The organism is Ensifer adhaerens (assembly GCF_001270265.1).
Lineage (GTDB): Bacteria > Pseudomonadota > Alphaproteobacteria > Rhizobiales > Rhizobiaceae > Ensifer > Ensifer adhaerens_B.
On record NZ_LGAP01000039.1, the window covers coordinates 1 to 53,159 of the forward strand.

Annotated in this window: 53 protein-coding genes; 31 read left to right on the forward strand and 22 right to left on the reverse strand. The window is 60.9% G+C overall.

Annotation, left to right across the window (positions count from 1 at the left end; all coding sequences use genetic code 11):
- On the reverse strand, positions 1-418 hold a 418-nt coding region (locus tag AC244_RS31440; protein WP_414735977.1), incomplete at its 3' end, for an ABC transporter permease.
- A gap of 573 nt (positions 419-991) precedes the next feature.
- Between AC244_RS31440 and AC244_RS31445 the strand changes: the two genes are divergently transcribed.
- Complete coding sequence (locus AC244_RS31445) at positions 992-1,600, forward strand: RBBP9/YdeN family alpha/beta hydrolase (RefSeq protein ID WP_053252760.1); 609 nt, start codon at positions 992-994, stop codon at positions 1,598-1,600.
- 344 nt (positions 1,601-1,944) lie between these two features.
- Entirely contained in the window at positions 1,945-3,351 is a 1,407-nt protein-coding gene (locus AC244_RS31450) for an FAD/NAD(P)-binding protein (protein ID WP_053252761.1), read from the forward strand.
- A gap of 19 nt (positions 3,352-3,370) precedes the next feature.
- Here AC244_RS31450 and AC244_RS31455 read toward each other — a convergent pair whose 3' ends face one another.
- From AC244_RS31455 to AC244_RS31470, 4 genes are all read right to left on the reverse strand, one after another.
- A complete protein-coding gene (locus tag AC244_RS31455) occupies positions 3,371-4,207 on the reverse strand; it encodes an ABC transporter permease subunit (RefSeq protein WP_053252762.1) in 837 nt (278 codons plus the stop codon).
- Positions 4,204-5,001 (reverse strand): taurine ABC transporter ATP-binding protein, encoded by a 798-nt coding sequence (locus AC244_RS31460; RefSeq protein ID WP_053252763.1) that lies wholly within the window; start codon positions 4,999-5,001, stop codon positions 4,204-4,206. Before AC244_RS31460 ends, AC244_RS31455 begins: the two co-directional genes overlap by 4 nt.
- A gap of 97 nt (positions 5,002-5,098) precedes the next feature.
- Positions 5,099-6,106 (reverse strand): taurine ABC transporter substrate-binding protein, encoded by a 1,008-nt coding sequence (tauA, locus tag AC244_RS31465; RefSeq protein ID WP_053252764.1) that lies wholly within the window; start codon positions 6,104-6,106, stop codon positions 5,099-5,101.
- Positions 6,107-6,284: 178 nt separating this feature from the next.
- Positions 6,285-6,833: a flavin reductase family protein gene (locus AC244_RS31470; RefSeq protein WP_053252803.1), complete on the reverse strand. Its 549-nt coding sequence runs from the start codon at positions 6,831-6,833 to the stop codon at positions 6,285-6,287.
- Positions 6,834-7,017: 184 nt separating this feature from the next.
- Here AC244_RS31470 and ssuD point away from each other — a divergent pair, with 184 nt between their 5' ends.
- Together ssuD and AC244_RS31480 are read left to right on the forward strand one after the other, a co-directional pair.
- Positions 7,018-8,187 carry an FMNH2-dependent alkanesulfonate monooxygenase gene (ssuD, locus tag AC244_RS31475; protein WP_053252765.1) on the forward strand — a complete coding sequence of 390 codons (1,170 nt, stop codon included), beginning with the start codon at positions 7,018-7,020 and terminating at the stop codon, positions 8,185-8,187.
- Positions 8,181-9,617, forward strand: coding sequence for an FAD/NAD(P)-binding protein (locus AC244_RS31480; protein ID WP_053252804.1), 1,437 nt, complete (start codon positions 8,181-8,183; stop codon positions 9,615-9,617). The genes ssuD and AC244_RS31480 overlap by 7 nt, the downstream gene beginning before the upstream one ends.
- A gap of 50 nt (positions 9,618-9,667) precedes the next feature.
- Here AC244_RS31480 and AC244_RS31485 read toward each other — a convergent pair whose 3' ends face one another.
- The 5 genes from AC244_RS31485 to AC244_RS31505 all read right to left on the reverse strand — a co-directional run bounded on the left by AC244_RS31485 (position 9,668) and on the right by AC244_RS31505 (position 13,070).
- Positions 9,668-10,378 (reverse strand): MOSC domain-containing protein, encoded by a 711-nt coding sequence (locus AC244_RS31485; RefSeq protein ID WP_053252766.1) that lies wholly within the window; start codon positions 10,376-10,378, stop codon positions 9,668-9,670.
- Positions 10,368-11,078, reverse strand: coding sequence for a glutamine amidotransferase (locus AC244_RS31490; protein ID WP_053252767.1), 711 nt, complete (start codon positions 11,076-11,078; stop codon positions 10,368-10,370). The genes AC244_RS31485 and AC244_RS31490 overlap by 11 nt, the downstream gene beginning before the upstream one ends.
- Entirely contained in the window at positions 11,075-11,650 is a 576-nt protein-coding gene (locus tag AC244_RS31495) for a redoxin domain-containing protein (RefSeq protein WP_053252768.1), read from the reverse strand. Before AC244_RS31495 ends, AC244_RS31490 begins: the two co-directional genes overlap by 4 nt.
- Before the next feature lie 52 nt (positions 11,651-11,702).
- Complete coding sequence (locus AC244_RS31500) at positions 11,703-12,251, reverse strand: carboxymuconolactone decarboxylase family protein (RefSeq protein WP_053252769.1); 549 nt, start codon at positions 12,249-12,251, stop codon at positions 11,703-11,705.
- 237 nt (positions 12,252-12,488) lie between these two features.
- A complete protein-coding gene (locus tag AC244_RS31505) occupies positions 12,489-13,070 on the reverse strand; it encodes a MarR family winged helix-turn-helix transcriptional regulator (RefSeq protein ID WP_234717086.1) in 582 nt (193 codons plus the stop codon).
- 228 nt (positions 13,071-13,298) lie between these two features.
- Between AC244_RS31505 and AC244_RS31510 the strand changes: the two genes are divergently transcribed.
- From AC244_RS31510 to AC244_RS31530, 5 genes are all read left to right on the forward strand, one after another.
- Positions 13,299-13,745 carry a pseudoazurin gene (locus tag AC244_RS31510; RefSeq protein WP_082367292.1) on the forward strand — a complete coding sequence of 149 codons (447 nt, stop codon included), beginning with the start codon at positions 13,299-13,301 and terminating at the stop codon, positions 13,743-13,745.
- A 115-nt stretch (positions 13,746-13,860) separates the two neighbouring features.
- Positions 13,861-14,412, forward strand: a complete 552-nt coding sequence (locus tag AC244_RS31515; RefSeq protein ID WP_053252806.1) for an MgtC/SapB family protein — start codon at positions 13,861-13,863, stop codon at positions 14,410-14,412.
- A 309-nt stretch (positions 14,413-14,721) separates the two neighbouring features.
- Positions 14,722-15,273 carry a MaoC family dehydratase gene (locus AC244_RS31520; protein WP_053252807.1) on the forward strand — a complete coding sequence of 184 codons (552 nt, stop codon included), beginning with the start codon at positions 14,722-14,724 and terminating at the stop codon, positions 15,271-15,273.
- Between the two features lie 8 nt (positions 15,274-15,281).
- Positions 15,282-16,442: a CaiB/BaiF CoA transferase family protein gene (locus AC244_RS31525; RefSeq protein WP_053252771.1), complete on the forward strand. Its 1,161-nt coding sequence runs from the start codon at positions 15,282-15,284 to the stop codon at positions 16,440-16,442.
- Positions 16,439-17,575, forward strand: coding sequence for an ABC transporter substrate-binding protein (locus AC244_RS31530; RefSeq protein ID WP_053252772.1), 1,137 nt, complete (start codon positions 16,439-16,441; stop codon positions 17,573-17,575). Before AC244_RS31525 ends, AC244_RS31530 begins: the two co-directional genes overlap by 4 nt.
- Positions 17,576-17,690: 115 nt before the next feature.
- On the opposite strand, the gene AC244_RS31535 is transcribed toward AC244_RS31530, so the two are convergent.
- Together AC244_RS31535 and AC244_RS31540 are read right to left on the reverse strand one after the other, a co-directional pair.
- Positions 17,691-18,527, reverse strand: a complete 837-nt coding sequence (locus AC244_RS31535; RefSeq protein ID WP_053252773.1) for an amidohydrolase family protein — start codon at positions 18,525-18,527, stop codon at positions 17,691-17,693.
- A 117-nt stretch (positions 18,528-18,644) separates the two neighbouring features.
- Complete coding sequence (locus AC244_RS31540) at positions 18,645-19,433, reverse strand: IclR family transcriptional regulator (protein ID WP_053252774.1); 789 nt, start codon at positions 19,431-19,433, stop codon at positions 18,645-18,647.
- 167 nt (positions 19,434-19,600) lie between these two features.
- Here AC244_RS31540 and AC244_RS31545 point away from each other — a divergent pair, with 167 nt between their 5' ends.
- From AC244_RS31545 to AC244_RS31610, 14 genes are all read left to right on the forward strand, one after another.
- A complete protein-coding gene (locus AC244_RS31545; protein ID WP_053252775.1) occupies positions 19,601-20,920 on the forward strand; it encodes an ABC transporter substrate-binding protein in 1,320 nt (439 codons plus the stop codon).
- A gap of 181 nt (positions 20,921-21,101) precedes the next feature.
- Positions 21,102-21,998: a carbohydrate ABC transporter permease gene (locus tag AC244_RS31550; RefSeq protein WP_053252776.1), complete on the forward strand. Its 897-nt coding sequence runs from the start codon at positions 21,102-21,104 to the stop codon at positions 21,996-21,998.
- On the forward strand, positions 21,998-22,864 hold the full coding sequence (locus AC244_RS31555) for a carbohydrate ABC transporter permease (RefSeq protein ID WP_053252777.1): 867 nt from the start codon (positions 21,998-22,000) through the stop codon (positions 22,862-22,864). Before AC244_RS31550 ends, AC244_RS31555 begins: the two co-directional genes overlap by 1 nt.
- A gap of 5 nt (positions 22,865-22,869) precedes the next feature.
- Positions 22,870-23,967 (forward strand): ABC transporter ATP-binding protein, encoded by a 1,098-nt coding sequence (locus AC244_RS31560; RefSeq protein WP_053252778.1) that lies wholly within the window; start codon positions 22,870-22,872, stop codon positions 23,965-23,967.
- A gap of 1 nt (position 23,968) precedes the next feature.
- On the forward strand, positions 23,969-25,081 hold the full coding sequence (locus AC244_RS31565) for a mandelate racemase/muconate lactonizing enzyme family protein (RefSeq protein WP_053252779.1): 1,113 nt from the start codon (positions 23,969-23,971) through the stop codon (positions 25,079-25,081).
- A gap of 10 nt (positions 25,082-25,091) precedes the next feature.
- Entirely contained in the window at positions 25,092-25,442 is a 351-nt protein-coding gene (locus AC244_RS31570) for an L-rhamnose mutarotase (RefSeq protein ID WP_053252780.1), read from the forward strand.
- The gene (locus tag AC244_RS31575; RefSeq protein WP_053252781.1) at positions 25,435-26,514 is read left to right on the forward strand and encodes a Gfo/Idh/MocA family protein; all 1,080 of its coding nucleotides are present in this window, start codon (positions 25,435-25,437) and stop codon (positions 26,512-26,514) included. The genes AC244_RS31570 and AC244_RS31575 overlap by 8 nt, the downstream gene beginning before the upstream one ends.
- 2 nt (positions 26,515-26,516) lie before the next feature.
- On the forward strand, positions 26,517-26,963 hold the full coding sequence (locus AC244_RS31580; protein WP_053252782.1) for a MaoC/PaaZ C-terminal domain-containing protein: 447 nt from the start codon (positions 26,517-26,519) through the stop codon (positions 26,961-26,963).
- 10 nt (positions 26,964-26,973) lie between these two features.
- A complete protein-coding gene (locus AC244_RS31585) occupies positions 26,974-27,708 on the forward strand; it encodes an SDR family oxidoreductase (protein ID WP_053252783.1) in 735 nt (244 codons plus the stop codon).
- A 25-nt stretch (positions 27,709-27,733) separates the two neighbouring features.
- The gene (locus AC244_RS31590) at positions 27,734-28,579 is read left to right on the forward strand and encodes a fumarylacetoacetate hydrolase family protein (protein WP_053252784.1); all 846 of its coding nucleotides are present in this window, start codon (positions 27,734-27,736) and stop codon (positions 28,577-28,579) included.
- 21 nt (positions 28,580-28,600) lie between these two features.
- Positions 28,601-29,878 (forward strand): L-fuconate dehydratase, encoded by a 1,278-nt coding sequence (locus AC244_RS31595; RefSeq protein WP_053252785.1) that lies wholly within the window; start codon positions 28,601-28,603, stop codon positions 29,876-29,878.
- Positions 29,879-30,121: 243 nt separating this feature from the next.
- Positions 30,122-31,099: a C4-dicarboxylate TRAP transporter substrate-binding protein gene (locus AC244_RS31600; protein WP_053252786.1), complete on the forward strand. Its 978-nt coding sequence runs from the start codon at positions 30,122-30,124 to the stop codon at positions 31,097-31,099.
- Positions 31,100-31,259: 160 nt separating this feature from the next.
- The gene (locus AC244_RS31605; RefSeq protein ID WP_053252808.1) at positions 31,260-31,772 is read left to right on the forward strand and encodes a TRAP transporter small permease; all 513 of its coding nucleotides are present in this window, start codon (positions 31,260-31,262) and stop codon (positions 31,770-31,772) included.
- The gene (locus AC244_RS31610; protein ID WP_053252787.1) at positions 31,769-33,082 is read left to right on the forward strand and encodes a TRAP transporter large permease; all 1,314 of its coding nucleotides are present in this window, start codon (positions 31,769-31,771) and stop codon (positions 33,080-33,082) included. Before AC244_RS31605 ends, AC244_RS31610 begins: the two co-directional genes overlap by 4 nt.
- A gap of 47 nt (positions 33,083-33,129) precedes the next feature.
- Here the strand turns inward: AC244_RS31610 and AC244_RS31615 are convergent, their stop codons facing one another.
- Positions 33,130-34,425 carry an MFS transporter gene (locus AC244_RS31615; RefSeq protein WP_053252788.1) on the reverse strand — a complete coding sequence of 432 codons (1,296 nt, stop codon included), beginning with the start codon at positions 34,423-34,425 and terminating at the stop codon, positions 33,130-33,132.
- Positions 34,426-34,463: 38 nt separating this feature from the next.
- A complete protein-coding gene (locus AC244_RS31620; RefSeq protein ID WP_053252789.1) occupies positions 34,464-34,859 on the reverse strand; it encodes a MarR family winged helix-turn-helix transcriptional regulator in 396 nt (131 codons plus the stop codon).
- 221 nt (positions 34,860-35,080) lie between these two features.
- On the opposite strand from AC244_RS31620, the gene AC244_RS31625 reads away from it, so the two are divergent.
- The gene (locus tag AC244_RS31625; protein WP_053252790.1) at positions 35,081-35,317 is read left to right on the forward strand and encodes a DUF6500 family protein; all 237 of its coding nucleotides are present in this window, start codon (positions 35,081-35,083) and stop codon (positions 35,315-35,317) included.
- A 126-nt stretch (positions 35,318-35,443) separates the two neighbouring features.
- On the opposite strand, the gene AC244_RS31630 is transcribed toward AC244_RS31625, so the two are convergent.
- From AC244_RS31630 to AC244_RS31640, 3 genes are all read right to left on the reverse strand, one after another.
- Complete coding sequence (locus AC244_RS31630; protein ID WP_053252791.1) at positions 35,444-36,430, reverse strand: TerC family protein; 987 nt, start codon at positions 36,428-36,430, stop codon at positions 35,444-35,446.
- A gap of 517 nt (positions 36,431-36,947) precedes the next feature.
- The gene (locus AC244_RS31635; RefSeq protein WP_053252792.1) at positions 36,948-37,949 is read right to left on the reverse strand and encodes an IS30 family transposase; all 1,002 of its coding nucleotides are present in this window, start codon (positions 37,947-37,949) and stop codon (positions 36,948-36,950) included.
- Between the two features lie 726 nt (positions 37,950-38,675).
- The gene (locus AC244_RS31640; protein WP_234717088.1) at positions 38,676-39,812 is read right to left on the reverse strand and encodes a YdcF family protein; all 1,137 of its coding nucleotides are present in this window, start codon (positions 39,810-39,812) and stop codon (positions 38,676-38,678) included.
- 800 nt (positions 39,813-40,612) lie between these two features.
- Here AC244_RS31640 and AC244_RS31645 point away from each other — a divergent pair.
- Positions 40,613-40,960 (forward strand): hypothetical protein, encoded by a 348-nt coding sequence (locus AC244_RS31645; protein ID WP_152976194.1) that lies wholly within the window; start codon positions 40,613-40,615, stop codon positions 40,958-40,960.
- Between the two features lie 155 nt (positions 40,961-41,115).
- Positions 41,116-41,439: a FliM/FliN family flagellar motor switch protein gene (locus AC244_RS31650; protein WP_053252794.1), complete on the forward strand. Its 324-nt coding sequence runs from the start codon at positions 41,116-41,118 to the stop codon at positions 41,437-41,439.
- 284 nt (positions 41,440-41,723) lie between these two features.
- Here the strand turns inward: AC244_RS31650 and AC244_RS31655 are convergent, their stop codons facing one another.
- Positions 41,724-42,710 carry a cyclase family protein gene (locus AC244_RS31655; protein WP_082367291.1) on the reverse strand — a complete coding sequence of 329 codons (987 nt, stop codon included), beginning with the start codon at positions 42,708-42,710 and terminating at the stop codon, positions 41,724-41,726.
- Positions 42,711-42,825: 115 nt separating this feature from the next.
- Between AC244_RS31655 and AC244_RS31660 the strand changes: the two genes are divergently transcribed.
- Positions 42,826-43,722, forward strand: a complete 897-nt coding sequence (locus AC244_RS31660) for a LysR family transcriptional regulator (RefSeq protein WP_053252795.1) — start codon at positions 42,826-42,828, stop codon at positions 43,720-43,722.
- A gap of 115 nt (positions 43,723-43,837) precedes the next feature.
- Entirely contained in the window at positions 43,838-45,136 is a 1,299-nt protein-coding gene (locus AC244_RS31665; protein WP_053252796.1) for a S41 family peptidase, read from the forward strand.
- Positions 45,137-45,173: 37 nt separating this feature from the next.
- On the opposite strand, the gene AC244_RS31670 is transcribed toward AC244_RS31665, so the two are convergent.
- Together AC244_RS31670 and AC244_RS31675 are read right to left on the reverse strand one after the other, a co-directional pair.
- Positions 45,174-46,661 (reverse strand): pyridoxal phosphate-dependent decarboxylase family protein, encoded by a 1,488-nt coding sequence (locus tag AC244_RS31670; protein WP_053252797.1) that lies wholly within the window; start codon positions 46,659-46,661, stop codon positions 45,174-45,176.
- 50 nt (positions 46,662-46,711) lie between these two features.
- Positions 46,712-47,560, reverse strand: coding sequence for a class I SAM-dependent methyltransferase (locus tag AC244_RS31675; protein ID WP_053252798.1), 849 nt, complete (start codon positions 47,558-47,560; stop codon positions 46,712-46,714).
- A 279-nt stretch (positions 47,561-47,839) separates the two neighbouring features.
- Here AC244_RS31675 and AC244_RS31680 point away from each other — a divergent pair, with 279 nt between their 5' ends.
- A complete protein-coding gene (locus AC244_RS31680) occupies positions 47,840-49,648 on the forward strand; it encodes an ABC transporter ATP-binding protein/permease (RefSeq protein WP_053252811.1) in 1,809 nt (602 codons plus the stop codon).
- Between the two features lie 111 nt (positions 49,649-49,759).
- Here the strand turns inward: AC244_RS31680 and AC244_RS31685 are convergent, their stop codons facing one another.
- Both AC244_RS31685 and AC244_RS31690 read right to left on the reverse strand, forming a co-directional pair.
- Complete coding sequence (locus AC244_RS31685; protein ID WP_053252799.1) at positions 49,760-50,587, reverse strand: bifunctional allantoicase/(S)-ureidoglycine aminohydrolase; 828 nt, start codon at positions 50,585-50,587, stop codon at positions 49,760-49,762.
- Between the two features lie 75 nt (positions 50,588-50,662).
- The gene (locus AC244_RS31690) at positions 50,663-51,349 is read right to left on the reverse strand and encodes a GntR family transcriptional regulator (protein ID WP_053252800.1); all 687 of its coding nucleotides are present in this window, start codon (positions 51,347-51,349) and stop codon (positions 50,663-50,665) included.
- Between the two features lie 192 nt (positions 51,350-51,541).
- Between AC244_RS31690 and AC244_RS31695 the strand changes: the two genes are divergently transcribed.
- On the forward strand, positions 51,542-52,177 hold the full coding sequence (locus tag AC244_RS31695) for a flavin reductase family protein (protein WP_053252801.1): 636 nt from the start codon (positions 51,542-51,544) through the stop codon (positions 52,175-52,177).
- A gap of 3 nt (positions 52,178-52,180) precedes the next feature.
- A complete protein-coding gene (locus AC244_RS31700; RefSeq protein ID WP_053252802.1) occupies positions 52,181-52,915 on the forward strand; it encodes an aspartate/glutamate racemase family protein in 735 nt (244 codons plus the stop codon).
- The last annotated feature ends 244 nt before the right edge of the window (positions 52,916-53,159 follow it).

A 53,159-nucleotide genomic window follows, 5' to 3' on the forward strand; every position in this document is an offset into this window, starting at 1 on the left:
GCGGCTCCAGCAATTGGCCGATCCAGCCGTTGGGGGCATAAAGCGTCGCCAGCGCAATGCCGGCGACCGCCGTCGGCAGCGCAAACGGCAGGTCGACCATGGCGTCGATCACCCGCTTGCCGGGGAACCGATAACGCACCAGCACCCAGGCGAGGATGACACCGAACACCAGATTGACGATCGCCGCGACAAAGGCCGTGCCAAAACTGATCCTGAGCGCATTCAAGGTGCGGGTGTCGAGCGCCAGCGTCATGAACTGCGACCAGCCAAGGCTGCTCGAACGCCAGATCAAGCCCGACAGCGGGATCAGGATGATCAGCACCAGCCAGGCCAGCGTGACGCCGAGCGCCAGACCGAACCCCGGAAGCACACTCGGCTGGCGAAACCGCCAGCGCCTGTTGTGGCCATGCTCACTCAAATCCAGCTCACCTCTTCCATGCGCCCGGTAAAACCGAAGCGGTCCCCATATGAGATCGACCGGCCTATCTTCAGCCAGATCATCGATCTCCCGATCGAGCTCGAACCAGACCCGACAATGTGCCGTCGAAGCACCGCTTGATCGGATCGAACCTATCCCATCCGACACGTCGGCAAATTCGTCACTTTTCGTCCGGCTTGTCGAGTTGGCCGAACACAGCACTTTCCCTCAAAACCTCGATTGCACTTGCCGCCGAAGCCCTCAGGTCAAACTATCAATTTCGCCGGCACCAACAACGCAATTTTTTGACTACAAGGGGCCTCAAAACGAAACTGATTTCGCTGAGAAACGCGTCAAAAGAAACACTCTGCCTCAAGCATTGTTCCGTGGTCGATACGGCGATCTCGGTGATGTGATTTGGAGTCGAAGAAAGTTATGCTATAGAATTTATAGATATTGAACATTCCTTGCTTACCTCGCACCATTCGCCTTCGCATAATCGCCTCATGATTTGTTTGATCGACGGATGGTGGGCGTGCCGTCACTTGGACCGTGTCGCAAGAGGCTGATACCATGGCAAAAACCTTGATCATTCCCGGTCTTTTCGGCTCAGGCGCGGGGCACTGGCAGCGTCATTGGCTGGACGACCAGCCGAGGGCGGCCCTGGTCGAGCAGGACGACTGGGACCACCCGGTGCTCGAGCGATGGCGCGAGGCGCTGGAACAGGCCATTCTCCGTCACGGTGTTGTGGACGTTGTGGCGCACAGCCTGGGCTGCATACTCGTTGCCAGCCTGGCGCGAAGACCGCTGGCGCGCCAGATCAGAAGCGCCCTTCTGGTGGCGCCGTGCGATCTTGATGTTACGGAGCGGCGTCATCCCGGTTCGATCGAGTTCGGCGCCATGCCGGAGCAGCCGCTGCCCTTTCCGAGCCTGATCGTCGGCAGCCTCAACGACCCCTATATGTCTTTCGATCGCCTGCGCCACATCTCGACCCGCTGGGGCAGTCGGCTCGTCGACCTTGGTCACGCCGGGCACATCAACGTTGCCAGCGGTTTCGGTCGCTGGTCGCGAGGCTACGATCTGCTGACGGTCCTCAACGGTATCGCACGGCGCGAACACCCCTCGGCGAATGCTGCCCAAGTCGGTGAAAAGCGGGAAAGCAGTGCCGTCGCGGGGCGATAGATATTAGTCTGCCACATCCTGTGCTGGCCGGCCCGAAACGAAGGCGCGGCACAAAGAGCTTGATGTCCGCGCCAATTCGCGTTCTAATAGCGCATAAACTTTATAGAGTATGCCGTATAGGGATGACCATGTGCCGAGGCGCCAGGCCAGCCAGAACAACGGATACCTACTCGCCGGCCGACGTGGCTGGCGGCACCATTCCCCGACACTGCAGATATCAGCCACGACAGCGGCCGATCTCCGTGCTGGGCGATACCCCAAGGTCCGGTCCGTGTTCGGGATCGGAACAGCCATGCGTTTCAAACTTTGCCGGCTGACCGCAGCCAGGCCACAAGGGAGTTCCCATGACTGTCCACGGATTGTTTGCCAAGATTTCGCCTGACAGTGACGGTCCTCGCGCAAAACCGCGTATCGCTGTCATCGGTCGCGGCTTCTCGGGAATCATGATGGCGATCGCGCTGATGAAGTCGGTGCGCACCGCATTTCATGTTCATCTCTTTGATCCGCAACCGACCATCAGCGGCGGGCAGGTCATGGCCGCCGCCCAGAGCGGAGAGATCCTCAACAGCCGCGTGCGCGATCTGTCGGTGGCCGCAGGCCAGCCGGAGGATTTCAACGAATGGCTTTGTGCCAACGAGGATTTTCGCTCCGCCGTCTCTGCAGCCATTCCGGGATTCCAGCAGATCTTCGTGCCGAAGAGCATCTTCAGCGACTATGTCTACCAACGCTTTTCAGAGGCGCTGACGCGGCGACCGGATATCTCGATGCAGCTCTCCTGCCAGGCTGTGCTGGGGCTGCGGAAACTGCCGTCCGGGCGCTTCCTGGTCCTGCAGGAGGAAGGCACGATCGAATGCGATGTTGCCGTGCTCGCGACAGGATTCGGCATCCGCGCGCTTGAAATGGAGGTTGCGGACGAGGAGCGCCCCCTGGTGAGAGCGCGGCGTCTGGTCGTGCCGCGCCATGCGGTGCTGCTCGGCAGCGGGGTGCGTGTCGTCGATCGTCTGCTGCAAATGCGCGACAGCGGCTATGCCGGCGAGATTACTATTGTCTCGCGGCATGGGTTTCTGCCGCAGTCGCACACGCGGCTGGCGGCGGCACCGACTTTCCCGGTCGATCCGATGCCGACGAGGCTTCGCGACATCGTCCCCTTCGTCCGGCAGGCCTGTGCCGATGCGGAAGCCAACGGTCAGAGCTGGCAGGCGGCGATGAACGGACTGCGGCGTCGTGCGCGTTCACTGTGGCAGGCGCTGCCGGAACAGGAGAAACGTCAGTTCAACCGTCATCTGCGCTCGATTTATGACAGCCATCGCAATCGCCTGCCGGCATCATTGCACTTGCGGCTGCAGCAGGAGCTGGCCGATGGCCGCACCGTCGTACGCAAGGGGTGGGCTGGCCGGCGTCGGCCGGATGGGCTCATGGTCCGTTGGGCCGGGGCCGAGCAGGAAGATCTGCTTGAAGCCGATCAGGTTATCGACTGTCGCTGTTCTGCGCCCGACCTCAAGGCACCGGTCATCCAGAACCTCTTTGCCGGCGGTCTGGCGCAGCCGGATGAGCTCGGGCTCGGTCTCGCCGTCAGCCCAGCGGGGGAGGTGCTTTCGGACGGTCACCCAACTGCCAATCTGTATGCCATCGGGCCATTGGGTCTCGGCAGTCTGCCCGATATCGATCTGGTGCCCGAAATCGTCACGCAAACCTATGCCGCGGCACGGTTGATCGCGACGCGCCGCCGGGTGACGCAGAAGTCCGCCTAGGAAAGGCAGCGCTTATCCGTCAACGATGGTGCGCCCACGGTACCAGCCGCCGCTCGATGCGACGTGCGACGACTTCGAACAGGAAGGCGACGACGGCGATCACGACGATGCCGGCAATGACGATGTCGGTGACCAGGAACTGGGCCGCCGACTGGATCATGAAACCGAGGCCGCGTGTCGCTGCCACAAGCTCGGCGGCAACCAGTGTTGACCAGCCGGCGCCGAGCGCAATGCGTGTCCCGGTGAGAACGGACGGCAACGCGCTTGGCAAGATCACCTGGAGCAGCAGCTGCCGTCGCGATGCGCCAAAGGCGCGTGCGGCATTGATATGGTCAGCCGATGCAGATTTGACGCCTGCGGCGGTCGACAGAATGATCGGAGGCAGCATTGCCAGCGCAATCACGGCGATCTTCGACGCTTCGCCGATACCAAGCCAGATGATGACGAGCGGCAGATAGGCAAGCGGCGGCAGCGGGCGGAGAAATTCGACGATCGGGTCGAGGATGCCCTTGCCCCAGCGACTTGTCCCGATGGCCAGCCCTGCAGGCACGCCGAGGACAAGGGCGACGCCGAGAGCACCGAAGATGCGCGAAAGGCTGGCGGCCACATGCTGGGCCAGCGTTGCGTCGACAAAGCCCGTCACGACCAGGCCGCTCAGTGCCCGAAGCACGGCGAGCGGCGATGGCAGGAACAACGGCGGCACCAGCCCATAGAAGGACACAAGGCTCCAAAGGCCGACCAGCGCGGTGACCGTTGCGGCCGAAATCCAGAGGATGGGCAGTGCGCGCTGCGGTTTGGTATCGATTTCGCCGCCTGGCTCCAGGTCGGTGGACGCCGTTTCCAGGGAAAGGGTCATGCTGCAATACCTTCGTCTTCGGAATGAATGAGGCCGGTCAAGCCATCGTGCAGCCGTCTGAATTCGGCAGAGGCGCGCAGCTCGGATTGAGGTATTCCAGAGAGATAGTCTCGGCCAAAGTTGACCGGAATGATTTTTGCGATCCGACCCGGGTTCGCGGTCAGCACGATGATCCGCGTCGCCAGCATCAGCGCTTCATCGATGCTGTGCGTGATGAGCAGGGCGCCGGCCCGGCTCGACTTCCACATGTCCAAGAGAAAGCCTTGCATGCGCACGCGCGTCAAAGCATCCAGTGCGCCGAGCGGCTCGTCCATCAGCAGGAACCGTGGCCGCGCGGCCAAGGCCCTTGCAATGCCGACACGTTGGCGCATACCACCGGAAAGTTCCCAGATCTTGCGGTCGGCCGCGTCCGGAAGACCGACGCGCTCCAACAGAGCGTAAGCTTCTTTCAGCCGCTGGTCTTTGCCGACACTACGGAGACGCAGCGGGAAGGCGACATTTTCGACCGCCGTTAGCCACGGGTAGAGCGCGTCGTCCTGAAAGACGACGGCGCGGTCGGAACCCGGGCCGGACAACAAGCGGTCATCAAGGGCGATCCGACCACTGCTTGGCGCCAGAAAGCCGGCTGCCAGATTGAGCAGGCTCGTCTTTCCTGAACCGGATCTGCCGATAACCACGACGAAATCGTCTTCGGTAACATTCAGATTGATCCGGTCCAGAACCAGCAGCGCTTGCGATCGGCCATCGCCAGGCGCGTAGCGCAACGAGACATTCTCAAGCGTAAGCATTGACATTGTGCGGCCCCATAATCTGCGACGTGGATCGATGGATAGGCTAGCGGCTCGCGCATTAGGCGCACCGCCGACCCATCCTTAGCCAATGCGACTTTGCTCAGAACGAGAGCTTGGCGGCTTCCTGCGCCCAGCGCGCCGAGACATAAGGGCCGTAATCCGAGAGAACTGCCGGGATTTTTCCCTGTTCGAGTAGGAAGGCCGACGTTTCTGCAACGGCCTTGGCCGTTGCGCCGCCGAGAAGATCGGATGTTGCCTGCTCCTCCAGTGACGGGAAATAATATCCCTTGAGCAGCGCCGGCACATCCTCGGGCTTGGCGCCTGTCAAGCGGGCGATCTTTTCGGCCTGCTTCGATGTAGCGCTCCAGGCATCCGGGTTGGATCGGTAATCGGCGTAGGCGTCACCGGTAACCTTGACGAAACCCGTGACGACATCCGGGTGCTCCTCGGCGAATTTCTTGCTGACGATCCAGGCATCGAAGGTCGGGCCACCCCACTTGGCAACGTCGGCAGAGGTGGCCAATACGGTCGAGGTTTTCTTGATTTCGGAGAGAACCGGATCCCAGACATAGGCGCCGTCAATGTCGCCGCGCTGCCAGGCGGCCGCGATTTCCGGCGGGCGCAGGTTGAGGATCTCGACCGACTTCGGATCGATGTTCCAGTGCTTCAGCGCCGTTAGCAGGCTGTAATGGGCAGTCGACACGAAGGGTGTCGCGATCTTCTTGCCAGCGAGTTCTTCCGGCTTGCTTATACCCTTGACGGCCAGAGCTTCCGCGTCGCTGATCAGGCCGACCACGAAAATGGTTTCGAACGGCAGTTCCCGGCTGGCCGCAGCCGCCAGCGGCGACGAGCCGACATAGCCGATATCAATCGAGCCGGATGCAAGCGCCGCGATGACATCGGCGCCGCCATCGAACTTCTGCCAGTTGATCTTTGCGCCGGTCACCTTCTCATAGGTGCCATCGGCCTGTGGCACGCGCGACGGCTCGACGATCGGCTGATAACCGATGGTCAGCGTGGTGTCGGCGGCCTCGGCGGCGAACAGCCCCTGCGTCGCCAACAACAGCGCTGCGGTTGATACCAAAAGAGTGCGTCTTGCGATTGTCATTGCCATGCTCCTCAACGGTTTGCCGATGGCCCCGTCGTGGAGCCTGCACTGATAATCTCAAAACCCATGGATTTTATAGAGATAAAAAATACCCCGTTTGTGCGACGGGGTATGAAGCCATTCCAAACTTCGGTCGATTGGGCATCTTCTTTGCCCGCACGAACGTGATCGCCTGCGCCTACGGCTGGAAACTGCCGTAGCGGCCACCATGGTAGAGAACCGGCTCGCCTGCACCGGCAGCAATCGCCAGGACCCGTCCCAGGATGATGGCGTGGCTATGGCGCTCGATGATCTCCTCGACTTCGCAATCGATCGCGGCGAGCGCGCCGTTAAGTGCGGAAGCGCCACTGACGAGGGTCCGCCAGTCAGCACCGCCGTAGCGCGCGGCACCTTTGAGGCCACCGAAGCCAGCGAACCGTTCTGCCACGTCCTGCTGCTCGCTTGCGAGGATGTTGACGCAGAAATGCCGGTAGCGCTCGATCACCGGCCAGGTGGACGACGTCCGGTTGATGTTGACGATCATCGTCGGTGGGTCGACGGAAAGGGCCGTTGCTGACGTCACTGTCGCACCGGTGCGGTCGTCGCCGATACCGGCAGTGATGACCGAGACGCCGCCCGACAGGTTGCGCATTGCAGATTTCAGCTCGGATGGCGTGACAGGGACGGGGCGATTGACGGCCTGACTGGGCGTCGTGAATGCACTGGAAGCGGCAAGAGCGATGTTCATGGCAATATCCTCGAAAAATTTGACCTGCTTCCCGGTCGTGAAGCCGCAATCCGGGAAAAATTTTTCCTCCACCCAAAAATGATCGTCGGATTTTTCATTGTCAATAAATTTTATAGAGTTTATATTTTTTGAACTGTCGGCCCCGTTTGCCGCAAGCCATCGATCGTGTCCGAGGAGAATTCGCATGGGCCACACGCCTGACAAAATCAATGTTCTCTGGTTCCTGCCCACCCACGGCGACAGTCGCTATCTCGGGACGGCGCGGGGAGGCCGCAATGTCGATCTGAACTATCTGAAACAGGTCGCCCAGGCGGCCGATTCGCTGGGCTATTACGGCGTGCTGATCCCCACCGGCCGCAGTTGCGAGGACAGCTGGGTCGTGGCGTCGGCGCTCGCGCCGCTGACCGAAAAACTACGCTTCCTGATCGCCGTGCGGCCGGGCCTGCTTTCACCGACGCTTGCAGCCCGGATGACGGCCACGCTCGATCGGCTGTCCGAGGGGCGGCTGCTGATCAATGTCGTCACTGGCGGCGACCCGATCGAAAACAAGGGCGACGGCATCCATCTTTCGCATACTGAGCGCTATGAGGTCACCGAGGAGTTTCTCAACGTTTACAAGGCCGTCCTTCGCGGAGAGGACGTCACCTTCAAGGGAAAGCACTTCGATATTGAAGGCGGCAAGCTGCTGTTCCAGTCTGTGCAGACGCCGCATCCGCCGCTCTATTTCGGCGGGTCATCCGGCAAGGGCCAGGAGGCGGCGGCCAGAAAGATCGACAAGTATCTGACCTGGGGGGAGCCGCCGGGAGATGTCGCCAAGAAGGGTGCCGAAGTGCGCGCGCTGGCCGAGGCCGAGGGCCGAGACGTCACCTTTGGTATTCGACTGCATGTGATCGTGCGCGAGACGGCAAAGGAAGCATGGCAGGCGGCCGACGACCTGATACAATATGTCGATGACGAGACGATCGCCGCGGCACAAAAGGTGTTCGAGCGCATGGATTCGGTAGGTCAAAGCCGCATGAGCCGGTTGCATGGCGGCCGGCGCGACAAGCTCGAGGTGGCGCCCAATCTTTGGGCCGGCGTCGGTCTCGTGCGCGGCGGCGCAGGCACCGCACTGGTCGGGGATCCGGATCAGGTCAAGGCGCGGATGGAAGAGTACCGCGAGATCGGCATCGACACCTTCATCATGTCCGGCTACCCGCATCTGGAGGAAGCCTATCGGTTCGGCGAGCTGGTGCTGCCAAACCTACCGCTGGGCCACTCGGTTCCCGCGCGCGAAACATCGATCAATACCGGCCCGTTCGGCGAGACCATCGCCGGAGACCACAGGCCGAAGCTCAAGGTCTCTCAATCGTGAAGCACCGATCCCATCGACCGGTTGTGGCAATCATAGGCGGGGGATTTACTGGCGCGGCGCTTGCGGCCAACCTCGCCAGGAACACGGCCGGACGAGCCGTCGATATCGTCGTCTTCGAGCCCAGGGCGCGGCTAGGGGCCGGCCTTGCCTACGATACCTTCGATCCGGCACACCGCATCAACGTGCCGGCGGCGCGCATGAGTCTCGTACCTGACGATCCGGACGATTTCCTGCATTGGCTGGCAGCTGAAGGCGAGCCGCGCGATGATCCGGACGCGCTTGCCGAAGACGGCAATCTCTACCCGCGACGCGCAGTTTTCGGCCGCTATGTCAGCGATTTCATCGCTCCGCATCTGAAAGCCGGTCAGGTCCATCACCGTCGCGAACGGGTGGGCCAGATCGTCCGTGTCGGCGACCAGTGGCGGGGGCACGCGGATGGGGGGACTGACATACTGGCCGACATCCCCATCGTCGCCACGACTCACCCGGCACCCTGCGCTCCTCAAAACATTGCCAAAGTGCTGGCCGGTCACCCGCGATATGTCGCCGATTCGACATTGCAAGGCGCCCAGTCCGTGATCCGCGGGGATGATCGTGTCCTCGTTATCGGCAATGGCCTGACTGCTGCCGATGTCATCGCCTCGCTCAGGCGCAGCGGCCACCGGGGGCCGATCACAGCCATTTCCCGCAGAGGGCTGCGGTCGAGGGGACACGCGACGACTGCGCAGGAGCCGTTCGGAGACTTCGTGACCGAGCCGCCACAAACGGCCCGGTCACTGCTGCGGCAGGTGCGCATCGCGCTGCAGCAGGCGCCGGCGGAGGGTCGCAGTTGGCACGCCGTCTTTGATGCTTTGCGCGCCCAGGGTGGCGACATTTGGCGCGCACTGCCTATCGCGGAGCGGAAACGACTTGTTCGTCACCTGCGCCCCTACTGGGATGTGCACCGCTTCCGCGTCGCGCCGCAGATCGACGCTGTCATTGCGCAAGGGCTTGAGCACGGCGACGTGCGGGTTCTTGGAGGATCAATAGGCAAGATAGACCACGACGGCGAGACCATTGCCGCCGAGGTTCGTCACCGCCACACCGGCAAACGCGAGCAACTGGTGTTCGATGCATGCGTGATCACAACCGGCCCGGCGCACACAGGCATTCTCAGGAGCCAGCGCTGGCTGGCCGATCTGGCAGACGCCGGCTATTTGCAACTGGATACGGTCGGCCTCGGCCTTGCCTGCGACGAACAAAGCCGCGCCACCAACCGCGACGGAAATGGCGACGACACGCTTTTCATCGCCGGGCCGCTGGCCCGCGGCACATTCGGCGAGTTGATGGGACTGCCGCAGGTCAACGATCATGCCATCTTCGTTGCCGACCAGATCGCACAACGACTGGCACGTCAATCCCGCTTCAGGGCTGCGGCGAAAACCGCCTAACACTGTGCAGGTTTTTACCCCTACCGAGCAGGGAATCCCGGTTTGCCACACTAGCCTTGGTGCTGGCCCTCAAGGCGCCGCGTCCAATCCTCTACCTCCCGGGTTACCAACCGCTTTGTCGCATAGTCGCGCCAGCTCTTCGGCAGCAAATCGAGATTGGCAATCTCCTGAAGAGCGACCTGGTTCATCGTGTCGACATAGAGATAATGCCAGAGCCGCCGGATGGACCAGGTCGGGCATCGGCGCTCGACCATGACGAGGGCATCGTCAACGCAAACGCGCCCTTCCTCGATCACGCGGTAGTACCATCCGGTGCGTCCGGATTGCTGGACACGGCGGGCCACATCGGAGAGCCCGAAGCGTCTGTTCAACTTCCAGCAAGGCTGGCGTCCCTGGCTGACTTCGAGCAAAGCACCCCCCAGGCGGAACCGATCTCCAACGGCAACGTCGTCTTCCGTCAGCCCGGATGTCGACAGATTTTCGCCGAACGCTCCCGGGTGATCCAAGATCGCTGCTGGACCGATCTCCAACCGCCAGAGCCGGTAATGATCGCCGGGATAGTGATGCACAGCCTTGTCGATGCCGCCATGCCGCTTGAGGTCGCCCTGATGATCGCCGACGAACCCGGTCGCCGACAGGTGCAATACCTCGGCGACGCGCTTCTTGTCGATGCCGCTCGGCGTCCCGCGATCATCGATGGCGGCGATCTCGCCCACCAGTAATGCATCGAGAGCGGTCGGCTTTGCTTGGTCAGGCCGCATGCAACTGCTCCAACCATGCCGTCATCATCGCGCCGGCGGCGGTCGCCAGCGACGCCCCGAACTGCGCGGCATCGTCGCGAAGTTTTCCAATGTCGACGTTGGCCGCCGCCAGCTCGCAGGCGTGACCCACCAGCCACCGTTCGAACGCCGCTCCGGCATCCGCCTCGGGGTGAAACTGAAGTCCGAGGATGTTGTTGCCGATCGAAAACGCCTGCTGCACGGTCTTTGAGGTCGACGCCAGCAAAGTTGCGCCGGCGGGAAGATCGTAGGTATCGCCGTGCCAGTGCAACATCGGCACTTCACGCAGATGGCGAAGCGGAGAAGCGCGGCCAGCGTCGCTAAGGCTGATCGGCTCGAAACCGATCTCCTTGATCCCGGAGGGAAAGGCCTGCGCACCGCTTGCGCGCGCAATCAGTTGCGCGCCAAGGCAGATGCCGAGGGTCGGCCGGCCCGTCTCCAACCGCGCTGCCAGCACATCGATCTCCCGCCGCAGGAACGGGTAGGCTTGGTCGTCATAGGCGCCGATCGGGCCGCCGAGCACCACGACGAGGTCGGGGGCATCCGGCGCGAAATCCAGAAAATCGGCGGTTCCGACATCGTGGTACTCTATCTCGTAGCCAGCGCGGCGAAGGGGAGCGGCAAAAGTGCCGAGATCCTCGAAATGAACATGCCTGATCACCTGGGCCGATTTCGATGTCATCGTTTTCCTGGCTCTATTCGACGTGGAATCTCATCGGGAATCGCGCAGCCGTCAGTCGTGCAGCCGGCAAGGTCCACCGGCGCCGTCGTTGCCGGCAGCGGTTCTGCAAGCGCTGTTGCCAGCCATGCCCCAACCAGCAGATCGTCTTCGATGCCGAAGCGATGGTGGCGAACGGCTCCGTCACGGCCGATGATGATGGTCGTGGGCGTGCCGCGCATGCTGTAGCGCTGCATGGTGCTGGGTATCGGCGTCTCGGGCGATGCAGCGTCGACACCGATCGGAAAGGTCAGGCGGTATTCGTGGATGAATGCCTTGAGCGCCTCCGGCCCCATCGCCGCGTGGTGTTCGAAGACCGTGTGCAGACCGATTACCTGAAGGTCGGTGTCGCGAAACAGGCGCTGCACGCGTTGGGTCTGCGGCAGGCCGTGTGACACGCAGGCGGGGCAAAGCATCTGAAAGGCATGGATGAAGGCGACGCGTCCGCGCAGCATGCCGAGGTTAAGGGGCACAGTGGTGTTGAACCAGCTGCTCACGTCCAGTTCCGGCGCCTGATTGGGGATATCAGCTATCATGAGGCGATTCCTTTGGGAGGGGCCGGGCAGGCAGGACCTGCCCGGCGGGTTGTCAGGCAGCTTCGCGCACAAGCTTGACGCCGGGGAAATCGACCGGCACGGCCAGGGCCACGTTGACGTAGTTGGTGAAGAGGTTGAGCGCCACATCGGCGATGATCTCGACGATATCCTGATCGTCGAAGCCGGTATTGCGTAATGTCTTGATGTCGGCATCCGACACCTGGCCGCGCTGCTCTACCAGTGTGCGAACAAACGAGAGCACCGCCGCCGTCTTCGGATCACTGGAGTGGCCACGCTGGGCGTCGGCCATTTCCTGCGCGGTCGCGCCGGCCTTGCGGCCGAGCGCCGTATGCGCCGCCAGGCAATAGTGGCAATCATTGCGGTCGGCGACGGCAACGGCGATCTGCTCGCAGAGCTTGGCACCGAGCCGCCCATTGCCGAGGGCACCGAACGAGCCCCACATGCTTGCAAGTGCTGCCGGGGAGTTGGCCACCGCCTTGAACATATTCGGCGTCGCGCCGAAGGCGGCGTGGATGTTGCCCAGCAGTTCGGCGCTGGTACCGGTTGCCGTCTTGGGGTCAACTAGATTAATTCTGCTCATGGTTTTCTCTTTCTATTTGCGTGGAGGGAGAAAATGCCGGTCCGCCGATGGCAGTCGACGGACCGGCGCCGACATCAACGAGGCCGAAAAAAGCACGCTTGAGTGCGGTGGATTCTTTTGGTCCCGAAGAAGTTTGTCCTGGTGTAGACGTCTGCTGGCGTGGCCGTGGCAGCGTCCCGTGCATTGGTCGAAGCAAATGATGAGCGGTTGCTGTCCTTCATCGCATCTGCCTTCGCCTCACGCCGCACCGCGATTGAAGATCTTCCAGGCGGCCGCCTGGTTCGACGCGTCTGCTGTTTCGTATTCGCCGCAATCGATACGCAAATCCGCCTGGCCAAACGGTGCGTTGACGAAGGCGCAATGGTGCGGCTCTTTCGAATCTGGATAGGCGTTCGGCTGGAAGTATCGACAGTTCACGCACATGCGCTGCTCTGGGATCGCGCCGGCGGCCTGCAGCGCGCGTATGACCTTGACGAGATGGACCAACAGGTCTTCCTGTTCGAGCGTCGACAGTGAGGCAAAGGCATCGTCGGTTGCCGAGGCGATCATGCCAGCGCGGCGCACGGCGGCCTCGCCTTCGGCGGTCGCGGCCACAGCCACGGCGCGCGCGTCCGAGGGATCAGCAAGCTTCGCGACAAAACTCTTGCGCGTCAGGGCGTTGATCGAATCCGTCGCCGTCGGCTGGCTGACGCCGAGATAGGCGGCGATCTGCTTGACCCGCATGCCCGCTTTGCCACGACCGACCAGAAAGATCAGGATCTGCAGCTGCGTCGGGTTCAGTCCGATCACATCGGCCGCAGTCCATGCTTCTGCGCGCATAGCGGTTGCGATCCGCGCGAATCCGTCGCCGATACGGTCGATAATTGTAGGAGGGATCTGCGTGTTCGCTGCCATGCTTCAGATATATAGGACTCCTATTTAATGTCAATTCACCGCCACCAGGAATCCGCGTCCAATTTGACGCGCATCAAATTCGGCATGCGGTCTTCGGACTATCACTGCGGCGAACAACCCAAGCACGGGCTGCTCGGTCAAACGGAGAAGACGATGTTGAAAGCAATCAAGAGCGGATTGGGCCTCGCAATGGCGGCCATGCTTATCGCTGCGCCCGCAACCGCCGCGGATTTCGAAGTGCATATGCTCAACAAGGGCAAGGAAGGCGCGATGGTCTTCGAGCCCGCGTCCCTGAAGGTTGCGGCCGGTGATACGGTGACGTTCATCCCGACCGACAAGGGTCATAATGTCGAAACGATCAAGGGCATGATCCCGGACGGTGCAGAAGCCTTCAAGAGCAAGATCAACGAAAACTACAAGGTCACCTTCACCGCGCCCGGCGTCTACGGCGTAAAGTGCACCCCGCACTACGGCATGGGCATGGTCGGCGTCGTCCAGGTCGGCGAAGGCCCCGCCAATCTCGCAGCGGCCAAGGGCGCCAAGAACCCGAAGAAGGCGCAGGAACGGCTGGATGCCGCATTCGCAGCGCTCGGCAACTAAGGCCGAGCCTCACTGAAACGAGCGGGCAGGGACAGGCCGCTCGAAGGTGCCGCTCACCGGGCGGAAGGCGGCGCCGACCGGTGGAACCAATGCGAAGCACTCGCGTTGGTTCCGCATGGAGCAAATCTTAGCAGACATGTTTCCGCCGTCGCAGGTCCCCTATCAGGTGATCTTCGCGCGCATTTTAGGTTCCCTCCTGATGGGGGCGATCATCGGCTTCGAGCGTGAGGCGAAAGCCCGGCCGGCCGGTCTCAAGACGCACATGCTCGTGTGCCTCGCTGCCTGCACCTTTGCAATCATCTCGCTTGAAAGCGTCTACATGAAGGGCTTCTTCGACGAACGGGTTCGCATCGATCCCTTGCGTGTCGTCGAAGCCGTCACAGCCGGTGTCGCCTTTTTGGCCGCCGGCACCATCATTTTCGCACGCGGACAGGTTCAGGGCCTGACGACCGGCAGCAGTCTGTGGTTGGCCGGTGCTATTGGCCTCGCACTCGGCTTTGGCCACTGGATCATTGCGGCTTTCGCAGTCGGATCTGCCCTTCTTGTCCTCGCCGTCGTCGGCTGGCTCGAGGCCGAGGTCAAAGAAGAGGCGCGGCCTGATTTTGACCGAAAAGCTGCAGAGCATCCTGACGACAAAACTGCCCACCCCCGCGAGACCGTGCGCTAGCCTCGCCCTCGCCTTTGTTTCTCAGGACCGCCTGTCCTCATATGCGCCGACGGCGCAACATTTCGATCTACGCACAAGCTTTGACCTCGAGCCGCCAGCCGCGCTGGCCGTCGCGGGCTGGCTGACAACGTCTGGCGCCTCCAGGCGATGTTGCACCTTGCAAATCACCTCCATATGTGAACACTATCTTTACATAAGAAAATTCCTGGAGGAAATATATGACCCAACGACCGCGCCATCGTGGCTTGGACCGCCTCACCGACAATCGCCGGCTGCGAGTGCTGGCACGAACCGGCGCAGGCTTCCCTCATGAATGAATTTCCACCCACCGTCGGCGTCTCGACGACGCGTCCTTCGGACATGCCTGAGGATCATGCGGCTCTTCCGGTCTGGAACGCTGAGAACTGGTTCTACGAGGATTGGCCGGTCGGCCAGCGCATCCGCTCGCTGCGCAGGACGATCTCGGAGAGCGACAGCCATCTGTTCAACACGCTGGTTGTCGACATTCACCCTTACGTCCAGGATCAGATGTTTGCAGAGCGCGAAGGCATCTTCGGCCGTCGCCTGGTGGCCGGCGCCTTCGTCTTCTCTGCCGGCCTCGGCCTCGTCGCCACAAACTGCGTCAACGCCTTCTCCTACGGCTACGACAAACTGCGCTTAATCAAGCCGGTCTTTCTCGGCGACACGATCTACACGATCCGCACCAACATGGACAAAACACCGCGCTACAAGGAGCTGGGCCTGATCCGGGCCAGCTATCAGGTCTTCAAAAACGAGGGCGAGCTGGTGCTCTATTGCGAGCATCTGCAGACGGTGAAGTACAACAATCCGGCCGACTTCGTCGGCAAGACAGAGAAATAAGAACAGCGATGCACGAGGAAAACGAACTGCCACTTACCGGCCTTGTCGTCGTCGACATGAGCCAGTTTCTCTCCGGTCCCTATTGCTCCCTAAGGCTGATGGACCTCGGCGCGCGCGTCATCAAGATCGAGCGCCCGGACGGTGGCGATCTCTCGCGCCGCCTCTATCTGAGCGACACCGAAATCGGTGGCGATTCCACCATCTTCCATGCGATCAATCGCGCCAAGGAGAGCCTGGCGATCGACCTCAAGGACGAAGCGGATGTGGCGGCGCTGAAGGCGCTGCTTGCCAAGGCCGACGTCCTGATCCAGAATTTTCGCCCCGGCGTCATCCAGCGGCTCGGGCTCGACTACGAAGCAGTGCGGGCGATCAACCCGCGCATCGTCTACGCCTCGATCAGCGGCTATGGGGAAGAGGGACCTTGGGTCAAGCGACCGGGCCAGGACCTGCTGGCGCAAGCGCGCTCCGGCGTCATGTGGTTGAACGGTGACGAAGCCCAAGGCCCGGTCCCCTTCGGCCTTGCCATTGGCGATATGCTTGCGGGCGCGGCAGCCGCGCAGGGCATTCTTGCCGGCCTCGTTCGCCGCGGCATATCCGGCAAGGGCAGCCTGGTCGAAACGAGCCTGCTCGAAGCGTTGGTCGATTTCCAGTTCGAGGTGCTGACCACCCACCTCAACGACGGCAGGCGACTGCCCAAGCGTTCGGATTTCCGCAGCGCCCACGCCTATCTCTCGGCACCCTACGGCGTCTATCCGGCCAAGGACGGCTATCTGGCCATTGCCATGACGCCGATCTCCAAACTCGCACAGCTGCTGGAGATGCCACAGCTCGCGCCTTATTGCGACGACCCGTCGTCCTGGTTTTCAGCGCGCGACGCGATCAAGGCGCTGATTGCCGAGCGCATCGGCGAGAACACGGTGGACCATTGGCTCGCCGTACTTGAGCCGGCCGACATCTGGTGCGCTCGCGTGCTCAACTGGAACGAGCTGCTGGAGAGCGACGGCTTCCGCATTCTTGACATGCTGCAGACCGTCAACCGCGAAGACGACGTTTCGATCCTGACCACCCGTTCGCCGCTGCGCGTCAACGGTCGGCGCGCCCAGGTCGATCGCGCGGCCCCGAGAATCGGCGAACACAGTGCGTCGATCCGCGAGGAGTTTGGCCTATGAGCGTCACTCTCAAGGGCATGACATGGAGCCATCCGCGCGGCTACGACCCGATGGTGGAATGTTCGAAGCTCTGGCTGGAAAAGACTGGCGTCGCCGTTCACTGGGAGAAGCGCTCGCTGCAGGATTTCGAGACTTTTCCGGTCGAGGAGCTTGCAAGGGCTTACGACCTGATCGTCATCGATCACCCCCATGTCGGGCAGATCACCAATGAAGGGTGTCTTGCCCCACTCGATGTGGCCGGTCGGGAGGCGGAACGTTCCGCGCTTGCAGCAGGCTCCGTCGGACAATCCTATCCGAGCTATGCCTGGAACGGGCGGCAATGGGCCTTCCCGATCGATGCGGCGACGCAGGTCCAGGCCTGGCGGCCGGATCTTGGAGATCGCGTTTCGACGTGGTCCGATATGCTCGATCTCGCACGCAAGGGAAAAGTTCTGCTACCGATGCGGCCGCCGCATTCGCTGATGAGCTTCTACACGCTTTGCGCCAATCTTGGCCACGCTTGCGCGGTCGATGGTCGAGCAGACCTCGTCGATGTGGATGGGGGCGTCGCTGCCTTCGAAATGCTTTCCGAGCTCACCTCGCTCATCGATCCGGCCTGCTTCGAGATGGATCCGATTGCGGCGCTGGAGGTGATGTCAGCCCCGGAGGCAACGGCCGTCTGCGCGCCGTTGATCTACGGCTATGTCAGCTATTCCGTGGCCGGTTTCCGGCCATCGCTGATCCGGTTCGGCGATATTCCGGTCGCCGGCCAGCACGGCCCGAGCGGTTCCGCGCTCGGCGGAACGGGCATCGCCGTCTCTGCATTCTCCTCGTCCATCGAGGCCGCGACCGACTTTGCCTATTGGGTTGCAAGCGGTGAGGTGCAGCGCCAAGCCTACGCCTTTGGCGGCGGCCAGCCGGGACACGGCGACGCCTGGGACGACGATGCTGTGAACGCGGCGACGGCAGACTTTTTCCGTGCGACCCGTGCGACGCTCGAAGCCGCCTGGGTGCGTCCCCGACACGATGGCTACATGCCGTTCCAGCAGGCAGCCTCGGATCGCATCAATGAGGGGCTCTTGCGCAAGGAGAAGGCGAGGGACGTCGTCGACGAGCTCAACCGGCTCTTCGTCGAAAGCTTCGCTACCGCGTAAAGACAAACACCGGAGATGAGCGATCGGCTCATCTCCGGTGTTCAGCAAGAGGTCCGCCCCGCGGTTTCAGGCTTTGTCGAGCAGGTGGGCGGCGATGATGGGTCGCATCGCCTTATTAGGCGAGATTCCAGATCCGACGCGCGTTTGCCGAGAGCAGCTTTGTCTGCTCTTGCGGGCTGCAGCCATTGAGCAGCGCGTGGGTGGTCGCAACCCAGGTCGAAAGATTGCCTCCGAGCGTGCAGACGGGCCAATCGCTGCCCCAGACGACGCGATCCCAGCCGAAGGCGGCGATCGTATGTTCGACGTAAGGTCGCAGCGTCTCGACATTCCAGCTTTCATCCGCATAGGCGACGACGCCGGATATCTTGGCGACCACATTCGGCCGTTGCGCGATCTCGCTCATGTGCTCGCGCCAGGGATGCTCGGCGCCGCTCCGAATATCGGGAACGCCGCAATGGTCGAGCACGAACTGCAGATCAGGTACGAGATCGGCAAGGGCAATGGCCTTGGGGATCTGGTGCGGCAGGACGCAGAGATCGAAGGTGAAGCGGCTTCCGGCAAGCCGCTTGATGTTTTCGCGGAAGACGGCACCTTCCGACAGATCGTCCGCGACCACGTGCAGAACGCGGCGAAAACCTTTGACAAAGGGATCACCCTGTTGCCGTTCGAGATAGGCTGCAAAGCCGTCTTCCTCCGGGCGGCACGCGGCAATCGCCCCCTTGAGCAGGCTGTCGGCTTTTTTCGAAAGCTGCCGAACTTCTGAGGTCTCCAACTCCATTTCGCCAGGATCGACATCGACTTCCATGTGCAGCGCCGTATCGATGCCGACACGCCGGGCTTCCGCCTCGTAGGTCGAATAAAGGAAATCCCGATCAAGCGCCGGGACGCCCGTTAGCCAGGGATAGGTCAAGGCGGACTTGTTGATGAGATGCAGATGGGTATCGACGATCACGATGCGGCCTCCTCCGTATGCTTCACACTCTCACATGGGAAGAGATCATTCAAATAAGAAATTGACTGCCGACGGTGATCGCGAGCTTCGATTGCCGAGGGTATATCCTGTGCCTGCTCATTCCGGCGATTGCGCCACATCCGAGCCCGCAAGCACCGAAAGCTGTGTCGCCGCGCTACGCAAGAGCGAGATCGTCTCGGTGATATCAGGCGCGGACGGCGCATTGACCAGTGCGATATAGGGGATGGTCAGCGCCGCGATGCCGCGTCCATCGGGACCAAGAATCGGAGCCGAGAGATTGTAGACGCCGGCCGTCTGTGCGCTTGCCATCATTTCGTAGCCACGCTCGCGGATCTGGTCGAGGCGTGCATAGAATTCTGGACCAAGCGAGATCTCGTCCTTGCTGCGCGCGTGCTCGGCGATCATCATTTCGCGTTCCTCCGGCGTGCGGAAGGCGAGCAGGATGTGACCGGAGCCGGTATCGAACAGGCTGATATGTGAGCCGACCCGGATCGAGATCCCCCAGTAATCAGGCGCTTCCTGCTGGGCAATGACAACAGCCGAGCCTCGATCGAACACGGCCAACTGGTTGGCCTGCTTCGACCGTTGCGCAAGATCGCGCATCAGCGGCGTCGCATAGGAGGCGAGGCGCCGCACCGGCGCGTGCAGCTGGGCCAGGCCGAAAAGTTTCAGCGTCAGGGAATAGCGATCGCCATCGATCCGCGTGACGTAGCCGCGGCGCACGAGCCGGTCGAGCATCCGGTAGAATTCGTTCGGGCTGCGGTTGAGCCTCTTCGATATTTCCGCTTGCGTTAGGCCACCATCGACGCTTGCCAGCAGCTCGAGAATATCAAGTCCCTTGTCCAGCGCGGGAGCGCGGTAGCGATCGGACTCTTCGGTGTCCATGGGCGTCCTCCTTAGTGAATATTCATATCCATATACGCAGAGAAAGCCGCCGACAAAAGAAAGTTGGCCCTTGACGGGTGATAAAATTATTGTTTGTATATGAATTAGTTTCTCACAAATGAGAAATGCGTGCCGGGATGAGGGCGCGCTTCAGTGGAGGAGAGGTTATGAACAGGCTGCTTTCCGGCGTATCGGCCGGAGTCATCATGCTTGCCTGCGCAGTGGGAGCGGCCAATGCCGCGGAACTGCCCGGCAAGTTCGAAGGCGTCGCCATCGACGCCAAGCTGATCGGCGGACAGCAATACGAAAAGCTCTATGAGCGGATCGCGGAATGGGAGAAGGCGACCGGCGCCAAGGTCAACATCCTGTCGAAGAAGAACCACTTCGAGCTCGACAAGGAGATCAAGTCGGACATCGCCACGGGCGGCATCAGCTGGTGCGTCGGCTCCAACCACTCCTCCTTCGCCCCGCAGTACCCCGATATCTATACCGATCTCCTGGCGCTGCTTCCGCCGGAAGAGGTCGCGAAGTTCGTGCCGGCCGTGATCGACGCCTCGACGCTTGGCGGCAAGCTCGTCATGCTTCCGCGCGCGCAGTTCGACGTATCGGCGCTTTACTATCAAAAGAGCCTCTACCAGGACGACGCCAAGAAGGCGGCGTTCAAGGAAAAATACGGCTACGATCTGACGCCGCCGGATACCTGGGCCCAGGTCAGCGACCAGGCCGAATTCTTCGCCGCACCGCCGAACTTCTACGGCACGCAGTTTGCCGGCAAGGAAGAGGCCATCAACGGCCGCTTCTATGAGATGCTGGTCGCCGAGGGCGGCGAGTACCTCGACAAGGACGGCCGTCCCGCGTTCAACTCCGAAGCAGGCGTCAAGGCACTCGACTGGTTCGTCAAGCTCTATAAGGACAAGGCCGTTCCTCCGGGCACGACCAACTATCTCTGGGATGATCTCGGCCAGGGCTTCGCGTCCGGCTCGATCGCCGTCAATCTCGACTGGCCTGGCTGGGCAAGCTTCTTCAACGACCCGAAGTCGTCGAAGGTTGCCGGCAATGTCGGTGTCAAGGTTCAGCCGGCAGGGTCTTCGGGCAAGCGCACGGGCTGGTCCGGTCACCACGGCTTCTCCGTCACCGAGGATTGCGCCAACAAGGAAGCGGCAGCTTCGCTCGTCTGGTGGCTGACCAACGAGGACAGCCAGAAGCTGGAATCGGCTCCCGGTCCGCTGCCGACACGCACCGCCGTCTGGGAATACAACATCAAGGCCGCCGAAGGCGACGCCTACAAGACCGAGGTGTTGCAGGCTTTCCAGGAAGCGGCAAAGCACGCGTTCCCAGTCCCGCAGACGGCCGAGTGGATCGAGATCTCCAACGCCGTCTATCCGGAACTCCAGGCAGCAATCCTCGGCGACAAGACGTCCAAGGAAGCCTTGGATAGCGCCGCCGAAAAGGCGACCGGCATCCTGGAAGACGCTGGAAAGCTCTGATCGCAGATAAGGGAGGCGGCGCCGATACAAAGGTGTCGGCGCCGCCTTCGTCATTTACTGCATAACGCCCTGGGTCGGAATCGATCTGGAGTAAATTATGCAGCAAGTTTAATGCCTTGTGGCGTCTATATCGTGTCATGTCTGATGCGTGGCGCTGCGAAGTCACCCTCAGGAATGCCTGATGAAGCTCAAGAAACTGTCCGCGCCGGTCCTTCTGCTGCTGCCGGCCTTTGTCGTGCTGGCAGCCGTCATCGTGCTGCCGTTGCTCTTCTCCTTCTATTCGAGCTTCACGCCATTTCGGCTGACCAAGCCTGAAACGCTCTGGATCTTCGTCGGCCTGCGCAACTACATCACCGTGCTGAGCAACTGGGATTTCTGGGTCGCCTTCGGGCGCACTGTGCTGCTGCTCACCGTTGCCCTGAACACAGAGATGCTGCTTGGCCTCGGCCTGGCGCTGCTCGTGAACAAGGCGACGCACGGCCAGCGGCTGCTGCGCACCATCATGATGTTCCCGATGATGTTTTCGCCGGTGCTCGTCGGTTTCCAATTCAAGTTCATGTTCAACGATAATATCGGTTTCGTGAACAACGCCCTGCAGTCGCTCGGGCTGACGGACCGCGCCATCCCCTGGCTGATCGACGGCAACCTGGCGCTGATCTCGATCATCATTGCCGAGGTCTGGTCGTCGACGGCGGTCTTTGCCATCCTCATTCTCGCCGGTCTCCTGGCGATGCCGAAGGATCCGGTCGAGGCGGCGCATGTCGATGGCTGCACGCCGTGGCAGACTTTCCGCTACGTCACCTGGCCCTATCTCATGCCGTTTGCCTTCATCGCCATGACGATCCGCTCGCTCGATGTCGCCCGCGCCTATGACATCGTGAAGATCATGACCGACGGCGGCCCGGCCAAGCGCACCGAACTCCTGTGGACCTTGATCGGCCGCACCGCCTATGCCGACGCGCGCATGGGGATGGCGAATGCCATGGCCTATGTCGCCATCCTGCTGTCGATCGTCTTCACCGTCTATTTCTTCCGCAAGCTCGCCGCCGCGCGCCAGCAGATCGGAGCCGAGTGGTAATGGATATCAATTCGTCACATCGCCTGCGCCGGCGCCTCCTGAAGGCGGCGCACCTGATCGGGCTGTTTCTGGCCATGGCAATCATCTGCCTGCCGGGCCTCTGGATCGTGCTGTCGTCACTGCGCCCGACGGTCGAGATCATGGCGAAGCCACCGGTCTGGATCCCCGAAAGCATCTCGCTCGACGCCTACCGCGCCATGTTCGCCGGCGCCGGGCAGGGCGGGGTTCCCGTCTGGGACTATTTCCGCAACTCGCTGATCATCTCCGTGACGTCGACGGTGATTGCTCTCGCGATCGGCATGGCCGGCGGTTATGCCTTTGCCCGCTATCGTTTCAAGGCGAAGTCGGCGATCTTCCTCGGCTTCATGCTGACACGCGCCGTTCCCGGCATCGCGCTGTCGCTGCCGCTCTTCATGATCTATGCCCGCACCGGGATCATCGACACGCATTTCTCGCTGATCCTCACTTACGTTGCCCTGAACGTGCCCTTCACCATCTGGCTGATCGACGGCTTCTTCCGCCAGGTGCCGAAGGATCTGGCCGAAGCCGCCCAGATCGACGGCTGCACACCCTGGCAGGCCTTCTGGCAGGTGGAGTTTCCGCTTGCCGGTCCCGGTATCGCGTCCGCCGGCATCTTCGCTTTCCTCACGTCGTGGAACGAATATGCGCTGGCCTCGCAGATCACCCGCTCGGTCAACTCGAAAACGCTGCCTGTTGGTCTCCTCGACTACACAGCCGAGTTCACGATCGACTGGCGCGGCATGTGCGCGCTTGCCGTGGTCATGATCGTCCCGGCACTCACGCTCACCTTTATCATTCAAAAGCACCTCGTTTCGGGCCTGACCTTCGGCGCGGTGAAAGGATAACATTCATGGCTCCTGTCACCCTCAGGAAACTGATCAAACGCTATGGCGCGCTCGAAGTCGTTCACGGCATCGATCTCGAGGTGAAGGACCGCGAGTTCATCGCGCTGGTCGGCCCGTCCGGTTGCGGCAAATCGACGACCCTGCGCATGATCGCCGGCCTCGAAGACGTCAGCGGCGGCGCCATCGAGATCGGCGGCCGCAAGGTCAACGACCTGCCGCCGCGCGCCCGCAATATCTCGATGGTCTTCCAGTCCTACGCGCTCTATCCGCATATGACGGTCGCCGAGAACATGGGTTTCTCGCTGAAGATCGCCGGCCGTTCCGCCGATGACATCAAGGCGCGTGTCGAGGAGGCTGCAACCATTCTCGATCTCGGCCATCTGCTGGAGCGTCGCCCGTCGCAGCTGTCCGGTGGCCAACGCCAGCGCGTGGCGATGGGGCGTGCGATCGTGCGCCAGCCCGATGTCTTCCTGTTCGACGAGCCGCTGTCGAACCTCGACGCCAAGCTGCGCACCCAGGTGCGCACCGAAATCAAAAAACTGCATGCCCGCATGCAGGCAACGATGATCTATGTGACGCATGACCAGGTCGAGGCGATGACGCTGTCCGACCGCATCGTCATCATGCGCGACGGCTACATCGAACAGGTTGGGACACCGGAAGAAGTGTTCCAGAAGCCAGCGACGAAGTTCGTTGCCGGCTTCATCGGCTCGCCGCCGATGAACATGGACGAGGCGGTCGTGGACAATGGCCAGTTGGTGTTTGCAAGCGGCGTCCGCCTGCCGATCCCGCCGCGGTTTGTCGGCGCCATCCGCGCTGGCCAGAAGGTCACATTCGGCCTGCGCCCGGATGATATCTACCCCTCCGGCCATGGCCTTCATGCCGGCGATGCCGCCGCCGTGCACGAGGTCGATCTGCCCGTCACCATCACCGAGCCGCTCGGCAACGAGACGCTGGTTTTCATTCAATTCAATGGCCGCGACTGGGTTTCGCGCATGCTCAATCCGCGTCCGCTGCGCTCCGGCGAAAGCGTGCGCATGAGCTTCGATCTCTCCCGCGCCCATCTTTTCGACATCGACACAGGAAAGGCTCTGGAAGGCTGACATGGCAAGGATCGAGAAAATTGAACTGCGCATGGTCGATCTGCAGCCGAAGGTGAAGCGGACCGACGCGATCCAGAGCTTCGTCAGCCAGGAAACGCCGATCGTCACCATCACCGATTCCGATGGCGCGACGGGAACCGGCTACAGCTACACGATCGGCACCGGCGGATCCTCCGTCATGCGCCTGCTTTCCGACCACATCGTTCCGATCCTAATCGGCGAGGACGCCGATTGCATCGAGGCCATCTGGCATAAGATGGAATTTGCCACTCACGCTACGACCATCGGCCCGATCACGGCGCTGGCGCTGGCGGCCGTCGATGTCGCACTCTGGGATCTGCGCGCCAAGAAACAGAACCTGCCACTCTGGAAGCTTGCCGGCGGCGCCAAGGACAATTGCCCGCTCTACACCACCGAAGGCGGCTGGCTGCATATCGAAAAGGGAGCCCTCGTCGAGGATGCGCTTCAGGCGAAGGCCAAGGGCTTTTCCGGTTCCAAGGTTAAGATCGGCAAGCCGCACGGCTCGGAGGACTATGATCGCCTCTCGGCGATGCGCAAGGCCCTCGGCGACGGCTTCGAGATCATGACCGATTGCAACCAGGGTTTTACCGTCGACGAGGCGATCCGCCGGGCCGCACGCCTGAAGGAACTGGATCTCGCCTGGATCGAGGAGCCGCTGCCGGCCGACGATCTTGACGGCCACATCCGCCTGACGCGCTCGACCCCGACCCCGATCGCCGTTGGCGAATCCATGTATTCGATCCGGCATTTCCGGGAATACATGCAGAAGGGGGCCTGCTCGATCGTCCAGGTCGACGTCGCCCGGATCGGCGGCATCACGCCTTGGCTCAAGGTCGCGCATGCGGCCGAGGCTTTCGATATTCCCGTCTGCCCGCACTTCCTGATGGAGTTGCACGTCAGCCTCGTCTGCGCGGTGCCGAACGGCAAATATGTGGAGTACATTCCGCAACTCGACGAGTTGACGGAGAAGGGCATGGAGATCCGCGACGGACGCGCCATCGCGCCATCCGAAGCCGGCATCGGCATTGCCTGGGACTGGGATGCCGTGAAGGCACGCTCGATCAATGAATTCACCCGGGAATTCGTGAACTAGGGAGGTCGCCATGCAACGGATGGGAATGGTGATCGGGCTGCAGCCGGAAAAGATCGCCGAATACAAGAAATTGCACGCCGCCGTCTGGCCGGAGATCCTTGCACTGATTTCCGAATGCAACGTCACGAATTACTCGATCTTCCTGAAGGAGCCGGAGAACCTGCTGTTCGGCTATTGGGAATATGTCGGCGAGGATTTCGCCGCCGATATGGCCAAAATGGCCGCGCACCCGAAGAACCAGGAATGGTGGTCGGTGTGCATGCCCTGCCAGAAGCCACTCGAAACGCGCAAGGACGGCGAGTGGTGGGCGATGATGGAGCAAGTTTTTCATCACGACGGGAAGGCTTCCCGCCGTGACTGACGGCTTTGACCCCACATCCCTGCAGCAATCCTGGCTGGCGCCTGCAAAGCCGCGGCCGATCGTCATTTTCGGCGCTGGCAGCATCGTCGGCGACGCGCATCTTCCGGCCTATCGCAAGGCAGGCTTTCCGGTCGCCGGCATCTTCGATCCTGATGTCGAGAAGGCGGCAGCGCTTGCAGCCAACTGGGGCATCCACGCATTTGCGGCCGAGGCCGAGGCGCTGGCGAGCCCCGATGCGATCTTCGATTTGGCGACACCACCGGCCGCGCATGCTGCAATCCTGTCGAAACTGCCAATGCGCTCGGGCGTATTGATCCAGAAGCCGATGGGCCGCGACCTCGCGGCCGCAACGGCAATTCTCAACATCTGCCGAGATCGGCAGCTGAAGGCAGCGGTCAATTTCCAGCTGCGCTTTGCGCCGATGATGCTGGCGCTGCGCGACGCAATCGGCAAGGGCCATCTCGGCCAGGTCGTCGACTTTGACGCATGGATTGCCGTCGCCACGCCTTGGGGTCTCTGGCCATTCCTCAAAGGGCTGCCACGGATCGAGATCGCGATGCACTCGATCCATTATCTCGACCTGATCCGCGGGCTGCTCGGCAATCCCGAAGGTGTCCACGCCAAGACGATCGGCCATCCGAACCATGAGGTGGCGCAGACCCGAACGGCCGCCATTCTCGATTACGGCGACAGCGTGCGCTGTGTGCTTTCGGTCAATCACGATCACGATTTCGGCCGCAAGTTCCAGGCCTGCGAGTTCCGCATCTCGGGAACCGAGGGTGCCGCCTACGTCAAGCTGGGCGTCAATCTCGACTATCCGCGCGGCGAACCCGACGAACTCTGGATCCGGCCCGCCGGCGGCACGGAATGGGTCGAAGTGCCGCTCAAGGGCGCCTGGTTCCCGGATGCTTTTGCCAATCGCATGGCCAACCTGCAACGCTTCGTCAGTGGCGAGGATGAGCAGTTGATCGGCTCCGTCGACGACGCCTGGCAGACCATGGCGCTGGTCGAGGCAGCCTACCAATCCAGCGCGCGACCAGCGACCGCGATCGCGCCACTTCCCGGACGTTGACGATGGCAGAACAGACAATCCATTTCGAAGACTATGAACTCGGCCATGTCAGGCTGACCACGGGTCGCACGATTACCGAGACCGACTTCGTGGTCCATGCCGGACACACGGGCGACTTCTTCCCGCACCACATGGATGCGGAATTCGCCAAGACGTTGCCGGGCGGGCAGCGGATTGCCCATGGCACGATGATCTTTTCGATCGGCGTCGGCCTGACGGCGTCGCTGATCAATCCGGTTGCCTTTTCTTATGGCTATGATCGGTTACGGTTCGTGCGTCCGGTTCATATCGGCGACACCATCCGCACCCGCGTGACGATCTCCGCCAAGGAGGACGATCCGAAGCGGCCGAAGGCGGGACGTGTCGTCGAACGGTGCGAAGTTATCAACCAGCGTGGCGAGGTCGTCCTTGCCGCCGACCATATCCTGGTCGTCGAACGCAAAGCATGAGGGGTCAACAATGACAACGGATCTTTCCGGTAAGGTCGTCCTTATCACCGCCGCAGCCCAGGGCATCGGTCGCGCCACAGCACTTGCCTTTGCCAGGGCCGGCGCGAAGGTGCATGCCACCGATATCAACGCTGAAGCACTCGCAGCGCTGGCTGCGGAGGCCGATGTCGAAACCCATCGGCTCGATGTGCTCGATGGCGGCGCTGTCGAGGCGCTGGTTGCCAAGATCGGCCAGGTCGATGTGCTCTTCAATTGCGCCGGTTTCGTGCACGCCGGCTCGATCCTCGACATGAAGGAGGCCGATCTCGAATTCGCCTTCGACCTCAACGTCAAGGCGATGATCCGCACCATCCGCGCCGTCTTGCCGGGCATGCTTGCGCGCAAGGACGGCTCGATCATCAACATGGCTTCGGTCGCGTCGAGCATCAAGGGCGTGCCGAACCGCTTTGCCTATGGCGTGACCAAGGCGGCCGTCATCGGCCTCACCAAATCCGTTGCTGCCGACTACGTTGCCGATGGCATCCGTTGCAACGCGATTTGCCCCGGCACGGTCGAAAGCCCGTCGCTGCAGGATCGCATGCGGGCGCAGGGCGATTACGACACGGCGAGAGCCGCCTTCATCGCCCGCCAGCCGATGGGGCGGATCGGCACTCCGGAAGAGATCGCCGATCTCGCCCTCTACCTCGCCGGCGCGACCTATACCTCCGGGCAGGCCTATGCCATCGATGGTGGCTGGACCATCTGAGCACTCAAATCAGGGATAAGACACCATGAAACTTCTTCGTTATGGCGAACCGGGACAGGAAAAGCCCGGCATCATCGACGCCGGCGGCATTCTGCGCGATCTTTCCGGCCATGTCGCCGACTTCTCGGGCGCAGCCCTTGATCTCGACGCGCTGGCAGCAATTACCAAGCTTGATCTCACCGGCCTTCCGGCTGTTGCCGGCAATCCGCGTCTCGGTCCCTGCGTCGCCGGTACCGGCAAGTTCATCTGCATCGGCCTCAACTATTCCGACCACGCCGCTGAAACCGGTGCGACCGTTCCCCCCGAGCCGATCATCTTCATGAAGGCGACGTCGGCCATCGTCGGTCCGAACGATGACCTCGTCATTCCGCGTGGTTCCGAGAAGACCGACTGGGAAGTCGAACTCGGCGTCGTCATCGGCCGCAAGGCGAAATATGTCAGCGAAGCCGAAGCCCTCGACTATGTCGCCGGCTATTGCACGATCCACGACGTCTCGGAGCGCGCATTCCAGATCGAGCGCCAGGGACAGTGGACCAAGGGCAAGTCCTGCGACACTTTCGGCCCGACCGGCCCATGGCTGGTGACCAAGGAAGAGGTGCCGGACCCGCAGAACCTGCCGATGTGGCTCAAGGTCAACGGCGTGACGATGCAGAACGGCTCGTCGAAGACGATGGTCTACGGCGTCGCCTATCTCGTTTCCTACCTGTCGCAGTTCATGTCGCTGCAGCCGGGCGACATCATCTCGACCGGTACGCCGCCGGGCGTCGGCATGGGCATGAAGCCGCCGCGTTACCTCAAAGCCGGCGATGTCGTCGAACTCGGCATCGAAGGTCTCGGCACCCAGAAGCAGTCCGTGCGCGCGGACGACTGATCTACTTTCATTGGAGCAAACATGACCCGCATCACCGATCTGCGCGTCTTCGATCTGCGCTTTCCCACATCGCAGAGCCTCGACGGTTCCGATGCCATGAACCCGGACCCTGATTATTCTGCGGCTTATGTCATCCTCGACACTGATCATCCCGGATTGGCGGGCCATGGCCTGACGTTCACGATCGGGCGGGGCAACGACATCTGCTGCATGGCGATCAAGGCCATGCAGCATCTCGTCGTCGGCAAGGATACGGCAGAGATCCTTGCCAATCCCGGCCGGTTCTGGCGACACCTGACCAGCGACAGCCAACTGCGCTGGATCGGCCCAGAGAAGGGTGCCATCCATCTCGCCACCGGCGCGATCGTCAACGCGATCTGGGATCTGCTCGCGAAAGAAGCCGGCAAGCCCGTCTGGCAACTGGTCGCCGACATGTCGCCGGACGAGATCGCCGACATCGTCGACTATCGCTACATGACGGATGTGTTGACCCGCGACGAGGCCGTGGCGATCCTCAAGCGTGCCGAGGCCGGCAAGGCGGAGCGCATCGCGACGCTGAAGAACGAAGGTTACGCCTGCTACACGACGTCTGCCGGTTGGCTCGGCTACGACGACGACAAACTACGCCGACTGGCGCAGGAGGCGATCGATCAGGGCTTCAACCATGTCAAGATGAAGGTCGGGCGCGATCTCGCCGATGACATTCGTCGCCTGACGATTGCGCGGGAAGTGATCGGCCCGGATCGCTACCTGATGATCGATGCCAACCAGGTATGGGAAGTCGGTGAAGCGATCGACTGGGTCAAGCAACTCGCCTTTGCCAAGCCGTTCTTCATCGAGGAGCCGACAAGCCCCGACGATGTCGCCGGCCATCGCAAGATCCGTGAGGCAATCGGCCCGGTGAAAGTCGCGACCGGAGAGATGTGCCAGAACCGGATCATGTTCAAGCAGTTCATCGCCGAAGGCGCGATCGACGTCGTGCAGATCGATTCCTGCCGCATGGGCGGCCTGAACGAGGTGCTCGCGGTCCTGCTGACGGCGGCGAAGTATGAGCTTCCAGTCTGGCCGCATGCCGGCGGGGTAGGGCTCTGCGAATATGTCCAGCATCTGTCGATGATCGACTACATCGCCGTGTCAGGGACGAAGGAAGGCCGGGTGATCGAATATGTCGACCACTTGCATGAACACTTCCTCGAGCCTTGCGACATCCGCAATGCCGCCTACATGCCGCCACAGCGTCCAGGCTTTTCGATCGAGATGAAGCCGCAATCCATCGAGGATTACACCTTTCGAGGTTGAAGGTTCGGATCACAATCGCGGCTGTATTCATATATAATAGTTGCATTCATCATACCTTACCCAGGCCGCCGCAGGATTTCTGCGGCGGCTTTGTCTTTTTCTGTGCAGGTGCACATCATTGGTCGCCCAAATATCCGCGTGGATCTCAAGACATTCCGCTTGACGCTCACGACTCATTCGTAAATAACTTGTTCATTCGCTTATGAATGAATTCCGGAGGGGAGTCCGGAAGAGGAGGATCCAATGAAGACGTTCATGCTCGCGGCGGCCATGGCCGCTCTGTCCTATTGCGGCGGCGCCAATGCGCAGGAGTACAGCCTGCGGTTCTCGACCTCGCAGGTGAATCCCAACGAACCGATCGTCAAGGCGATGAAGACCTTCTCCGAGCGGGTTGAGAAGCGCTCGGACGGCCGTATCGCGATCACCGTGATGACCGGCGACCAGCTCGGTGCGCAGAAGAAGGTCAACGAGATGGTGATGAGCGGCGCCAGCCTGCTCAGCGCCACCGACTACGGCCAGCTCGGCCAGTTCGTGCCCGACATGTCGATTCTGGCCGGCCCTTATGTCTATCCGAGCCTTGAGGCCACGGATCGTCTGTTTGCATCGGACCTCTACAAGGAACTGTCCGGCAAGCTTGAGGCGCAGGGCATCAAGATCATCATGCCAAACGGCCTCTTCGGCTACCGCCACATCATCTCCAACAAGCCGGTCCGAAGCCCGGCCGATCTTGCCGGCGTGACGATCCGCGTGCCGTCGTCGCCGATCATGATGGCGACCTTCGGCAGCTATGGCGCACGCCCGACGGAACTGCCCTGGGGCGATGTCTACAATGCGCTGCAGACCGGCGTGGTCGATGCCGCCGAAGGCCCCTTCGGCTCGATCGCCGGTGCAAAGTTGAACGAGACCCGCAAGGTCGTCTCCAAGACTGGCCACCAGATCATGTTTACAGCCTGGGTCGCATCCAGCCAGTTCTTCAACAGCCTGCCGGAAGATCTGCAGAAGATCCTCCTGGAGGAGGGGCAGACGATCGCCAAGGAATTGACTGAGATGACACTCGAAACCGACGATGCCTATGCAAAGCAGCTCGCCGATTCCGGCGTCGAGATCGTCACCGACGTCGACGTTCCCGCCTTTGTCGAAGCCTCGCGTGTCGCATACGACAAGGTACCGAACATCACTCCTGGGATCTACGATCGCGTCCAGAAGGCGATGGCCGAGTAAGAAGGGTAAGCGCCCTCTGGTGCCAGCCCGGCGTCGGCTCGATGGTCGACGCCGCATCGGCAGATAATCTCACTGGCAATGTGAGACCAGCACAGCCTAGCCGAAAATGGGTGGCGCATGACGCCACCCATATCCTTCTCTTCAAATGACCGAGGCCGCCATGGAAACCTCACACCTGCCGGAAGAGACCATTCCTCTTCTCAGTTTTCGCCGCGCCGACGAGGCGATCGGCGTTGTCGCACTCGTCGTCATCGTCTTTTCGATCCTTTGGGGCGTCGTCAGCCGCTACATCTTCCCGCAACCGGCCGCCTGGACCTATGAGCTGGCGATCATGGCCTTCGCCTATCTCGTGTTTTTCGGCGCCGTGGCAGGCGTGCGCCTGGGGACACATGCCGCGATCGACGTACTGGTCACGGCCTTTCCGTCGGGCTGGCAGAAGGCAATTGCGTGGTTCAATTACCTGCTGCTCGCCGTCTTCTTCGTGGTGATGACCGTGCTATTTGCCTGGCAGGCCTGGACCTCGCGCCACGTCCACACCATCGCCCTCGACCTGTCGCGCAGCCTCTCCTACGGCCCGCTCGCCCTGGCATCCGCCGGCATGTTCGTTCAGCACCTCATCGTCGAACGACCGTGGACCGCCCGGGTGCATCGCAATGTGGAATCGCTGATATGACCTTCTTTCATCTTGCCGGCCCGTCGCTGCTGGTCGTCGTGCTCTTCCTGCTATCGACCCCGATCACCTGGGCGATGGCGATCGGAGCGCTGGCGTTCTTCCTTATCAACATGGACATGATCCCGCTTGCCAACTTCGCCCAGGAAATGGCCGAAGGCAGCCAGTCCGTGTCCTTGCTGGCGCTGCCGCTGTTCGTGCTCGCGGGCTGCATCATGAACGCCTCGGGCATCACCCGCCGACTGCTGAACCTCGCCGACGTGCTCGTCGGCCACATGACCGGCGCGCTCGCCCAGATGTGCACGGTGCTCGGCACGCTACTTGGCGGCTTGACTGCGTCCGCCAACGCCGACGCTGCGATGCTTGCGAAAACCCTCGGCGTCGAAATGTCGGAGAGGGGATACAGCCGGGCCTTCGCCGCGGTCATCACCTCGTCGGCCGCCATCATCACCAGCCTCATACCGCCGTCGATCGGCCTCATCGTCTATGGCTTCCTTGCGGAAACCTCGATCGGCCGGTTGTTTGCAGCCGGCGTCGTGCCCGGCCTCGTGCTTGCCGGTGGCCTGATGATCACCACCTACTTCATTGCCAAGAAGCGCGGTTACAAGCCGTTGCGCAAGGAGAGGGCGACTCGCGCCGAAGGCATGAAGGCGCTCGTCGACGGCCTCTGGGCGCTTTCGATCCCGGTGGTCATCTTCGTCGGCACCCGCTATGGGCTGTTCACCACCACCGAGGCCGGTGCGGTCGTCGTGGTCTATGTGCTGTTCGTCGCCGTATTCGGCTACCGCGAGTTCACCATCCGCCAGATCCCCGAAGTGCTTGCCGAGTCGGTGCGCGATTCCGCCGTGGTCATGATTATGATCTGCGCGGCTGCAGCCTTCGGCTTCTATCTCGCCTGGGAACAGGTGCCGCAGGCGATGTCCGGCTGGCTCGGCGGCGCAACCGACAACCCGCTGTTGATGCTGCTGCTGATCAACGTGCTGCTTATCGTTATCGGTACTGCGATCGAGGGCTCGGCGGCGCTGATCATCCTGACGCCGATGCTGATCCCGATCATCGACGGCGTCGGTATCGATCGCGTGCATTTCGGCGTCGTCTTCATCACCAACCTGACCATTGCCGGCATCACACCGCCGGTCGGCGGACTGATGTACATCTCATCGATGGTGCTGAAGGTTCCGATGATGGCCTATGCGCGCGAAGTGTTGCCCTATCTCGGAATGATGATGCTGCTGCTCGTCATGCTCAGCATGTTCCCGCAGCTTTCGCTTTGGCTGCCGAACCTCGTCTACGGGACGACGGCCGTTCAATAAGTGGTTGCCGGCCGCGGTCGAGAGCCGCGGCCGGCAAATGCGAACGTTTACCCCGCCTGCGGCACCAGGGTCGCCGGTGCACGCCGGCCGATAGTCAGAACCAGCAGTGCTGCGACGATGCACAACAACCCGGCAGCAATCAGCGCCGGCGTGTATGTCTCGAGCGACGTCCTGCTCGCACCGGCAAGGAAAGCGGCACTCGCCGCGCCGAGCTGGTGTCCGGTGAACACCCAGCCGAAGACCAGCGCCGCCCGCTCCGCGCCGAAGCGTTCTGCCGACAGCTTCACCGTCGGCGGCACGGTCGCGATCCAGTCGAGGCCGTAGAAGATGGCGAAGATCGACAACGTGTAGATGTTGAAACCGCTGAACGGTAGGAACAGCAGCGACAGACCGCGAAGACCGTAGAACCAGAAAAGCAGCCAACGATTGTCGTAGCGGTCGGAAAGCCAGCCGGAAAAGACCGTTCCGACGAGATCGAACACACCGATCAGTGCAAGGAGGCCGGCCGCACCGACCGCTGCGATGCCGACATCGCCGCAGATCGACACCCAATGCATCTGGATCAGACCATTGGTGCTGAAGCCGCAGACGAAGAAGGTGGCAAACAGCACCCAGAAGGTGTTCGAACGGGAGGCTTCCTGCAGCGCCTTCAGTGGCGAAAGCAACAGGGTTCGCAGATTATGATTCTGTGCCGGGGGAGGTACGATCGCCCGGCCGCCATAGGGCGCCAAACCGAGGTCGCTCGGCCGATCCTGCATAAAGAGGAGCACTAGAAGGAAGGCAAAGGACAGGACCGCGATGACGACGGTCAGCGCAGTTCGCCACCCGATCGCCTCGGTAAGTGAGGCGAGCAGGGGCAGGAACACGAGCTGGCCGGTGGCATTGCTGGCGGTCATCAGGCCGACGACGAGGCCGCGCCTCTTGTCGAACCACCGGGTTGCGACCGTGGCGCCCAGCACCAGCGCAGTCATGCCGGTCCCGACGCCGAGAACGACGCCCCAAAGCGCCACCATCTGCCACAGCTGCGTCATGAAGAATGAAGCAATGATACCGCCGACGATGAGGAGCAGGGCTGCGGAGACGACCTTCCTTACACCGAAGTGGTTCATGAAGGCGGCGGCGAACGGCCCGAGCAAGCCGAACAGCACGAGGCGGATGGCGAGCGCAAACGAGATCTGGGCATTCGACCATCCGAACTCGGTTTCGAGTGGCTTGATCAGCACGCCTGCGGATCCCATCGCGCCGGCTGTCGCCAGCATGACGAGGAACGTGACGGCCGCGACGGCCCAGCCATAATGGATGTCGCGTTTGGCCAGATAACGAGCAAGCACCGGTCCGAACATCGGCCATTTCCTTCCGTCGATCGATTGTGTTGAATTTGCTAGAGAGCCTGCAGCAAGGCCGTCAATTGGGCAGACGCTTCATCGCCGAGCTTGGCCTCGATTGCCGTCTGCACGCCGTCCCAGAGCGGTGCCCCGTCCCGCAGGACCTGTCGCCCTTTGTCGGACAACTCGACAGCCGATTCCCTTTGATCCTGGCCGTTCGCCATCGCAACCAGCTCCATCTTTTCCAGGACCTTGACGTTCCGGCTGACCGTCGAGCGGTCGAGTTCGGTACGCTGTCCTAGATCCGTCAGCGAGATGGGTTCGGCCCGCTGAATATTTCGCAGCAGACTGAACTGCGCGAGATTGACGCCAACGGGCGCAAGCGCTTCGTCATAGAGCGACGTCACTCGTCTCGAGGCCTTGCGCAGGAGGATGCAATAACAATAGGACATATTGCGTGTATATACACGTAACTTCTCGACGTCAAGCTCCTCATGTCACCGCGATCTGGTCAATTGGCCGACCGTCCGGGACTGCTGCACAACGCTTTTGCAGAGGATTGCGCTGCCCGACCGGCTGCGGCTAAGACCTCCATTCTGGAAAAGCCTTCAAGCGGGTAGGGCCAAGGCGCACCTCCGCCAAAAGCATCAGCAAATCGCATTGGAGCCGGATCATGAGAGCCGCTTTGCAACGGAAGATATTGGAAGTTTGCGATCGGAAGATCGCTGAGAAGGGACCGGGCGTCGGCCTCTCGTTCTACGCCTTCTTTGCCAACAGAAACGATGACCCGGAGCTTCTGATGGAGGCGGCCGAATGGTGGATCAGGACCCATCAGCTCGATCACTTCGAGAAGGCCACGAAGATCCGCGCAATGGTTGTTGCATTGGGCGACGAGGCGCCACTGCGATAAACATGAACCGCGGACGCTCTTTCGTGCACCCGCGGTTCGGCGATGTCATTGAAATGGATTGGCTGCATCTTTCGGGCAGCCCTCTAGCGTATCACCTCGGGTTAACCGATGTCGCTTCATCGGAGCTTATTCGGCAGGAAGCGGTTCCCCGCGCGTCTTGACCAAACTCCAGATCACGCCGCTTGCGATGATGGCAAAGGTGATGCCAAGCGACAGGGCCGCCGGGAATTTTTCCATGCCCAAGAGATCAGCAACGAAGATCTTCGAACCGATAAAGATCAGGACCACGGCGAGAGCCGGCTTCAGATAGCGGAAGCGGTGGATCATCGCGGCGAGCGCGAAGTACAGCGCTCTCAGGCCGAGGATGGCGAAGATGTTGGAGGTATACACCAGGAACGGGTCTGTGGTGATGGCGAAGATCGCGGGCACCGAATCGACGGCGAAGATGACGTCCGCGACTTCGATGAGTACCAGCGCCATGAACAGGGGCGTGATGAACCAGACCAGCTTGCCGCTCTTCTGATCCGTCTGCTTGACGAAGAAGCGTTCGCCGTGATGGCTCTCCGTCAGGTTGAAACGGCTCCGCATGAACCGCACCAACGCATTGTTGGAGATGTCGGGCTCAGCTTCTTTCATGAACAGCATCTTTAGGCCAGTCACGACGAGGAAGGCGGCGAAGATATAGAGCAGCCACGAGAATTCGGCGACGAGCGTTGCACCGACGCCGATCATGATGGCACGCAGTACGATGACGCCAAGGATGCCCCAGAAGAGCACCCGATGCTGGTAGAGCCGCGGGACGGCAAAGAATGAGAAGATCAGTGCGATGACGAAGACGTTGTCGAGCGCGAGCGTTTTTTCAACGACAAAGCCGGTCATGTAGGCGAGGCCCGCATCCGCACCGAGATACCACCAGACCCAGCCGCCGAAGGCGAGGCCGAGGGAGATGTAGAGGGCCGAGAGCTTGATGCTCTCGCCAACTTCAATTTCCTTGTTTTCCTTGTGCAGGACGCCGAGGTCGAAGGATAAAACAGCGATGACCAGCGTGATGAAGCTGAGCCACATCCAGATTGGCTTGCCCAGCCAATCGATAAATAAAAGGGAAGTATCCACGGAATAAAGCTCCGCCGGCGCAGATGTCGGATAAGGTCCGACATCGCAAGAGCGCCGGAAGCTCTCGCCAGAGGGGCCCGGACCAGCGGGTTGCTGGATACTTGGGTGGCCGGTTTCCGGCCTTCAAGTGCGGGGCAATCATTTTGCACAGGCGCAACAATGGGATGGTCTCACCGTGCGAACTGGCGGAGATTTCGTCGCGACCCATTTCCCCAAGCCAGTCCGGATTCTTCGCAAACTGGGCATCACGCTCAAAAAGGTCGGGCAGAGTAGCGGGCCCCGGCCGGGGTTTCACATGCCTTTGCCTGCCGGCGGCATCAAACACGACATGACGACTTCAACACAAATGGCCTCGGCCACGATGCACGTCGCTTATCTTGCTTCCCCACGCTGACGTTCGACCAGCCTCCCAAGAGGCGACGACTGTCGCATCTCTAACTGGCGCATATGTCGCATCTCTAAACTGCCGTGGAGAACCTAAGCGAAGTGCATCATGCCTGTTTTGAAGGGTAGGGGATCACTCCCGTCCCTGCAAATGTGTAGCAAAAACCTCTGCCGGGGTTCTGTAACCGAGGCACTTTCGCGGCTGGTTGTTGAGGTCGCGTGCCAGCCGATTGAGCGCGTTCTGCGGTATGACCGCGAGGTCCGTATTGCCTGGCATGAACCGGCGGATGCGTTTGTTGGTGTTTTCCACCGCACCTTTCTGCCACGGTGCGCTGGGGTCGCAGAACCAACTACGGGCGCCGATGCCATCTTCCAAAGCCTTGAAACCGGCGAACTCCTTGCCGCGATCAAAGGTGAAGCTCTGCCGGGCCAAGGCTGGCAAAGGAGAGAATGCTTCGATGATCTTGTCCATGATCGGTCGCGAATGCCGGCTCTGGTTTTTGATCATCACGGTGTAGCGGCTTTTGCGCTCAACCAGTGAGGTGACGTTGGCAGTGCCCAGGTCACGTTGGAAGATCAACAAGTCGCCTTCCCAGTGGCCGAATTGCGACCGATCATCAATAAAATCAGGCCGTTGTGATATCCTGCAGGCTCCAGGAAAGACGCCGTCACGGGGTTTCCTGGAGCTGCGAGGGCGCCGTTTGCGGCGGCCTTCCGGTAGATGCCGATAGAGCTCCAGCGCATAATCTTCCTTGCCGTAGATGAAGCGATAGATCGTCTCGGTGCAGACCCGCACGGTGCTGACGCCATCGGCGAGCAGGCGGCCGGCGATCTGTTCCGGTGACCAAAGCGCCTCCAACTGCTCGACGACCAGTTCGCGTAATTGCGGGTGCCGCATCAGCTTCCGCAAACGCCGCCGCCGCTCTTTGCGGATGTCGTCAGCAACCGTTGGGAAGTAGCCGCTATATTCGGGCAGCTCGCGATCATGGAATGTATTGCGCCTGATCTCGCGATAGATCGTCGAGCGGTGACGGCCGAGTTGGCGCGCCATTTCCTGGATCGGCACCTTGCGTACGACAAAGTGGTAGAGGCGGCGACGATCAGCCAGATTCAGCTGCGAATAGCTTCGTGACATCCCAAAATCTCCAAGGGGAAACCATTGAAATCATTGGCATGTCGCACTTCAAATTAGAATGTACCCGGCTACAAAGCGATGTCACATAACATACGTTATGGAACTGTCTTTGGTAGGCTATTTGACGAACCGTAAAACGCAGCATCAAATCTCCCAACGCAAACAACGTCGAGTTTCCAGGTGTCTGCGCTCAGCTCGCGACGTATTTCGGACCGTGGTCCAGCGGCGTCTGATAACCTGTGTGGCTATTAGCACCCAACGACAATGCAACTGACCAGCTTCGAATAATCAGTAATCTCGGTCTTTGGAAAAACGCCGGATGTTCGCAGTGCTGGACGCTATCTATCGACTTAAACTTTAGCGAAGCACTCAACGCACGTTGAACTTCTCGAAGTTCTGAATGAGCTGCCGGGATTCGCTGACTTTCGGTAGCTCGCGTCCGGCGGTGTCGTGCGCCTCCAGCGCCGACAAATCCAGACCGCTGCGTCGCGCTAACTTCGGCGTGCTCGTCCTCGTTTAGGCGTCCGTTCTTAAACCGCTCGGCTGGAGGAAGGCGCGTTTTTAACGCTGTGCGCCGTTACCAATGCCAACGGCTCGCCGTCTGGTCGTGTCACCCGAGGCGCGTCCTTCCGAGCCACCCACCGTGCCTGCTTACGCGCCCGTCCATCTCAAATATGGATTGGGCGCGCAGCCTTTTTGAAGCATTTTGTTGGCGTGGCGCAGCGATTACTGCTGAAGGCCAGGGTAAGCCCAGACACCCGATACACGCATCAGATCCCGGTAGATTACCAACCGCTCGTCAGCCCCCACCTTTGCCGCCTCTTCCTGAGACGGTGCGTCCAGCGCATTCAGTGGCACGACGGTGGTCGCCAAATCGCGTTGCTTCAACGCATCTTCCATCACGGTACGAGCGCGGCGCATATGGCTTGAGCTTGTCACCAAAATTACGGTATCAGCCTGATGCCGCACCAACAGATTGGCAGCGTTGACAACATTGCCGATCGTATCTTTTGATTTGTCCTCAATCATGATGCGATCACGACTGATACCCTTGTCGACCAGCCACTTAGACATGATGTCGCCCTCGGTAACACCTTTCTTCGGCACTCCACCACTCACCATCACTAGTGCTGTGGGATTGGCTTGGGCGGCTTTCAATGTCACTTCGAGGCGATCAAGCAGAGTTTGCTGGGCCGTCCCGTCGTCCGCCAACGCATATCCGAGCGCGACCACCGTCACCTTGCCAGGCAGTGTCGGTACATCGAAGTTTGGCTTTTCCGCAATGATCTGCTCCGCGCGGACAAAACGCTTGCGATACACCTCTGCTCGTTCGCGATCGAGCCCGGCGAGAGCTTGATGAGCGAGCGCTATGCTCGTCTCATCGCCACGAATCCGAGCAATGGCCTCCAACCAGCTTTGCGCGTCAAAGGCAGTCGGATCTTTTTCGAGGATTCCCTGAAATGTCGTCTGTGCCTCGTCCAGTTTTTTCTGAATGATCTGCGTTGATGCGACGGCGTACTGAAAATCCAGACGTTCGGGAGCTAACGTCGACGCTTCCTTGAAAGCGGCCTCCACGACATCGTACTTGCCATGCAGGGTGATGCCCTTGAAGACTTCGGCTTCGGCTTTTTTGACGTCGCCACCCGACCAGTAGTACTGCATGCCCGTGTCGACCAACTGTTTGATACGGTCAGCATTGGCTTGATCAAAGGCACTGACTGGAACGGCCGAAATAAAGCAGGCCGTTGCTGTCAAGACGCCAAGAATGTGGCGCCTCGCCCTGCCCGCATTCTGCGCGCGTGTGGCATCCGATACGAGCATGGTCGACCCCGTGATGAGGGCAAAAATGGATCTCAGCTTCATTTAACTCTCCCAGTTTTCCGCTGACTCGCCGGACCAATTCACGACCGGACCGAAATGTATTTTCCGTGATCACTCTCGAACCGTTGCGGCCATAACGGAGGCCCGGCTCCTGGGTAGTAATACCAACAAATAACCACTTGTCCAGTCGACGTTAATGAGCCCGTCAAACCACTGGCAGCGCAGTGCCAGAATAACAATTATATTATAATAAGATAGAGCTATTGGCGGTGTCGACGCTTGAAGACAATCGTTTATTGGTATTTTATTGGTATTGCATCTTTAGAGTCTCCAATCTGAGAAGAAGCGCGGCGACATCGTTAGCCACTTGGAACTGCGAGCATGACGCATGCAGAAAATCAGCGATTTCGAGACGCCCAGTTCGCCTACAACATTTCCCTGACATGTCCCCGTGGCCGGCACGGACCGGCAGTTGCGACTGGATCCTATTGTCGTCCAAGATCCAATAGGGTTACGAAGAGCACCCCACGCGTGGCGCATTCGCTTGTCCCTTTGGGCACCAAAGTGCCGTGATACTGCGACAAGTTTGCTTGCTCAGGGTTTGAGTGTGGCCGTCTTTGGGAAGCAATCGAAAGGTGTGGAAACCGAGCTCAATCTCGTTGTCCTGCCAAAGCCTGGATGGAATGCTTCGCAATGAGCGCTGAAGCGGCGCTGAGTCGCAACATAAAGCGGAATCCGAGGTAGCTCTGCTGAGTGGTCGTAAGCTGCGACGCGGCGAACGCCTCAGTGCGCCATTGGCCCAACTCAGCCCAATCATCAGCAAAACATAGGAGGAATGCACATTGGCCGCTGCCACGTTTCAGCCGAACCTAATGGGGTCTATCGGCTTCAACTCGCAAACTGCAGCGCTTTCCATTTGCGCCGTTACGGCCGTGGCCGCGATACTCTATGTGGCGTCTTACCCAAGTTTGCCCTGGAACGACGTTCCGCTGCCTGAGATCGCGCCGGCAAGCGGTACTAGCACGGCAAGCCCGCCGAAGTTCGAGATCGTGTTCAGCGACGGCGACCGCAGCCTGATGGTCTATGGCGGCTACGTCTACATCGTCCGACTCGGTGACAAGCTGCCTGACGGTCGTTGGGCGATCGGGTTCGAGAAGCGGGAAGGAAGTTGGTCCGCAATGACACTCTAGGAGGTGTTTCAGGTGCGGCCTTTGTGGATGTTAACGGAATGTTAACGCTCGCATAAGACGCACGGCCCCTGCCCTCCCTGGCGCCATTGCCTGCCACGGCGAACTGGCGCAACCCTTTTGTTAAGGACTTGTAAACCAGTGTTTTGGGGTGGTGCATGATGATGAACGAAACTTTGTACAATGGCTTGCCGGAAATCGACAACGGCCCTGTTCCGCCAGAAAGCGCGCCCATTGGCGAATATGCAGTACAAGGCATTCCCCTCGTCATCGAGGCAGTCCTCGGCCGCAGCAGGTTGACTGTTGCCCAATTGTCCAAGCTGCACCGGGATGATCACATAGATCTCGACACCAATTTCGGAGACCCGGTTGACCTCAAGGTCAACGGCACGGTCATTGGCAGAGGCGAGATTGTTTTCAACGAATCCAAGACCGCCATTGGCGTCAAAATCGTCGAGATTTCTCACGGCAGGCGTCGCTAGTTAACGCTAGCGGACTCCATCTTGAAATCAGCGAGATGGGTTAACAATCCAGGATTGCGTTTGGGTGATTGTGACCTGAGTTGGAGCCAACGTCGAATAGGCAATGAGAGGCAGGCCAGCCTCTTGGCCGTCACGGCCACAGCCATGGCCTCCACCTCATTGAGCCCCCATCAGGCGAAAACGGGATCACGGTCTGAAAGAGGGGCGTTAAGACGTTGCAAAACGCCGCAGGCCTTGCCCGCGGCGTCTCTGTGGGAAAGTCGTCGACAAGCGCTAGCCAACCGTTATCGCAGCGGCAAGGCCACCGGGCGGATCGGTGCCGCGTCCGCACCGCGGAACTTCAAGGAGGCGCCGACAAACGCGAACTCGTAGACACGATCCTTCGACAGCCCTTCGAGATTGATGAGCTCGATAATCGGCGCGCCCTGTTGGGCGAGTAGGTAGGTATGGACCGGAACATAATTGTTGTCGGTTTCGGCAGGAAACGCCTCGAAGCTGAGGTTGTCGGCGCCCACCACCATGGCACCACCGTCCTCGACCAGGAACTTTGCGGCATCGATGCTCAGTCCCGGGGGATTGCTCATATAGGCGGATGCGTTCTCGTAATGCTGCATCCGCCCGGTGCGGATCAGCACGACATCGCCCTGTTGGAGCTCCAGGCCCTGGCTATCGAGCGCCTCTTGCAGATCCTTGCGCGTCACCCGGTAATTATCCGGAAGCATCTGCATGCCCTTGGCTGCCGCAACATCGATCATGACACCGCGTGCGATGATGGGCGGCAGCTTCTCAGCGCCCGTGACAGTCCAGCCCTGGTCGCCCAGGTGGTCGGTTGCAGCATAGCCGTTCCAGATCTTGCCGTTCAGACCGAAATGGTTCAGCGCATCGATATGCGTTCCCATATGTGCATACATAGACACGGCCGAGCCCGTGTAACTGACATGGCCATTCATTTCTTTGCCCACTTTCATCGGGTCGGAAACCGTGGTGCCGTGCGGTGTGTGGGTCATCCACATCTGGTATGGCGGATCGCCGGCCGCCTCCCAGCTTGGCATGCCGATGAAATACTCGACCGCAAGATCGTAGGACCTGCCACCATCGATGCGCGACAGGATCGCGGCGCGGGATTCAGGCGTGATCAGATTGAGCCGTCCGATCTCATCCTTCGGCCCCCATGGGCTCCTGCCAACCTCTTGCGCTGAAGCCGCGCTGCCGACGAGACCGGCAATGAGGGAGACAGCCAGGGCGCGGCTGAAAACTGTTGTGTCGAACATGATGAACTCCTTCTTCTCGCTTTCCCTGATATCGGGAAGCTGAGCCCACCTTATTGCTGGCGCTTACGCGAATAATCAGCGATAGAACGAAAACATAATTTACTCTGGAGAAAATATGGACCTGCTGGCTGCCATGCGCTCGTTCCGCCGTGTCGTGGAACTTCAGAGCTTCAACAAGGCGGCGGAAGAGCGGGGGCAATCGAACGCGTCGATCAGCAAGCAGATCCGGCAGCTCGAGGCGCGCCTCGGCACAGTGCTGATCGTGCGCACGACGCGCCGCATGAGCCTGTCTGAGACAGGGCACAGCTACTTTGCAGAATGTTGCCGGCTGCTCGACGAACTAGACCATCTGGAACGGACGACCTCCGGGGAAGCCGGAGAGATCAATGGTCGGCTCCGGATCAATGCGCCCTTGTCCTTCGGCCTGACCGTACTCGCACCGATGCTGGCCCGCTTCATGACGCTTCATCAGCAGTTGAAGGTGGACATGAGACTTGACGACCATGTGCTCGACGTCGTGTCTGAGGGGTTCGACCTGTCCATCCGCGTGCGCGCGGCGCTCGCGGATTCATCCCTGGTTGCCAGGCGGCTGGGCGAGATCGAGCAATTCATCTGCGCAGCACCCGCCTACCTCTCAGCAAACGGCACGCCGACAGAGGTCGGCGATCTCAAGAACCATCATTGCCTGGCCTACCGCCTCGCCGACCAACCGGGCAACTGGGTGCTGGAAGGCCCAGACGGTGCAACGAGTATCGATGTGCCTGCACGCTTCGTCGTCGACAACAGCCTGATGCTTTGCGAGATGATCCAGTCCGGCGTTGGCATCGGCGTCTTGCCGTCCTTCATCGCCAACCCGCTCCTTGCCAACGGCAAGCTCCTGCGGATCTTGCCGCAGCACAAGCTCGCCCGGCGCAGCATCTACGCGGTCTATCCGCCCAGCCGCCTGCTTCTGCCTAGGGTGAGGGTCTTCACCGAATTTCTCGCAGGCGAGCTTCGGCAAGCCGGTTTCTAGCCAGGCTTGCGCGCGGGCAGCCGGCCGCAGGGCGATCACGCAATTTTGCGATGCGACGCCTCGCCTCGGCCGCGCTTAGGCCGATAATGAGCGGAAACGACCCGAAAGACCGCCGATGCACAACGCGATGTCTAAGGTATTACAAACCGCGTTCCTGCTGGCGCTCATGTCTGCGGGCACATTCGCGGCGAAACTGCCGCGGTCGGGCGATGCAGTCTTCGACCGCGTCATCGCGTTGGTGAACTCCGAGTTTCACGACGAAACCGCACTGGGCCGCTTCAACGAAACTGCGAGGAAAGAAATCGAAGCCGCGAGACCGGCGTTTTCCACGACCGGTTCTGTCGCGCGCGTTGATGCTGCGATCGACGTAGCGCTTGCCAGCCTGCAGGCGTCCCACAACGGCCGCTTCAGACCGGACACAATCGCCTACTTCGAGCTGAGCGACATCTTTCGTTTCGCCATCCGTGATGATCTGCGGCGGCTGTTTCCGCCGGAAGGAGACGTGAGCTATCCCGGCATCGGCATGGTCACGCAGGTGATAGGCAATGCCAGGTTCGTGAGCGATGTCTATGATGGCTCTCCGGCAGCAAAGGCAGGCGTCATCATGGGCGACGAGATCCTCGCCGTCGATGGATTGCCCTATCGCGAAATCGCCTCCTTTAAAGGTAAGGTCGGGCAGTCGGTCGACGTCCGTCTGCGCCGCAAGGCCAACGCGGCGCCAATAGGTGTCAAGGTTGCGGTCGAACGGATGCGCCCGCTCCCAACATTCGAAAAGGCGATCAAGAACAGCATCGCAGTCAGCAAACGCGACGGAAGAACGATCGGCTATGTCAGGTTCTGGACCCTGTCAACGCGCGACGGGCTGGATATCGTCGCACGCGAGCTTTCGGACGGTCGCCTGAGCGCTGTCGACGGTGTGGTCGTGGACCTTCGCGGACGCTGGGGTGGTGGTGCGGCGGACGCCGCCGAACTCTTCGTAGGTGACACGCCGTCGTTCCGGTTGATCCCGCGGCATGGGCAAGCGACATTCGCAAATGTTCGCTGGCGCGGTCCGGTGGTGGCGCTGGTCGATGAGGGCACGCGCAGCGGCCTCGAGCTTTTCGCCTATGCGCTCAGGATAAACGGCATTCCGCTGGTGGGCGAGCGCACCGCCGGCGCCCTGTTGGCAGGCCGTGCCTATATCCTCCCCGACGACAGTCTGCTGGAAATTGCCGTCTCCGATGCGGTCATCGACGACGACGTCCGGCTGGAAGGAAACGGAATAGCCCCGGACATTCGTGTCGACCTTCCCCTCGCCTATGCCGCCGGCCGAGATCCGCAACGGGAAGCCGCGGTCTTAGAGATTCTTCGGCTTCTTGCCGACGGCACCTCGGACCGCATCGTCACGCCACGCCTGCCGTCGCTGACACGGTGACGACAAACGTCACGCCTTTGCCCCGTTGCAGGGTCATTCAGGCTGCCGCGTTCGCCCAAACGATTTCCCGACCAAGCCGGACGACCTCGTCGACGAGCAGCTGCAAGTCCTGCCGTCTGGTGCGGTGATTGTTGATCGCGACCCTCAGGCAATGCTCACCGTGCACGGTCGTGTCGGAGAGAACTGCGGTGCCTGCATCCTGCAGGCGCAGCATGATCTCGGTGTTGAGCGCTTTCAATTCTTCGCCGTGCTTGCCTTCGCTGCGGTAACGGAAGCAGACGATATTGATGTTGGTCGGCGCCACCAGTTCGAGCGAAGGCTCAGCCTCGATCAGGCCGCTCAGATATTGTCCCTGGGCTATGTTCTGGTCGACGAGCCGGCCGAACTTGGCGATGCCGTGCTCCTTCAGCGACATCCAGATCTTCAGCGCCCGGAAGCCGCGTGTCGTCTGCAGGCCATAGTCGTAAAGCCAGGGCGCTGCGGCCAGACCGCGCGTGGTTGCCACCAGATATTCCGGCGTCACTGCAAAGGTCCCGCGATGGGCCGAAGCATCCTGGATCAACACGCAGCCAGCCTCGAATGGCGCGTGCAGCCACTTGTGCGGGTCGAGCGCCACCGAATTGGCCTTCTCGATCCCGGCGACGCGAAAGCGGTTCTCAGGAGCAATGGCGATCAACGCGCCGATGCAGCCATCGACGTGCAGCCAGAGGTCTTCTTCTGCCGCCAATGCTGCGAGCGCCTGCAGATCATCGATAGCGCCGGTGTTGACGGTGCCAGCTGTCGCGATCACGCAGGCAGGCATGTACCCCGCCGCGCGATCTTCCGTGATCGCACGCCTCAGCGCATCCACATCGATGCGCAGTTCGGCGTCGGTCGGAATGCGCCGGAGCGCATGATTTCCAAGCCCAAGCGTCTCCATCGCCTTGCGGTGACAACTGTGCATCTGGTCGGAACCGTAGTAGCGCAACGGCCGCGCGATTGCCGCAACACCAAGCTCCCGGACATCGACGCCGGCTTTGACGTTACGGGCGACGGTAAGGCCGATGATGTTGGCAACCGATCCACCGCTGACGAGCGTGCCGCTGGACGAGGCTGGAAATCCCAGCATCTCCTTACACCAATTGACGACCTGCTGGTCCATGAGTGCTGCGGCATGATTGCCGCCGCCCAGATTGGAGCCTTGGACGGCGGCAAGAAAGTCGCCGAGTGCTCCGGTGAAATTGCTCGACCCCATGTACCAGGACCAGAAACGCGGATGGATATTACCCATTGGGTAACCCAAAATACTCGCAGCCACCTCGCGGTAGACTTCGTCCGTCGGCGTCGGCGACCGGGGCAGCGCTGTGGCGAACGATGCGCGGACTTCCTCCGGCATATCCTGCCAGACACGTCGATCGCGGATTCCACTGATGTAATCGATGGCGTCATCGATGATCCGGTGTGACAAAGCCCGTAGCGCAGCCCAGTCTTGTGGGTCAAGCGTGTCTTCCTCGACGGGCTCGTGTTCTGTCGGCGATACAGCCATTCAGGCCTCCCACACTGCGGATGTTTGTTCTAGGAACTGTGTTGCCGCCTTTATTTCCGTGTTCCAGTGACAATCGTGGCGGTGGAACGTAACTCGACCCTGTCGACGCGCATGGACTGACGCGCCAGATCAAGAACTTCATCTTTGATCGCCTCGCGCGTCGCGGCGTCCGCTTGAGCCAGCCCGGCGACCACGGGCGCAGCTATTTCGGTCATGAAGGTCCAATACCGTTCGGGCGTCTCGTGCACCATCGTCGTCGAAATCTCCTGTTCGTCGACATCTACCAAACCGGCGTCGGCGAATGCCGCCGACATCATGCCCTCGGCGGCACAACGAAACAGGCCGGGTGCTCCAGGCATCGGCGCAGGCAAGGTCACGTGGCGCGCGATCGTTGCCATGACTGTCGTCGCCCAGGGATTTTTTTCAGGCCCGCTCCAAACAGCGGCACAAACACGCGCGCCAGGTTTCGCCACACGGGCGAATTGTCGCGCCGCCGAGCCGATCTCCGGGAAAAACATAAACCCGAACCGACACAGTACTGCGTCGAAAGATTTATCAGCAAACGGTAGGGTGCTTGCGTCGCATATCTCGGTTGTAAAATTGCTGAGACCGCGATGTCGGGCATTCTCGGCGGCCACCTGGAGCATGCGCTCGGAAAGGTCTGTTACCGTGACGCGGCCATTCGGGATCAAGGCGGCGGCCGTTAGTCCGGGTTCGCCAGTCCCGGCCGCGACATCAAGAACATGGTCACCATCCCTGAGCTTGGCCTGGTGGATCATTGCATCGCCGAACGGGGCGAGCCAGCCCAACACCAACTCGTCCCATTTCTTCCAGCCGGTTGAGAACCGGTCCCAGATATCTTTCTGCTGCTCACGGATCTGGTCGAGATTATTGGACATGCACGTTCCTCCAGTGGATGCGCTTTCCTGTCTCGTCGGTCGGAACTATGGGCCTTCTGGATAAGGATACAATCAATTTCGTGCCTATTGGGGCGCGCGCCCGCACTGTTGTCTATGCCCCGTCGAACTAAATTTAGCAGTTCGAATGCTGTTGCTTGGGCAACAGGGCCCACTCAAATTACCTTCGGCTGATCTGCATAACGACAATCGGCGCTAGGGAGACCGGGCTCGGCAGGCTATATTTCCCCTGTGGAGATCGTGACGGAGAGATTCGCATCGATGCCGAACCCTACAAACGGCAAGAACAATGGTCGGGTAGAGGCCAACGACGAACAACCCCTCAGCGCCCAGTTGCGGATGATGCACGCGGCCTTCATGGCTTCGCCACTCCGAAACCGGATCATCTGGCTCGCCCTCGGTATCCTGACGGTGATCGTGACGACGGCCTTCGGTCAGATCATCCTCAATCGATGGTACAAACCTTTCTACGACACGCTGGAGCGACGCGATCTGCAGGCATTCCTGCACCAGCTCGTGGTCTTCGCCCAGATCGCCGGTGCGCTGCTCGTTCTCAATGTGCTGCAGACATGGCTTGGCCAGCTTGTTCGGCTGAAGCTACGGGAAGGCCTGACGCTCGACCTCATCAACGAATGGATGAAGCCGACGCGCGCCTTCCGGCTGGCCAATGCCGGCGCCATTGGCATCAATCCCGACCAGCGTATCCACGAAGACGCACGCCATCTCTCGGATCTCTCGGCCGGGTTGACGATCGGCCTGATCCAATCGGGCATCCTGCTCACTGGCTTCATCGGCGTGCTCTGGTCGCTGTCAGACGGGTTCGTCTTCCACATCTCAGGCATGGCCATCAACATCCCGGGCTATATGGTCTGGGCTGCGATTCTCTACGCGGGCACGGCGTCATGGCTGAGCTGGCTCGTCGGTCGTCCATTGGTCAAGCTCAACGGCGAACATTACGCCCGCGAGGCGTCGCTGCGCTTCTCGCTGATGCGCATCAACGAGCACATCGAGGCGGTTTCGCTGTCATCGGGCGAGGCAAACGAGAAACGCCGGCTGCAAGCCGACCTGTCGTCGGTTCTCGAGATCAGCCAAAGCCTGCTGCTCGCCGTCACGCGGCTGACCTGGGTCACGGCGGGTTATGGCTGGATCACCGTCGTCGCGCCGATCGTCATCGCCTCGCCCGTCTATTTTGCCGGCAATCTCAGCTTTGGCGGTCTGATGATGGCGGTCGGTGCCTTCAATCAGGTGCACGCGTCGCTGCGCTGGTTCGTCGATAACATCGGCGCCATTGCCGACTGGCGCGCGACATTGATGCGCGTCGCCGCCTTCCGCTCGGCGCTGCTCGTCATCGACGACCGGCACGAAGGCGACAAGCGGATCGAATTCGTTACGGCGGACGGCCCGCAGATGATGTTCGATCATATCGAAATCGTCTCGGCCGCCGGCTGCATCAAGCTCTCCGAGCCGAATGTCACAATCAATCCGGGCGAACGGGTGCTTGTCACCGGCGCGCCGGAGGTTGAAAAAGCGCCGTTCTTCAGGGCCATTGCTGGCCTCTGGCCCTGGGGGCACGGCCGCATCTCGCTTCCGATTGATGACGGCCTCGCCTTCGTTTCGCGATCGCCGTACTTTGCACCAGGCACGCTGGAGGAAGTGCTCGCCTTTCCCAAAACGCCCGACACCTTCAAGAACGGCGAACTCAGCGGCGTGCTTTCCAAGGTTGGCCTTGGCCGCCTCGCCGACCGCCTCGACCAGGACATGCGCAAGAAACTCAATCTAAGCGAAGTGGAAATGCGCCTTCTGGCGATTGCGCGCCTCGGGCTGCACAAGCCGCGTTGGCTGATCATCGACGAGGCATTGGACACGCTGGAGGACGATACCTATCGCAAGGTCATGACCTTCCTCGACCAGGAAATGGGCAAAGCGGCAATCGTCAACATCGGTCGCAAGGAACGCGCCAACGGCTTCTTCACCCGCGTGCTGGAACTCGAAAAGGACGCCGCCGGCGGTTCGTTGCGTCTGATCCGGCCAAAGAGCCTGCGCCCGACCAATCCACAACTGGTCGATTGACAGCGCCTGCGCTGAAGGCAGTACATTAAATTGCTAACGCATCCATTTGATTAAAAAGAAACAGCGCCTTCTCGGAAGGCGCTGTTTCGGTAGACAATGTTGCCGCGGATCTTAGCGCGCGCGCAGTTTCATGTGACGGTTGACGTCCTTGTAGAGCAGATAGCGGAACTTGCCGGGGCCGCCGGCGTAGCAGGCCTGCGGGCAGAATGCTCGAAGCCACATGTAGTCGCCGGCTTCGACTTCGACCCAGTCCTGGTTGAGCCGATAGACGGCCTTGCCCTCGAGCACGTAGAGGCCGTGCTCCATCACGTGGGTTTCGGCAAAGGGAATGATCGCGCCCGGCTCGAAGGTCACGATGGTCATGTGCATGTCGTGCCGGAGATCGGTCGGGTCGACGAAACGCGTCGTTGCCCACTTCCCCTCTGTTCCGGGCATGGCGGCGGGCGTGATTTCGGCCTCGTTGGTGAAGAAGGCTTCGGGAGCGGGAAGGCCGTCGACGAACTCGTAGGCCTTGCGGACCCAATGGAAGCGAACGGGTGCTTCACTTCTGTTATGCGCCGCCCAGTTGCTGGCAGGTGGAATGAAGGCGAAGCCGCCGGGCAGCATCCGATGTTCCTTCCCGTCGAGCGTGACGGTCAGTTCACCCTCGACGACGAACAGCGCACCCTCGGCGCCCTCGTCGAGTTCCGGCCGGTCACTGCCGCCGCCGGGAGCGATTTCCATGATGTACTGCGAAAATGTTTCAGCAAAACCGGACAATGGACGCGACAATATCCACAGGCGGGTCTTGTCCCAGAACGGCAGATAGCTGGTGACGATGTCCATCATCACGCCCTTCGGAATCACCGCATAGGCTTCGGTGAAGACCGCGCGGTCGGTCAGGAGCTGCGTTTGTGCCGGCGCGCCGCCTTGGGGCGCATAGTAGTTACGACCAGTCATTTCCGTCCTTCAGTTCTCAAACAGGCGCCGCCTCCTCACAAGAGCGGCGCGGTTGGGGTTATTGCCAATGGAATGTCAAAGCAGCGCGGCGCGCAGGTCGCGCGGCTGATCCTTCTCTTCATCGAGATCCAGTTCCGCCTCGACGTGGTGCAGATGTTCGGCCATCTCCCGGACCGCCGTGCCCCCGCCCCCCCCCGCGATGCGGTCGACGACCGCCATATGTTCGTCCGGCCCGCAATTGTGCAGGTGGTTCGAACGGTACATGGCGGTGATCAGCGAGGTTCTCGAAACCAAGTCCCGCAGGATGCCGAAGAGGAAGGCGGAGCCGGAGAGTTCCGCCAAAAGCAGATGGAATCCGCCGGAAAGACGAACGATTGCAGACAGATCACCTGCCCTGCCCGCAATCCGCTCTTCATCGATATGAGAGCGCATGCGCTCGATGTCTTCCACTGTGGCGCGCTCGCACAGGCGCTCAACGACGCGTTGTTCGATCGCCCTTCTGGTGACGAAGACGTCCCGCGCTTCGTCCACAGACGGCTCGGACACGAAGGCGCCACGGTTTGGCATGATCGTGACCAGCCCATCCCGTTCCAGCGCGGTCAGCGCCTGGCGGATACGGGCTCGACTGACGGAGAAAATCTCGGCAAGCTGCTCTTCCTTGAGGCGGGTGCCGGGACGCAGCCGCCGCTCCGCGATTGCAAGCCAGATCTTCTCACAAATGATAGCCGTCGGCGCTCCGGCGGTTTCGTCCGCATTGTACATGAAATCTCCCATAGCCGTTCGCATACTCTGGCCGGCCAGCTCTCAAAGTCAATTCCACTCACTGCAGTTTGATATTGACTACAAAATTGTAGACAATATTGTGTACCGTAACTTGATATGCTGTGGCAACCACTTAAACATCGGCTATCGACTGGTTTGACAACCGACCGTACCCGACCCGAGAGCTCATTGATGGACTTCGACTTCACCGAACTGCCCGCCCAGGACCGCTACCGGTTGCTGACAAATTTCATCGGTCCGCGCCCGATCGCACTCGTGTCTACGCTCTCGCCAAACGGCCAGGACAACGCCGCGCCGATGAGCTTTTTCAACGTCTTCTCACACGATCCGCCCATCGTGATCCTGGGCATTCAGACACGCCCGAACGGCGAAGAGAAAGACACGGTCAGCAACATCCGGCGCACAAGCGAGTTCGTCGTCAACATGGTCGATATGGCAATCGCCGACCAGATGCTCGTCTGCGGCCTCACCTTCGAACCGGATGTCGACGAGGTGGCGATGGCCGGGCTCACAGCAGCCGATGGCGTCAAGGTCGGTGCGCGCCGCATCGTCGAATCGCCTTGTTCTATGGAGTGCCGGGTCGAGCGGCTGATCGAATACGACCGCCGGGTCATTGTGCTGGGCGAGGTCGTCCACATGCATGTGCGCAAGGACTGCCTGGATGACAACGGCCACTATGTCGATCCGTCGAGCTATCAACCAATCGCGCGACTTCACGCAAACAACTACATCACCTCCGATCGACAGTTCGAGATGCGGGCACCCGACATCGCGTCCTTTGCCGCTCCCAAATCGAAAACGAACTGATCCATGCGCATCCTTCTCGTCAACCCGAACTCCACCGCCTCGATGACCGAACAGGCGCACCGCAGCGCCGAGCGAGTTGCCGCACCCTCCACGCTGGTGGAGTCGATCAACCCGACCACAAGCCCCGCCAGCATCGAAGGTCATGCGGACGAGGCCATGGCGGTGCCGGCGATGCTTGCCGAGATCCGCGCCGGCGAGGCGCGCGGGGTCGATGCCTATGTCATCGCCTGCTTCGACGATCCGGGCCTCGGCGCTGCGCGTGAAATCGCACGCGGACCGGTCATGGGCATCTGCCAGGCGGCCATACAGGTGGCGATGAACATCGCCACGCGTTTTTCCATCATCACGACCTTGCCGCGTTCGGTGCCGATCATCGAGGACCTGGTCGATGCCTATGGTGCCGGCCATCATTGTCGCAAGGTGCGTTCGGTGGACATGCCCGTGCTGGCGCTTGAGGAGGACCTCGCCCATACGGAAGAAATGCTCGTGCGGGAGATCCTGCGCGCCAAGCATGAGGATGGCGCCGAAGCGATCATTCTCGGCTGTGCAGGCATGTCGGAACTGTGCGACCGGCTGAAGCAGAGGACCGGCATGCCGGTGATCGATGGCGTAACCGCTGCAATCAAGCTCGCCGAAGCGCTGGTTGGCGCCGGTTACTCCACCTCCAAGGTGGGTGCCTATGACTATCCGAGAGTCAAGGCTCCGACAATCGCCCGCATTGTGGATTCAGTAGCTTAAGAAACACCTGCAAGTAACTGAAAACAAAAAGCTCCGGGAGGAACGATCCTCCGGAGCTTTTCTTATTCTGCTGATGACGCTTGGACTATGCCGCCTGCGTTGGCTTCGCCGGTGACGCTAGGTCGTGTGGACTCTTGGGATTTCCAAGGGTGAGCAAATCAGATTCAAGACTGTCTTTTGGAGGCAGTCATGGGTGTTTTGGATCGTCTGATCCTTCGGGACGAGCAGTGGGAGCGGATATCGC

Coding starts and splice junctions, on each gene's coding strand:
- AC244_RS31490 (WP_053252767.1), bottom strand. CDS start 11,078: ATGACATCGAAATCGGCCCAGGTGATCAGGCATGTTCATTTCGAGGAT.
- AC244_RS31485 (WP_053252766.1), bottom strand. CDS start 10,378: ATGCGGCCTGACCAAGCAAAGCCGACCGCTCTCGATGCATTACTGGTG.
- AC244_RS31580 (WP_053252782.1), top strand. CDS start 26,517: ATGGCAGAACAGACAATCCATTTCGAAGACTATGAACTCGGCCATGTC.
- AC244_RS31585 (WP_053252783.1), top strand. CDS start 26,974: ATGACAACGGATCTTTCCGGTAAGGTCGTCCTTATCACCGCCGCAGCC.
- AC244_RS31540 (WP_053252774.1), bottom strand. CDS start 19,433: ATGGACACCGAAGAGTCCGATCGCTACCGCGCTCCCGCGCTGGACAAG.
- AC244_RS31455 (WP_053252762.1), bottom strand. CDS start 4,207: ATGACCCTTTCCCTGGAAACGGCGTCCACCGACCTGGAGCCAGGCGGC.
- AC244_RS31640 (WP_234717088.1), bottom strand. CDS start 39,812: ATGAAGCTGAGATCCATTTTTGCCCTCATCACGGGGTCGACCATGCTC.
- AC244_RS31520 (WP_053252807.1), top strand. CDS start 14,722: ATGAATGAATTTCCACCCACCGTCGGCGTCTCGACGACGCGTCCTTCG.
- AC244_RS31600 (WP_053252786.1), top strand. CDS start 30,122: ATGAAGACGTTCATGCTCGCGGCGGCCATGGCCGCTCTGTCCTATTGC.
- AC244_RS31510 (WP_082367292.1), top strand. CDS start 13,299: ATGTTGAAAGCAATCAAGAGCGGATTGGGCCTCGCAATGGCGGCCATG.
- AC244_RS31605 (WP_053252808.1), top strand. CDS start 31,260: ATGGAAACCTCACACCTGCCGGAAGAGACCATTCCTCTTCTCAGTTTT.
- AC244_RS31450 (WP_053252761.1), top strand. CDS start 1,945: ATGACTGTCCACGGATTGTTTGCCAAGATTTCGCCTGACAGTGACGGT.
- AC244_RS31685 (WP_053252799.1), bottom strand. CDS start 50,587: ATGACTGGTCGTAACTACTATGCGCCCCAAGGCGGCGCGCCGGCACAA.
- AC244_RS31515 (WP_053252806.1), top strand. CDS start 13,861: ATGGAGCAAATCTTAGCAGACATGTTTCCGCCGTCGCAGGTCCCCTAT.
- AC244_RS31650 (WP_053252794.1), top strand. CDS start 41,116: ATGATGATGAACGAAACTTTGTACAATGGCTTGCCGGAAATCGACAAC.
- AC244_RS31530 (WP_053252772.1), top strand. CDS start 16,439: ATGAGCGTCACTCTCAAGGGCATGACATGGAGCCATCCGCGCGGCTAC.
- AC244_RS31665 (WP_053252796.1), top strand. CDS start 43,838: ATGCACAACGCGATGTCTAAGGTATTACAAACCGCGTTCCTGCTGGCG.
- AC244_RS31680 (WP_053252811.1), top strand. CDS start 47,840: ATGCCGAACCCTACAAACGGCAAGAACAATGGTCGGGTAGAGGCCAAC.
- AC244_RS31660 (WP_053252795.1), top strand. CDS start 42,826: ATGGACCTGCTGGCTGCCATGCGCTCGTTCCGCCGTGTCGTGGAACTT.
- AC244_RS31525 (WP_053252771.1), top strand. CDS start 15,282: ATGCACGAGGAAAACGAACTGCCACTTACCGGCCTTGTCGTCGTCGAC.
- AC244_RS31560 (WP_053252778.1), top strand. CDS start 22,870: ATGGCTCCTGTCACCCTCAGGAAACTGATCAAACGCTATGGCGCGCTC.
- AC244_RS31570 (WP_053252780.1), top strand. CDS start 25,092: ATGCAACGGATGGGAATGGTGATCGGGCTGCAGCCGGAAAAGATCGCC.
- AC244_RS31625 (WP_053252790.1), top strand. CDS start 35,081: ATGAGAGCCGCTTTGCAACGGAAGATATTGGAAGTTTGCGATCGGAAG.
- AC244_RS31610 (WP_053252787.1), top strand. CDS start 31,769: ATGACCTTCTTTCATCTTGCCGGCCCGTCGCTGCTGGTCGTCGTGCTC.
- AC244_RS31555 (WP_053252777.1), top strand. CDS start 21,998: ATGGATATCAATTCGTCACATCGCCTGCGCCGGCGCCTCCTGAAGGCG.
- AC244_RS31635 (WP_053252792.1), bottom strand. CDS start 37,949: ATGTCACGAAGCTATTCGCAGCTGAATCTGGCTGATCGTCGCCGCCTC.
- AC244_RS31615 (WP_053252788.1), bottom strand. CDS start 34,425: ATGTTCGGACCGGTGCTTGCTCGTTATCTGGCCAAACGCGACATCCAT.
- AC244_RS31620 (WP_053252789.1), bottom strand. CDS start 34,859: ATGTCCTATTGTTATTGCATCCTCCTGCGCAAGGCCTCGAGACGAGTG.
- AC244_RS31550 (WP_053252776.1), top strand. CDS start 21,102: ATGAAGCTCAAGAAACTGTCCGCGCCGGTCCTTCTGCTGCTGCCGGCC.
- AC244_RS31545 (WP_053252775.1), top strand. CDS start 19,601: ATGAACAGGCTGCTTTCCGGCGTATCGGCCGGAGTCATCATGCTTGCC.
- tauA (WP_053252764.1), bottom strand. CDS start 6,106: ATGACAATCGCAAGACGCACTCTTTTGGTATCAACCGCAGCGCTGTTG.
- ssuD (WP_053252765.1), top strand. CDS start 7,018: ATGGGCCACACGCCTGACAAAATCAATGTTCTCTGGTTCCTGCCCACC.
- AC244_RS31655 (WP_082367291.1), bottom strand. CDS start 42,710: ATGTTCGACACAACAGTTTTCAGCCGCGCCCTGGCTGTCTCCCTCATT.
- AC244_RS31695 (WP_053252801.1), top strand. CDS start 51,542: ATGGACTTCGACTTCACCGAACTGCCCGCCCAGGACCGCTACCGGTTG.
- AC244_RS31500 (WP_053252769.1), bottom strand. CDS start 12,251: ATGAGCAGAATTAATCTAGTTGACCCCAAGACGGCAACCGGTACCAGC.
- AC244_RS31445 (WP_053252760.1), top strand. CDS start 992: ATGGCAAAAACCTTGATCATTCCCGGTCTTTTCGGCTCAGGCGCGGGG.
- AC244_RS31505 (WP_234717086.1), bottom strand. CDS start 13,070: ATGCGCGCAGAAGCATGGACTGCGGCCGATGTGATCGGACTGAACCCG.
- AC244_RS31460 (WP_053252763.1), bottom strand. CDS start 5,001: ATGTCAATGCTTACGCTTGAGAATGTCTCGTTGCGCTACGCGCCTGGC.
- AC244_RS31595 (WP_053252785.1), top strand. CDS start 28,601: ATGACCCGCATCACCGATCTGCGCGTCTTCGATCTGCGCTTTCCCACA.
- AC244_RS31675 (WP_053252798.1), bottom strand. CDS start 47,560: ATGTCCAATAATCTCGACCAGATCCGTGAGCAGCAGAAAGATATCTGG.
- AC244_RS31590 (WP_053252784.1), top strand. CDS start 27,734: ATGAAACTTCTTCGTTATGGCGAACCGGGACAGGAAAAGCCCGGCATC.
- AC244_RS31470 (WP_053252803.1), bottom strand. CDS start 6,833: ATGAACATCGCTCTTGCCGCTTCCAGTGCATTCACGACGCCCAGTCAG.
- AC244_RS31495 (WP_053252768.1), bottom strand. CDS start 11,650: ATGATAGCTGATATCCCCAATCAGGCGCCGGAACTGGACGTGAGCAGC.
- AC244_RS31690 (WP_053252800.1), bottom strand. CDS start 51,349: ATGTACAATGCGGACGAAACCGCCGGAGCGCCGACGGCTATCATTTGT.
- AC244_RS31700 (WP_053252802.1), top strand. CDS start 52,181: ATGCGCATCCTTCTCGTCAACCCGAACTCCACCGCCTCGATGACCGAA.
- AC244_RS31565 (WP_053252779.1), top strand. CDS start 23,969: ATGGCAAGGATCGAGAAAATTGAACTGCGCATGGTCGATCTGCAGCCG.
- AC244_RS31670 (WP_053252797.1), bottom strand. CDS start 46,661: ATGGCTGTATCGCCGACAGAACACGAGCCCGTCGAGGAAGACACGCTT.